Below are 57,671 nucleotides of genomic sequence, written 5' to 3'. Positions count from 1 at the left end.
GTGGTTGTGGTCTTCATCGCCTTCTCCGGACTGAAGGCGCAAGGAACGATGCTCGAGGAATTGGGCAAGAACCGCATGCCCTCCATTCGGGCTTTGATGGTCATCAACGAGGCCCAGACCGCGCTGCGGTCGTCGAGCCGTTACATCGACGCGATGGGCATGTTCCCGGAGGAGGCCAACGACATCGCCGCAGAGATCAAACGCAAGCAGGATATCTGGAGCACGGTCGATGCGGCCTGGAAGGCCTACGACGCTTTGCCGCAGGAACCCGAGGAGGCGGATGTATGGAAGACTTTCGCCAAGCAGTGGGATGCCTGGAAGACGCGCGACGCGGTCATCACCGATATCGCGGGGCAGATAGCGCGCGCGGAGCCGGGCAAGCGCAGGGAATTGTTCGCCCTCCTGCATAAAACGCTGCAGGAAAACCGGCCGGCCTTCGCCGCGGCCGAGGAGAGCCTGAACAAGCTTGTGGCGCTCAACGTTCAATACGGCGAGAGCGATGTCAAACACGCCGATGCCGCCTCCTCCAGCGCGATGAGCAGCATGTACATCAGCGCCGGTGTCGCGCTGGCGCTGCTGGCGGCGATCGGACTGGTCATCCTGACCGGCATCATGCGCCAGCTTGGCGGCGATCCATCCTACGCGGCGGAAATCGTGCGCAAGGTGGCGGACGGCGACCTTGGCGCCGACGTGCAGGTCAAAGCCGGCGACACCACCAGCCTGCTGGCGGCGATGAAGGGCATGATCGAGAAGCTCTCGCAGGTGGTGCAGGACGTGAACAACGGCGCAGAGTCGCTGGCCAGCGCCTCCGAGGAGGTCAGCGCGACGGCGCAGTCGCTGTCGCAGGCGGCCAGCGAGCAGGCCGCCGGCACCGAGGAGACCAGCGCCTCGGTCGAGCAGATGACGGCGTCGATTTCGCAGAACACCGAGAACGCCAAGGTCACCGACGGTATCGCCAGCAAGGCGGCGGTGGAGGCGGTGGAGGGCGGTGATGCGGTCAAGTCGACGGTGGCGGCGATGCAGCAGATCGCCAAGAAGATCAGTATCATCGACGATATCGCTTACCAGACCAATCTGCTGGCGCTGAACGCGGCGATCGAGGCGGCGCGCGCCGGCGAGCATGGCAAGGGCTTCGCGGTGGTGGCGGCCGAGGTGCGCAAACTGGCCGAGCGCAGCCAGATCGCGGCGCAGGAAATCGAACAGGTGGCCAGCAGCAGCGTCCAGCTGGCGGAGAAGGCCGGCCAACTGCTCGATGAAATGGTGCCCAACATCCGCCGCACCTCCAATCTGGTGCAGGAGATCACGGCGGCGTCGGAAGAGCAATCGGCCGGCGTGGGCCAGATCAATTCCGCCATCACGCAATTGAGCCAGACCACGCAGCAGAACGCGTCCGCTTCCGAGCAGCTGGCCGCCACCGCCGAGGAGATGAGCGGCCAGGCCGAGCAACTGCAGGAGACCATGTCGTTCTTCAAATTGTCCGGGGCGTCGCGGCCGATGCGCACGACCCGGGCGCCGGCCCGGCCGGCCAAGCCGTCCAGCGGGCGTGGCCGGCCGGGCCACGGCAGCAGCAAGCAGATGATGGACATGGCCGATCCGGACGAGTCGCATTTCGTTAAATTCTAAGCGGGGCCGATGATGAGTAACGTACAAGGCGCCGAGCCGCAATTCCTCAGCTTTATGCTCGGGCAGGACATGTTCGCGATCGGTATCCTGGCGGTGCGCGAGATACTGGAGTACGCGGGCGTGACGCCCGTGCCGCAAATGCCGGCCTGTATCAGCGGCGTGATCAACCTGCGCGGCACGGCGGTGCCGGTGCTCGATCTGGCGTGCCGGCTGGAGCGAGAGCCGGTGGCGGTCAGCAAACGCACTTGCATCATCGTCGTCGAAGTCGATGGCGACAATGGCGCCTTCGTGATCGGCATCCTGGTCGACGCGGTCAACGCGGTGCTTGATATTCCGCCGTCCGAGGTGGAACCGGCGCCCAGCCTGGGCGCGCAGGTGCGCGCCGAGATGCTGCAAGGGATAGGCAAGGTCAATGGCCGCTTCGTTCTGTTGCTCGACGTGCGGCGGGTGGCGTCGGTCGGCGACCTGGCCGCCATCGCGCCCGCCGTCCTGGATCACGTGTAGCCGCGCGCCGCGGCCGCACCAACGCACCACCCTGGAGAATCATCATGTTCAAGAAAATGAAAATGGAGACCCGGCTTCACGCCGGATTCGGCCTCATCGTGCTGCTGGTCGTGGTGCTGGGGATTATCGCCTTCGCCAAGCTGACGGCCCTGCACGAGCAATGGAGCAGCTTCGAGAGCGTCACGCTGGAGCGCAAAAACGCGGTGCTCGAAGGCGTCATCTCGCACGGGCATGCGGTGCGTTATTTCAAGAATTACGTCCTGCGCGGCGGCGACAACAATACCCAGTTCCGCGCCGAACTGGCCAACATCGACAAGGAGATGATCCGCTACAAGGCGGGTGGGAATCTGAGCACGGACGAACAGGTCTTGCTGGACGAGGTGTCGGCCGGCGTGAAGAGCTACGCGGACAGCATGACGCAATTGGAGGCGATGCAGGCGAAAGGCATGACGCCGGTGGAGATGGACAAGGCCATCAAGGGCGCCGACGCTGCCATCGCCGGCGCTTTCCGCAAGCTGCTCAAAGTGAACGAGGCGGAGACCAAGCGTGAGTCGGCGTCGATGACGGAGGTGACCGATTCGGCCAAGCGCCTCATCCTGTCGGTCGATATCGTCATCGCCATCCTCGGCTGCGTGCTGGCGGTATGGCTGGCGCGCAGCTTGTCGGGCATCGTGCGCGAGGTGCAGATGGTGGTCGCCGGTCTGGCCGGGGCGTCGCAGGAAGTCAGTTCGACGGCGCAGTCGCTGTCGCAGGCGGCCAGCGAGCAGGCCGCCGGTGTCGAGGAAACCAGCGCCTCGATCGAGCAGATGACGGCGTCGATCGCGCAGAACACGGAGAACGCCAAGATCACCGACGGCATCGCCACCCAGGCCGCCGTGGACGCGACGCGCGGCGGCGAAGTGGTGAAGGCGACGGCGGCGGCGATGCGTCAAATCGCCAGCAAGATCAGCATCATCGACGATATCGCCTATCAAACCAATCTGCTGGCGCTGAACGCGGCCATCGAGGCGGCGCGCGCGCACGAACACGGCAAGGGCTTCGCGGTGGTGGCGGCGGAGGTGCGCAAACTGGCCGAGCGTAGCCAGGTGGCGGCGCAGGAGATCAGCAAGGTGGCGTCCGACAGCGTCGATCTGGCCGAGCAGGCCGGCGTGATGTTCGATGCGCTGGTGCCCAATATTCGCAAGACGTCGGACCTGGTGCAGGAGATATCGGCGGCGTCGGAAGAGCAGAGTTCCGGTGTGCGCCAGATTAACAGCGCGGTCAATCAGCTTAGCCAGACCACCCAGGTCAACGCCGCCAGCTCGGAGGAACTGGCGGCGACGTCGGAGGAGATGAGCGCCCAGGCCGAGCAGCTGGGCCAATTGATGGCGGTGTTCAAGCGCTATGCCGTCGAAGAGCGGGTGCCGGCGCGTCGCGTCGCATCCACCAAGGGAGGCGGCGCGGCGGCGCCGATGGCACGTTCGGCGCGCGTCGTCTCCGCGGCCGCCCAGGGATCGCCGGACGAAAACAAGTTCACCCGGTTCTGATCCCCTTTACATGATCACGGCTTGACGAACTTCAGCGTCATGCGGTCGCTTTCGCCGATCGCCTGATACTTCGCGCGGTCCTCGTCCTTGTTGCCGTAGGTCGGCGGCAGCGCCCAGACGCCGCCTTTGTGGTCGGCGGTGTCTTTCGGGTTGGCGTTGATTTCCGATTTGGCCGCCAGCTTGAAGCCCGCCGCCTCGGCCAGGCCGATCACATACTTCTCGTGCATATAGCCGCTGCTGGCCGTTTCGTCCTGGGTCTTGTTGGCCGGCAGGCGATGCTCCACCACGCCGAACACGCCGCCCGGTTTCAGGCTGGTGTACACGCTGGCGAACAGCGCTTTCATATTTTCGGGACCGGCCGGTATCCAGTTGTGGATATTGCGGAACGTGAGCACCATGTCGACGCTGCCGGCCGGCGCGAATTCATATTTGCGCGGCGGCGAGAAAACGCCCAGCGCCACCTTGTTGTACACCGGGTTGGCGTTCAGGCGCGCCATGAAGCGTTCGGCGCTTTTGCGTTCGCGTTCGTCCGGCGCGGCCAGGTCGTTGCCGGCGGCGATCAGCTTTCCGCTATCGCGCAGATAGGGCGCCAGGATTTCGGTGTACCAGCCGGCGCCCGGCGCCAGCTCGACCACCGTCATGTTCGGGCGGATGCCGAAGAACGACAGCGTCTCGTAAGGGTGGCGGTAGACGTCGCGCTGCACGTTGGCCGGAGTGCGGGTGTCGGCGGCGATGGCGGCCTTCAGTTTGGCGTCGGTGGCTTCGGTGGCGGCGATCGCGCCGCTTGCAGCGAACAGCGTGGTGGTGGCCAGGGCGGCCACGAGATAACTCTTCATGCAAACTCTCCTGAGGGTTCGGTTGGCGGCGCGCGGTCGCCCGCCCTGCGCGATCATCGGGCATGCATGCGAAGAGGTCAAGCGAATTGCGACGGCCGCACCACCGAAGTGCGGCGCGCCTTCGGCTGGACCCCGCTCCGCCTGGCGCGGACACTCGCGGACACCGGCCGGACACTTCGCGGACACTTTCGCGGACACTTTTCCCACGTTTGACGCCCCGCCGGGGGACTCTTGTAACACAGTGTTTCGTTGTGGTGGATGGCATACATTTTGCCTATCCCGATTCTTAATCCGGCGCTAATATTGGCAATCCGGCCGAAACGGCGACGGATATTCAGGTGTCACGTAAAGAAGCAAGAGCTATAAGAGTAGGACTCGCTAGAAGAGCAAATAAAAGCAAAGCAGAACCTTGGGCGGCTGGCCCACAATCATTGCCTTACGTTTGGAGATACGATGGAACGACGTGCATTCCTCAATATTAGTAGTCTGGCCCTGGGCACGATGCTGCTGCCCGCCTTCGGTCGCGCGATCGCCGCCGAGGAGTTGCTCGCGCCGGTCGCCCTGCAGTTCAAGAAAATGCTGGCCGATACCGCGATGACGGCGGCCACGCAGGCCGGCGCCTCGTACTGCGACGTGCGCGTCGGCCGCTATCTGAACCAGTTCATCACCACCCGCGACCTCAATGTCGAAAACGTCGTCAACACGGAATCGGCCGGTGTCGGCGTGCGCGTGATCGCCGGCGGCGCCTACGGCTTCGCCGCCACCAACGACATGACCCCGGACGGCGTGGCGGCCGCCGCGCGCCAGGCGGTCGCCATCGCCAAGGCCAACGCCAAGCTGCAAACCGAACCCGTTCAACTGGCCCCCGTCAAGGGCGTGGGCGAAGTGTCGTGGGCCACGCCGATCGTCAAGGACTGGCGCACGGTCCCGATCAAGGAAAAGGCAGAGCTGCTGATCGCCGCCAACAAGGCCGGCATGGACGGCGGCGCGAGCTTCATGCAATCGTTGCTGTTCCAGGTAAACCAGCAGAAGTACTTCGCGTCGACCGACGGCTCCTACATCGACCAGGACCTGCACCGTCTGTGGATGCCGGTGTTCGCCACCGCCGTTGACCAGAAGAGCAACAAGTTCCGCTCGCGCCAGGGCTTGTCGGCGCCGGTCGGCATGGGTTACGAATACCTGGATGCCCGCCCCGAGCACAAAATCAAGGCCGCCGGCGGCGTGACCACCTTGTACACCGGCTCCTACGATCTGATCGAGGACGCGCGCGCGGCCGGCAAACAGGCCAAGCAAAAGCTGACCGCCAAGTCGGTCGAACCTGGAAAGTACGACCTGGTGCTGTCGCCGGAACACCTGTGGCTGACCATCCACGAGTCGGTCGGCCACCCGACCGAACTCGATCGCGTGCTGGGCTACGAGGCCAATTTCGCCGGCACCAGTTTCGCCACGCTCGATAAGTGGCAGAGCAAGAAGTTCAAGTACGGCGCCGACATCGTCAACATCGTCGCCGACAAGACCACGCCAGGCTCGCTGGCCAACGTCGGCTACGACGACGAGGGTGTCAAGTGCAAGCGCTGGGACATCATCAAGGACGGCATCCTGGTCAACTACCAGGCCACGCGCGACCAGGCCCACATCATCGGCGAAAAGGAATCGCACGGCTGCTCGTACGCCGACAACTGGAGCAGCGTGCAGTTCCAGCGCATGCCCAACGTCTCCCTCCAGGCGGGCAAGAAGAAGATGACTCCGGACGAAATGATCAAGGACGTCAAGAAGGGCATCTACATCGTCGGCGACGGTTCCTTCTCGATCGACCAGCAGCGCTACAACTTCCAGTTCGGCGGCCAGCTGTTCTACGAAATCAAGAACGGCAAGATCGGCCAGATGCTCGAAGACGTCGCCTACCAGTCCAACACCCAGGAATTCTGGAACGCCTGCGCCGGCATGTGCGACGAGCGCGATTGGCGCATGGGAGGCTCCTTCTTCGACGGCAAGGGACAGCCTTCGCAGTCGTCGGTGGTGTCGCATGGCTCCAGTACCACGCGCTTCAACGGCATCAACGTCATCAACACAGCACGCAAAATCGGCTAAGCCTGGAGAGCAGAGAATATGAAGAATTTGAGTCAAGAAGAGACCAAGCGTATCTGCGACAAGGTGCTGTCGCTGACCAAGGCCGATCAGTGCGAAGTGAACCTGAGCGGCAGCCGCACGGGCAATATCCGCTATGCGCGCAACGCCGTGTCGACCGCCGGCTTGATCGAGGACACGCAGCTGATCGTGTCGGTCGCCTTCGGCAAGAAGCAGGGCATCGCCACCATCAATGAGCTGGACGACAAGTCGCTGGAGAAGGCCGTGCGTCGCGCCGAGGACCTGGCCCGCCTGGCGCCGGAGAATCCGGAGTTCATGCCGACGCCGACCAAGCAGCAATACAAGGCCAGCGAGACCTTTTTCCAGAAGACCGCCGACATCGACCCCGAGTTCCGCGCGCAGGTGGCGGCGTACAGCATCGAGAACAGCAAGAAGAACAAGCTGGTGGCGGCGGGCTTCTTCACCGATACGTCGAAATTCACCGCCATCGCCAATTCCAATGGCGTGTTCGGCTTCCAGCGCGACACGGGTGTGGATTTCACCGTCACCGTGCGCACCGAGGATGGCCGGGGCTCCGGCTGGGCCAAGCGCAGCGTGGGCGACGCCGGCATGTTCGACGCGCGCGAGGCGTCCAACGTGGCGATCGAAAAGGCGCTGCGATCGGTCGAGGCCAAGGCGCTGGAACCCGGCCGCTACACGGTCATCCTGGAACCGGCCGCCACGTCCGACCTGCTGGGCTATATGTTCAGCGGTTTCGACGCCCGCCAGGCCGACGAGGGCCGCAGCTTCCTGTCGAAGAAGGGCGGCGGCAACCGCATGGGCGAGAAACTGTTCGACGAGCAGGTCAACGTCTGGACCGACCCCTGGGACAAGAACGTCGCGGTGCTCCCCTGGGACAACGGGAGCATGCTGGCGCGCGAGCATCAGGAAATCATCAAGAACGGCAAGATCAACGCCTTGAACTACTCGATGTACTGGGCCAAGAAGCAGGGCAAGCGCGCCATCGGAGCTCCGGGCAACATCATCATGGCCGGCACCAACAAGTCCACCGAGGAGCTGATCGCCAACACCAAGAAGGGCGTGCTGGTGACCCGTACCTGGTACATCCGCATGGTCGATCCGCAGTCGGTGCTGTTGACCGGTCTGACGCGCGACGGCACTTTCTACATCGAGAACGGCAAGATCAAGCACCCGATCAAGAACTTCCGCTTCAACGAAAGCCCGGTGACGATGTTGAACAACATCGATGAACTGGGCAAGCCGGAGATCCTGTCGGGCGACGAGTCGGAGTATCAGTTGCTGATACCGGCGATGCGCGTGCGCGATTTCAATTTCACGTCGCTGTCGGACGCGGTGTAAAGGCGCGGGCGGCGCACGCGTTGGCGGATTACGGGGTTCCGCCTAATCCGCCCTATATGCGCCGCCGCCAACGCGCGCGCCACCATTTACGCGATCATATTTTTTCAGGAGTTCATGTGGAACGTCGTTCATTTCTAAAAGTCGGCGCGGCCGCCGGCGGCAGCTTGCTGATCCCGGTCTTCGGCAACGCCATCGCGGCCGAGGAGCTGCTCAATCCCATGGCCGTGCAGTTCAAGAAATCGTTGGCCGATGCCGCGATGAACGCGGCCACCAAGGCCGGCGCCAGCTATTGCGACGTGCGCATCGGCCGCTACCTGAACCAGTTCATCACGACGCGCGACCTGAACGTGGAAAACATCGTCAACACCGAATCCTCCGGCATCGGCGTGCGTGTGATCGCCGGCGGCGCCTATGGCTTCTGCTCGACCAACGTCATGACGATGGATTCGGTGGCCGAAGCGGCGCGCCAGGCGGTCGCCATCGCCAAGGCCAACGCCAAGCTGCAAACCGAGCCTGTTCAACTGGCCCCCGTCAAAGGCGTGGGCGAAGTCGCCTGGGCCACGCCGTTCAAGAAGGACTGGCGCACGGTGCCCATCAAGGAAAAAGCCGAGATGCTAATCGCGGCCAACAAGGCCGGCATGGACGCCGGCGCCAACTTCATGCAGTCGATGCTGTTCCAGGTGAACCAGCAGAAGTACTTCGCCTCCACCGACGGCTCCTACATCGACCAGGACATGCACCGTCTGTGGTCGCCGCTGACCGCGACCGCCGTCGACAAGACCACCAACCGTTTCCGCACCCGCGACGGACTGTCGTCGCCGGTCAGCATGGGCTATGAATTCTTCGACGCCAAGCCGGAAAACAAATTCAAGGCCGCCGGCGGCGTTACGACGCTGTACAAGGGCGCCTACGATCTGATCGAGGACGCGCGCGCCGCCGGACGCCAGGCCAGGGAGAAGCTGACCGCGAAATCGGTCGAGCCGGGAAAATACGATCTGGTGCTGTCGCCGGAACACCTGTTCCTGACCATCCACGAGTCGGTCGGCCACGCCACCGAACTCGATCGGGTGCTGGGCTACGAAGCCAATTACGCCGGCACCAGCTTCGCCACCCTGGATAAATGGCAAAGCAAAAAATTCCAGTACGGGTCGGAGCGCGTCAACTTCGTGGCCGACCGCACCACGCCAGGTTCGCTGGCCTGCGTCGGCTACGACGATGAAGGCGTGCCGGCCAAGCGCTGGGACATCATCAAGGACGGGGTTCTGGTCAACTACCAGGCCACGCGCGACCAGGCGCACGTCATCGGCGAGAAGGAATCGCACGGCTGCTCGTACGCGGACAGTTGGAGTAGTGTGCAGTTCCAGCGCATGCCCAACGTCTCCCTGCAGGCCGGCAAAAAGCCGCTGACGCCGGACGATATGATCAAGGATGTCAAGAAAGGCATCTATATCCTCGGCCGGGGTTCGTTCTCGATCGACCAGCAGCGGTATAACTTCCAGTTCGGCGGACAGTTGTACTTCGAGATCAAGAACGGCAAGATCACCAATCCGCTGGAGGATGTGGCCTACCAGTCCAACACCCAGGAGTTCTGGAACGCCTGCTCGGCGCTGTGCGACGAGCGCGATTGGCGCATGGGCGGCTCCTTCTTCGACGGCAAGGGCCAGCCCAGCCAGGTCAGCTGCGTGTCGCACGGGTCTCCGACCACGCGCTTCAACGGCATCAACGTCATCAACACCGCTCGCAAGATAGGATAAATAATGAAGATGCTGAATCAACAGGAAGCGAAAGCCGTCTGCGACAAGGTCATGGCGCTGTCCAAGGCCGACGAATGCCGTGTGCAGATCAGCGGCAACCGCCGGGGCAATATCCGTTACGCGCGCAACAGCGTGTCGACGGCGGGCTTGGTGGAGAACACGCAGTTGACCGTCAGCGTCGCTTTCGGCAAGCGCCAGGGCACCGCGTCGGTCAACGAATTCGACGACAAGTCGCTGGAAAAAGCCGTGCGCCGCGCCGAGGAAGTGGCGCGGCTGGCGCCGGAGAATCCGGAGTTCGTGCCGGCGATTAAAACGCAACTGTACAAAGGCTCGGCCACCTACAGCGCGGCGACCGCCGCCATCGATCCGGAGTACCGCGCCGAGGTGGCAGCGCAGAGCATCAACTCCGCGCGCAAGAAGGGACTGGTGGCCGCAGGCTTCTTCAGCGACAGTACCGGCTTCGAGACGGTGGCCAATTCGAACGGCGTGTTCGGCTACCAGACCCTGACCAATCTTGGATTCACCGTGACCACCCGCACCGAGGACGGACGCGGTTCCGGCTGGGTGACACGCTCGGCCAACGACGCCGCCAAATTCGACGCGCGCGAAGCGTCCGATGTCGCGATCGAAAAAGCCTTGAAGTCGGTCGACGCCAAGGCGCTGGAGCCTGGCCGCTACACCGTGATCCTGGAGCCTGCGGCGACGTCGGAGATCATCGGCCGCATGTTCGGCGCCTTCGATGCGCGCCAGGCCGACGAGGGCCGCAGCTTCCTGTCGAAGAAGGGAGGCGGAAACCGCCTTGGCGAGAAGCTGTTCGACGAGCAGGTCAACCTGTGGGCCGATCCGTGGAACACCGATGTGCCGGTGCTGGCGTGGGATAACGCCTCGATGCTGGCGCGCGAGCGCACGGACGTCATCAAGGGCGGCAAGATCGAATCGCTGGACTACACGCAGTACTGGGCGCAGAAGCAGGGCAAGCGCGCCTTTGGCCGTCACGGCAACATGATCATGTCCGGCGGCGGCAAGTCGACCGAGGAGCTGATCGCCTCGACCAAGAAGGGCGTGCTGGTCACGCGCACCTGGTACATCCGCATGGTCGATCCGCAATCGCTGCTGCTCACCGGTCTGACGCGCGATGGCACCTTCTACATCGAGAACGGCAAGATCAAGCACCCGATCAAGAACTTCCGCTTCAACGAGAGTCCGGTGACGATGTTGAACAATATCGACGAACTGGGTAAGCCGGTCGTCATCGGCGGCGACGAAGTGCGCTTCCAGATGATGATCCCGCCGATGAAGGTTCGTGATTTCAACTTCACCTCGTTGTCGGACGCGGTGTAAAGGACAAGGACAGCGCGTGGCCAACTACGATTTCTACTTCACCCGCCTGACCTACGAGTCGGGCGACTGGGATGTCGATGTCCGTATGCCGAGCAACGTGCTCAATTCGCTGGTCGAGTACACGACCTTGCGGGTCGATCCCGTCGAGCGCATCGTCGCGCTGTCCGATCCCAAGATGCTGGAGGCGCCGTTCTGCTATTTCGCCGGCCATAAGCTGGTGCAGTTCACGGCGGCCGAACGCAAGAACCTGGAGCGCTACATCAAGGGTGGCGGCTTTCTTTTCGTCGACGACTGCAATCACGATATCGACGGCCTGTTCGCCAAGTCCTTCGAGGGCGAGATCGCCAGTATCTTCGGCAAGAGGGCCTTGCAGAAGATCCCGAACAACCATCCGGTGTATTCGAGCTTCTTCAAGTTCGACGGCCCGCCCAACACCAGCGTGGAGCTGAACGGCTGGGGCGACGATCTGGTGCACGACTATCTGAAGGCGGTGGAGGTCGGCGGCCGCGCGCGGCTTTTGTACAGCAACAAGGACTACGGCTGCGAGTGGGATTACGACTTCCGCAACAAGCGTTTTCTGGCGATCGACAACACCCGCTTTGCGGTCAATATCATTCAATACGCTTTGGGAGCTTAAAGATGGGCGCAATCGCCTGGAGTGAAAGTGAGATCGGCGCGTTGAGCGCCAAGGTGGCGGCGCTGAAGGCGAGCATGTCGAAGGTGATCATCGGCCAGGAGAACGTGATCGATTCGCTGATCATCTGCCTGCTGGCCGGTGGCCATGCGCTGGTCGAGGGTGTGCCGGGCCTCGGCAAGACCTTGCTGGTCAAGTCGCTGTCGCAGGCGACCGAGATGGACTTCCACCGCGTGCAGTTCACGCCCGACCTGATGCCGTCCGATATCGTCGGCACCGAGATCCTGGAAGAGGATCACGCCACGCGCAAGCGCGAGTTCCGTTTCCAGCAAGGCCCGGTGTTCACGCAGGTGCTGCTGGCCGACGAGATCAACCGCGCGCCGCCGAAGACGCAATCGGCGCTGCTGGAGGCGATGCAGGAACGTAGCGTGACCTTCGCCGGCCAGACGCACGTGCTGCCCAAGCCCTTCTTCGTGCTGGCGACGCAGAATCCGATCGAGCAGGCCGGCACCTACCCGCTGCCGGAGGCGCAGCTGGACCGTTTCCTGCTGCGGATCGACGTGGTGTATCCGACCGAGGCGGAGGAGATCATGATGGTGTCGGCCACCACCAACGCCGGACTCAAAGACGCCGAGCCGGTGATGGACGTGGCGACCCTGCTGCGCCTCCAGCAGCTGGTACGCGATATCGAAATCGGCGACCATCTGCTGGCGTATGCCACGCGGCTGGTGCGTGCCACCCGTCCCGCGCTGACCACGGTGCCGGCGGTGAAGAAGCACGTCGGCTGGGGAGCCGGACCACGCGCGGGGCAGGCGCTGGTGCTGGCGTCGAAGGCGCGCGCGCTGATGCACAACCGGCTGGCCGTCACGCGCGAGGATATCGGCGAGATGCTCTTGCCGGTGCTGGCCCACCGCGTGATCCGCAACTTCGAGGCGGAAGCCGATGGCGTGGCGATCGCCGACATCCTGTTGGCCCTGCGCGAGCATATTCGTCCGGACTGATGCAAGCAGACCCCAAGCCGGCCGATGCCGCCATGACCGCGATGATGGTGCAGACCAAGGATCTTGAGCTGGTGATTCGTCACGTGCTGGCGGGTCTCGGTCATGGATTGCACGCCGGCCGAGAACGCGGCGCCGGCGTCGAGTTCTCCGAGTACCGCGCCTACGCGCCGGGCGACGAGTGGCGCCGTGTCGACTGGAAGCTGCTGGCGCGCGCGGACCGATACTACGTGCGCGAGGCGGAACGGGACAGTCATGTCGCCACCTGGTTGTGGCTCGACGCCACCGCCTCGATGGCGGAGCCCAGCCGCGAGATCGACGGCGTCGACAAGCTGTGGTTCGCCCGTACCGTGCTCGCTTGCGTGGCGGCGATCGCGCAGCGCCAGGGTGACGCCTTCGGGCTGGTGGTGTGCAGCGGGGGCAAGGTCGAATTCACGCAGGCCACGCGCGGCCCGCGCCAGTTGCAGCGCGTGCTGGCGCAACTGGCGAAGGCACGCCCGGATGGAGGCTTGCCCACTGCGGAAGTGCTGAAGGCGAACCTGCATTTCGCCCGGTCGCCGAGTCTGATTTTCGCCGCCAGCGACTTCCTCGACTGGCCGTCGCCACTGAGCGAGGCGCTGCTGCGGTTGCGCAAGCTGCGGCATGACGTGCGCTTGCTGACCCTGCGCACGCGGGCGGAAGTCGATGCCAGTTTCAAGTCCGGCGCCGGCTATCGAGACCCTGAGCAGAGCGACGGTTTGCACCGCATGGGCAATCGGGACCGCGAGAGCTACAAACAGCAAAGCCGTGCGCACTTCGACGGCGTGGCGGGCAGCTGCCGGCAAAACAACATCGTCCACTACGAGGCGTGCATCGAGCAGGAATTGGGTGCGGTGCTGCGTAGCTGGCTGCGGTTGGCGGGAGCGCGCGCTAAATGAACCTTGGAACATTGTGATGGATAGCCGATGCTGAGTTCTTATCCGTTCTGGTGGTTCGCGCTGCCGGTATTGCTGTTGCCGATATGGTGGCATCGCCAGAAGCGTCAGCGTTTAAAGGCGGAACCGCTGGCGACGGCGCGCTTTCTGCCTGTCGCCGCGCCGGAGCAGCTGCGCGTATGGCAATGGCGCGACCGCATCCTGCTGCTGGTGCGCTGTCTGTTGTTGCTTGCGTTGATCGCCTGGCTGGCCGCCACCATCTTCCCCTGGCGGGGTAATACGGTACTGCTCGACCCGGGAGCCGACAATGCATGGGCGGAGCGCGAGATCGCCAGCGCCGGTTTCGCGGATGCGCCGCGTGTGGACTTGCCGCCGGATTCATTGCAGTGGCTGCGCCAGCATGAGCGTGACTGGCGTCCGGATGCCAGGCTGCTGATCGTCGCGGGCACCGGTCAAATCGCCATGCCGGCGCGTATGCCGCAGTTTAGCCACCGGGTGGAGGTTCGAACGATGCCTGGCGCGCCTCGAGCCGCCTTGCCGGGCGCAGTGCGTCATCCTGTGGTGTTGTCCGCCGTCTCCGGCACCGATGCCGCATGGCGCTCGCTATTCGCGGCATTCGATAAGGCAGGAGATGGCGTCAACCGTTACGTGATGGCCGCCGCGCCGGATGCCGCCACCAAGCTGGTGGTTTGGGACGTGCCGGGTGAGGCGCCGCCCGCTGGCTGGCGCGCGCCGCATTGGTGGATCGCCACCTCGTCCGCACAAGCGGCGGCTTTCCCAGAGCTGAAAAATGCGGCCGCGATTACTATTAATGGCCTGACGTTGAAGTATGTGGACAGCCAGCGCGGGCGCCTTTGGACTTCGGAGGCATTTCCTCCGCGCGACGCGGATACCGCACGCGCCCTCTACGAGGCCTGGCAGTCGCTGAGCGCCGCGCCTGCGCCGGCGTATCCGATGCCATCGCAGGCGCTGGTGGCGGCTCGCGGCTCATCGTCGGCGATCATCGATGCCAGGCCCGCGACCTGGCTGGCCTACGTTTTGCTCGCATTGTTTTTACTGGAACGGATACTTGCCCATGCACGGCGAAACTGACTTCCTGCGCCGCCGCCTGTGGGCCGCCGTCCTGCGCCGCCGTCTGCCGCAGTGGCTGGCCGCGCTGGTGCCTCTGGCGCTCGCCGCCATCATGCTGCCCGCCGTCCGGCTAATGGTATTGGCGGCCATCGCCATATGGGTGATCTGGCTCGCCGCCGACATCTATCGCTTGCGACGGCGGATCGCGGATCAATGGCCGTCATGGCTGAACGCCGCCATCCCGGCGCTGGAGGACAGTAGCACGCTGTTAGCCGCCGAGGCGAAGACGGCGATCGCGCGTTTGCAGCAGCAACGTCTGCAATCCCGCCTCGCGCAGGTGCTGACGGGCGATGACTATCGCCGCATTGCGCATACCCGTGTGCGGTTCGGTTTCGTACCGCTGGTGGCAAGTCTGATCGCCGCCGGCGCGGCCTGGGGTTTTCAAGCAAAGCCCGCTACCACCCACGTACCGGCATCCGCCGCCCCCGCCAACAAGCCCATTGTCGATGGCGAGGTATATTTACGCGTTTCGCCGCCAGCCTACACAGGCGTTGCCGGGTTCGAGACCGCCGCCCGCGACATCCAGATTCCACAATACTCCGAGGTACGCTGGTGCGTGCGCAAGCCCGTCGGCGCGCCGCCTGTGGTGGAGTTGGGTGACGGGCAGGCGCTGTCCATCACGACCGATTGCGCGTCCAGGCGCGTCGAGGACTCGCTATTCTGGCGTACGCGCGGTGCGGCCGGCACGCGTTACAACATCCGCGTCACGCCGGACCAGGCGCCGCAAGTGACGATCATCGAACCGACGGAGCTGATACACCTGCTGCCCAAGGATGTGAAAGCAGTGCAGCTGTCCGTACTGGCGAAGGACGACTACGCGATATCGCGCGCCAGCCTGCACATGACGCTGGCGCGCGGCAGCGGTGAGAACGTCCGCTTCACAGACCGCGAAGTGCCGCTGCCGAAATCGGCGGACCCGAAGTCGCGCGGCTGGAAGAAGCAATGGACGCTGGCGGAACTGGGCATGGAGCCGGGCGATGAACTGTACTTCTTCGTTCGTGCCGCCGATAACGCGCCGGACAATCCGCACACCACGCAATCGCCGACCTACACGCTGCGCCTGCCCGGCCCCGATGCCGAAAGCCTGGATTCGACCGCGCTGCCTTCCATGGCCAAGCCGGAGAATCTGCGCAGCCAGCGACAGATCATCATCGATACCGAACAGTTGGTCGCCGATCTGCAGGCCAATCCGAAGATGTCCGCTGCGACGCTGCGTTCGCGCAGCGAAGGCATCGCCGCCGACCAGGCCGCGCTGCGGCTGCGTTACGGTCAATTCCTTGGCGAGGAATCGAGCTTGTTCGGTGATCAGCACGGACATGGAGGCGCCGGGCATAAGGACGACGAGCATGAGGAAGACGAGCACAAAGCCGGCGGCCACGCCGAGGAGGAGCATCACGGCGGCTCCGCCAAGATGGGCAGCGAGGTAGCGGCCATGCATCAATTCGGCCACGTCCACGATCAGGAGGACAACGCCACCATCTTCGACCCGCAGACCAAGGCGGTCCTTAAGCGCGCATTGTCGGCGATGTGGGATGCCGAAAAATCGCTGCGCGCGATGTCGCCCAAGCCGGCGCTTCCGCCCGAGTACAAGGCGCTGGAGGCGATCAAGGAGTTGCAGGCGGCGGAGCGGGTGTATCTGCATCGTACCGCGTTCGTGCCGCCGGCATTGAAGGAAGAGAAGCGCATGAGCGGCGATATCGTCGGCGCGATGAGCTACAAGCGCGCGCAGGGCGCCGCCAGCGACTCCGTTCCGGCCGAGGTGCGGGAATTGGTGCAGGCGTTGTCCGCGGAGGGCGCGTTGCCGGCGCTGTGGAGCAAGTCCGCGCGCGACACGATCACCGCCCGCATTACCGATCAGGAGCAGAAACTGAGCGCGCAGCGCGCCGTACAGGACGTGATGGACGGCTGCGTACCATGTCGCGCCGAACTGCGTGCCTGGCTGCGTGGCACGTTGACCGACGCGCCGGTGCTATTGCAGGCGCGGTCCTCGGCCGATAGTCCGTTCGCGCGGGCGTGGCGTGGCAAGGAGCAGGCGCGATGAGCGGCGCGGTGGTCTCCTTCATGAATCTGGCAACGGCCGATGCCGGCACGCTGGTTGTTCCCGCGCTGGCGATGGCCGCCGGTCTTTTGAGCGCCATCCTTTTTGCGCGCAAGCGTCGGTGGATTAACGCCCTGCTGGTGGCGGTCGGTGCGGCGGCGTTGGCGATCTCGCTGGCCGACATTCGCCTGGCATCCAAGGGCCGAGCGGCGTTGGAGGTCGTCACCGATGCCAGCGGCCGTATCGACGAAGCGACGTCGCGCGCAATCCCCGGCGCCGCCGTTGTTGCCTTGAGCGGTGATGGACTGCGCGAGGCGGAGTGGCGTGATTTGCCCGCGCGGCCGCTGCAATGGAAACCGGCCCAGGCGGATCTGCTGTCGCTCGACTTCCCGCGCACGATACCGTTGGGGCGTATTTTCACGCTGACCGTCCGTCGTCCGCAGGCGCAAAGCGGATGGCGCTTGCAGCTGCTGGCTGAGAACCAACAGGTGCTGGCCGATTCCGGCGCCATCGTGGCCGGAGCCGCGCCTGCCCCGCAGTTGTCCGTCCCATGGCTGCCACCGGTTGCCGAGGCGATGGTGCTGCGTGCGCGCCTGCTGGACGCCAATGGTAAGACCATTGCGGAGGGACCGGTGCCGCTTCAGGTGACCGAGGCGGTGCCGTTGCAGATACAGGGGCGCTTCGATGCCGCGTCGTTCGATGCGCGCGCGTTGAACCGGCTGTTGTCCGACAGCGGCGCGATTGTCGATTGGAGTGTCACGTTGGGCAAGGCTATTGCCCGTAGTGAGACGGCGCGTGAACCGCTCACCGCGCCGAACGCCATGTTCGTCGATGCCGCCTATGTGGAAAAGCTGGCGCCATCCGCGCGCGCGGCGCTGCTGGCCGGGACGGGGCAGGGCGTGCCGCTGGTGGTCCTGGGCGCGAATGCCGCCGATGCCGGATTCTGGCAGCGGGAACTGGGATTGCGCCTTCAGCCGCAATCGCCGACGACGGAGAAGGAGGACCAGCGCCAGTTCAGTGTTGGAGGTGTTTCCATGTTCTTGCCGCCGGCGACGCTGAATCCAGACGATCGCGGTGGAGGGCAATGGTCGGTGCTGGCGCGTGACAATCGCAAGCAGCCGTGGTTGTGGCAGCGCGAGTTGCGTCGAGGACGTGTGATTTGGGTTGGCGTCTCGGAGTGGCATCGTTACGCGATCAGTGCGCCGCAGGCGTTGACGTTGTGGTGGCAGGATGCCATGGACCGGATGGTGTTGGCCGGTGTGCAAAAGGCGGAGTGGCGTTTTTCCGACCCGATGCCGATGGCGGGGTTGCGTAGCGAGGTATGCGTACAAGGCGCGGATGCGGGGGCTTTGCTGCGTGTCGAGGGTGGGCCGGAGTTGTCCTTGCAGGCGCGCGGCGACAAGGCCGATGGGCGTTGTGCCGCCTGGTGGCCGCAGCGCGCGGGGTGGACTCGCTTCAGCGCCGCTGGCATGCCGGTGTCCGGGATGACGTATGTTTATGCTGCGGACGATTGGCCGTTGTGGCAGCGTTCCTTGCGGCGCGAAGCGACGACGCGGTACGCGGCGCGTGCGCAGGCGCTGGGTGTGGCTATAACAACGGAACGGCCGCTTTCGCCGACGCCGTTCGCGTTGCTGTTTGCCTTCTGCATGCTGATGCTTTGGTACCGGGACCCGAGGTCCGACGCGGAACCACGTAGGGCGGATTAGCGTAGCGTAATCGGCCATGGTTGCGCCGCTGGCGGCTTAACGATGGCCGATTACGGCGTTCCGCCTAATCCGCGCTACGTGTCTCCCCGTATGCCAGCCGGGCGGGCATGGTGCGATAGGTGGACCTCCTATACAGCCGTACTACAGTCCCACTGGCGGACATAGTCCGGAGCTTCGATGGTGCAGGCCGCATGCCGTTGCGGCGCCATCGGGGTTCGCGCCCACGGTAGCACGCCCGCCCAAACCGGCCATTGCATGTCTTCCTCGTCGTCACTCGGGCCGCCGCTGCGCACCTTGCACGCCGCTTCTTCCAGCGAGATACGCATGATGGTGGTGGCCGCGTATTCCTTGTCATTGCCCGGGCGGACCTGCGCCTGGCGTCCCGGCGCCAGCTTTTCCATGAATGCTTCCAGCGTGCGATGGCGCTCGGCTTCATCGGTGACCACCTCGAAGCGTCCATAGATCATCGCCGACCGATAGTTCATCGTATGGCTGAAGGCCGATCGCGCCAGCACCAGGCCATCCAGATGCGTGATCGTCACGCAGGTCTCGCTTTCCATCAGGCGCTTGAGCATCCGGCTGCCGTTCGAGCCGTGGATGTACAAATGCCCGTCCTCGCGCCAGCACGCGGTCGGAATGCAATGCGAACCTTTGGCGTCGCTGAAGGCGATGTGGCACAGGTAGGCGTCGTCGATGATGGCGTGCAGGGTGTCTGTGTCGTATTTCGCCTTCTCGGCGCTACGGCGCACGCGGGTGCGGTCGCTCGGGGCGGTGGCGGTGGCTTGGTGCGCGGGGTTGGCTGCTGCGGTCATGATCTCCATCCAAAATGAGTGAAACATCAATATAATGGCTTGCTGGCCCTGTAAAAAGGTCCAGAAATATGCAATTTGATGGAGCCACGAATGGATATCTCCCTGTTAATCACCGGCTATGCGGCGCAGCACGGCCACCGGGGCTGGCCGCGCCAGCGTATGCTGCACGAATGCCTGCGCGCGGCGATCCGCAGCGGCACATTGGCCGCCGGCACGCGGCTTGCTGCTTCGCGCGCACTGGCCGAGGAGCTGGGACTGGCGCGCAACACGGTGTTGTACGCGTACGAGCAGTTGGCCAGCGAAGGCTTCGTCACCACCGACCGGCGCGGCACAGTGGTGGCGACGATCGCGGCGGACCGCAAGCCGTCGCCATCATCACAGGCGTTGGCGCAAGCCGGCTTGTCGCAACGCGCGCGCGGACTGCGGCCTTTGTCCGGTCCCGCCCAGACGATGGGGGCCTTTGTTCCCGGAGTGCCGGCGCTCGACCACTTTCCGTTGACCTTGTGGCGCCGTATGCTGGAACGCGCATGGCGCTCGTTGACGGTGGAGCAGTTGAACTACGGCGATCCGGCCGGCGAGCCGCTGCTGCGCGAGGCGATCGCCGACCATCTGCGCGCGGCGCGCGGGGTGGTCTGCGACGTCGGCCAGGTGTTCATCACCGATGGCACGCAGAGCAGCCTGGATCTGTGCGTGCGCGCGCTGGCCGACGCAGGCGATACGATCTGGATCGAAAGCCCGGGTTACGGCGGCGCGCTGGCGGCGTCGCGCGGCGCCGGCCTGAATGTGGCCGGGATCGAGGTGGACGACGACGGCATCGCGCCGACGCCGGAGGACTGGCTGCTGCGGCCGCCGCGTTTGATTTATACGACGCCGTCGCACCAGTATCCGGTCGGTAGCGTGCTCAGTTTGCGCCGCCGGCTTGCGCTGATCGAGGCGGCGCGCGGCGCCGGGGCGCTGATCATCGAGGACGATTACGACAGCGAGTTCCGGCACGACGGCGCGCCGCTGTCGGCGATGCAGGGCCTGGCGCCGGATGCGCCGGTGGTGTATCTGGGCACGTTCAGCAAAACCATGTTCCCGTCGCTGCGGATCGGCTTTGTGGTGGTGCCGCCGGCGCTGGAGGCGGCGTTCGCGCTGATGCGGGCGCAGTCGCATGCGAGCGGCCGGGCGGCGGAGCAGCTGGCGCTGGCGGAGTTTTTACGCAGCGGGCAGTTCGCGTTGCACGTGCGGCGCATGCGCAGGCTGTACCGGCAGCGGCGCGACGCGCTGGTGGTGTCGCTGGAGCGGCATATGGGTTCGGTGGCGACGGTGCATGGGGGATCGGCCGGCATGCATCTGGCGCTACGCTTCAGGGACGAGGCGATGGATGATCTGGCGGTCAGTGCGCAGGCGCTGGAGCACGGGATCGTGGTCAACGCGCTAAGCCGCCACGATACCCAGGGGACGTCGGGATGGCGGGGTTTGATGCTCGGCTACGCGCAGGTGCCGGCGGAGCGGATGGATGATTTGGTGAAGCGGCTGGCGGCGGTTGTGCACATGGCGGCTTTTGAGCAGTGCCGCGCAGGCAAAGTCACCACTGTTACACGTAGGGCGGATTAGCGAAGCGTAATCGGCCATGCATGAGCCGCCGACGGCGCATACATGGCCGATTACGGCGTTCCGCCTAATCCGCCCTACGTGTTTCCCGGGTCGCGCAATTGCCGTGTCCTCGGTGTCCTCGCTTAGAACGCGGTATCCATGCGGATGTACATCGAGCGGCCGTTCACGCCGATCGGGCAGGTCTCCCAGCAGCGGGTGAAGCCCAGTTTCGGGAAGTCGCCGCCGTTGGTCCATTCCGACGGCAGTTCGTTGAACATGTTGTTCACGCCGACGCTGAGGAAGGTGCGCTTGGTGAAGCCGTACCGCACCGACGCGTCAACCAGCCATTTGGCATCCCACGTGTGCAGAGGGCTGAAGCTTTGCGCCTGCACTTCGCCATAGTAGTTGGCGCGGGTGTTGACGTTCCATGGGCCGGCCGTGTAGTCGGCCGCCACCACGTGGTGCTTGCGCGGCTGGCCGCGTTCGATCAGGGTGACCTGCGCCTGGTCGAACAGCTGCTCGCCGGTCAGCACCGTCGATGTCGAATGGCGCTTGCTCACCTCCGTCTTATTGAAGCCCAGTTGACCGGACAGCACCAGCGACGACGCCGCGAACCGCGTGGTGTGCTCGGCCACGATGTCCAGGCCGCGCGTGCGGGTGTCGACCGCGTTGGTGAAGAACTGCGCCTGGCCCACGCCCAGCGGACGCAGGATGTTGGTGATCGGGCCGCCGCCGGCCTCCGGCGCGATTTCGCTGGAGAAGACGATGCGGTCCTTGATCTTGATCTGGTACGCGTCGACCGTCAGCGACATGTTCTTGGCCGGGCGCAGCACCATGCCGACGCTGCCGCTGGTCGAGGTTTCCTCTTTCAGCGGGGCGATGCCGAAGGCCTGCGTGACCGAGCTGCCCTCGCGCGCGGTCAGCGTTTCGGTCAGCACGCCGTTATTCAGGTTGGTCGACACGGAGCTGTAGAAGCGCTGCTGCACGCTCGGCGCGCGGAAGCCGCTCGAGACGCTGCCGCGGAAGCCGACCGTTTTGGTCGGGTCGTAACGGGCGCTCAGCTTGCCGGTGGTGGTGTTGCCGAAGTCCGAGTATTTTTCAAAGCGCACGGCGCCGGCCAGGGTCAGGTTGTCCAGCGGCTTGTGCTCGGCGTCGAGGAACAGCGCGATGTTGTGGCGGCCCGAGTCGACCGCGGTGGCCGGCGTGTAGCCCGGGAAGCCCTGGATGCCCGCCGCCGCCGTCGCGCCGCTCGGCGTGGTGATGGCGATGGCCGGGTTGTTGGTGCGGCCGTACTGGTAGGAGACCGGGTCGCCGGCGACGATCTGGTAGTTGTCGCGGCGGTATTCGAAGCCGGTGGCGATGAAGATGCTGCTGTCGCCGAACTTGACCGGGCCCTTGATGTCGGCGTTGATCGTGGTTTGGTCGAATTTCAAGGTGCCGGTGTCGGCCTGGCGCGGCGATTCGGCGTAGATGCCGCCGCCCGGTTTCGGCTCGTACCAGTAGCTGGTGTTCAGACTGTCGGATTCGTGGAACGCCAGTTCGCTGGCGCCGTGGTTGATGCTGATGTCGGCCTTCCAGTCGTTGGGCAGGTCGCGGCGGTAGCCGAAGGCGAACGAGGCGTCCTTGATGTCGGTGTGGATCGCCGGCAGGAAGCCGTTCGGATAGACCGCTTGCACGGTGCGGTCGTCGCCGGCCGAGCGGAAGAAGCCGAACGAGTCGCTCTTGCGCTTGGACAGGCCGCCGAAGGCGTAGAACTCGCTGCTCTTGTCGATCGGGATGGCGCCGTTCCACCAGAAGTAGGTGTCGCGGGTGTTGCTGTCGCCCAGGTGCTGGGTCACGCGCGGCGGGTTCACGCGCAGCGAATCCGGCCCGGCGCGGTTGGTTTCGCCGCGCTTGCGCGCCTCGACGGTCAGGTTCAGGAAGCCGCCGTCCTGGCCCAGCGCGAAGCCGGTGTTGGCGCTGCCGGAGTACAGGTCGCCGTCGCCCTCGGAGGTGGTGCCGACGGTGCCGCTCAGCGAGGTCTCGTTGGTCTGCGTCTTGAGCACGATGTTGATCACGCCGGCGATGGCGTCCGAACCGTATTGGGCGGCGGCGCCGTCGCGCAGCACCTCGATGCGCTGGATCGCCGCCAGCGGAATGGCGTTGATGTCGGTGCCGGCCGAGCCGCGTCCGACGGTTTGCTGGACGTTGACCAGCGCCTGCTGGTGGCGGCGCTTGCCGTTGATGAGCACCAGCACCTGGTCCGGCCCGAGCGAGCGCAGGGTGGCCGGACGGATGCTGTCGGTGCCGTCGCTGACGAAGGTGCTCGAGAAGTTGAACGACGGGTCCAGCGTTTGCAGCAGTTTGCCCAGTTCCAGCGGGCCGGCGGTTTGCATGTCCTTCAGGCCGATCAGGCCGACCGGGGCCGACGTGTCGAGCGCCGTTTTGGCGACCGTGCGCGAGCCGAGGACGACGACCTGCTGTTCCTTGGCCAACTGCTCGTCGGCGGCCGCCTGGGTTTGTGCCAGACCCGGACCGGCCACCAGCAGCAGGATGGCGCTGGCGAGCAGCGTGCGCTTGAACCGGGGTGCTACTGTCAGTGCTCTTGTCATGTATTTCTCTCTTTTTTTGTCGGGACGCCGCGGGTAGCGGTCGTTGAGAAAATACTATCTTGAGCCGTCGCAGAGCCGCAACGCGGCATGCACCAACTTGTTGCAGAATGTGTACGATTGCTAATATTGCTCGCGTTGCGGGAGGATGTGGCGTAATCTGGCCGACGGCCCGGACCTTGGCTGCAGCAAAACGGTGCGAAACTGTGGCGCGCCCGCATCGATATGAGGCGCTTGCATATCGATAGGCGAAAAACGCGCTACGCCGGTGCGTCCCGGAATGGCGATCTACTGCTGGTCCAGCATCCACCCTTTGAGACCGTTGACCCAGGATTTGGCGGGCAGGTTCAGCGTCTTTTTGATGGCGCCGGCGCGCTCGTACAGCACGGCGAAATCGATCACCGGCGACTGTTTAAAGGCGATCACCACGATGTTGGCGTCGTGGACCTCGGGCAGCCAGACCACGGCGTCGAACACCTGCTCCATCGTCTGCAGATTCTTGTCGTAGTTGGAAAAGTCGCCGAAGACGTTGGTGGTCATGATGCCGCCATCGCGCAGGCAGTCGTGGCAGCCCTGGTAAAATTCGAGTGAGTCGAGCACCGGGCCGCGCGCCTCCTCGTCGTACAGGTCGACCTGCAGCACGTCGACCGTGCCGTGGTTGGCCGGGTCGAGCACGAAATCCATGGCGTTCATCTCCACCACGTTCAGGCGCCCGTCGTTCGACGGCAGGCCGAATTGCGCGTTGCAGACGGCGATGACGTTGGGATTGAGTTCGACCGCCGTCACGCGCGCCTGCGGCAGGCGGCGGTAGCAGAACTTGGTCAGCGCCGCGCTGCCCAGTCCCAGCTGGACGACGTGGCGCGGGCTGTCGTTGAACAGCAGCCACATCATCATCATTTGTACGTATTCGAGCTCGATGTTGTCGGGCTTTGCCAGGCGCATCGCGCCCTGCACCCAGGAGGTGCCCAGGTGCAGGCTGCGCACGCCCTCGAATTCGGTGATGGTGGCCGGCGGGTGGCCGGGTTGGTCGTAGCGGACGGCGTTGGGGGCGGAATTTGGGGCGGACTTGGAAGACATGCCGCCAGTTTAACAGGCCAGCGGCAGGATGATGGTGACCGCGAGGCCGCCGCCGTCGCGGTTGGCGAGGGTGATGCGCCCGCCGTGAGCCTCGGCGATCTCGCGCGCCAGCGCCAGGCCCAGGCCGGTGCCGCTGCGCTTGGTGGAGTAGAAGGGCACCAGCGCGTTGGTCAGCACAGTGTCGCTCATGCCTGGACCCCGATCCAGCACGTCGATGCGCACCGCCTCGTGCAGGCGCCGCACCTCCAGTCCCACCTGCGCCGCCGGCGAGCCCGATTCGTGGGCGTTTTTCAAGAGGTTGAGCAGCGCCTGCTCCAACTGCGCCGCGTCGAAGGCGCACGGTTCGGCCGGCGCCTCTCCCGTCAGCGTGAAGTCGACCTGCTGCGACAGCCGCGCCAGGAAGTCCGGCCAGTGCTGCGGTTCGAGCCGGGGCGTCGGCAGCTTGGCGAAGCGCGCGTAGCCGAGGATGAAGCTCTCCAGGTGGCGGGTGCGCTCCTCGATGGTCTCCAGGATCTGCGGCAGGCGCTCGGTCTGGCCGCGCCGCACCAGCTCCGCGCCCGAATGGGCCAGCGACGTTAAAGGCGCGAGCGAGTTGTTCAACTCGTGGCTGATCACGCGGATCACCTTTTTCCACGTCTGCACCTCCTGCCGGCGCAGTTCCATGGTCAGCTGGCGCAGCAGCAGCAGCTCGTGGCGCCGGCCATTCAGGTTGAAGCTGCGGCGCGCCAGGTGGTAGACCTCTTCTTCCTCAATCTCGCCACCGCCGTCCTTGGTGGTGAACAGGCCGTCGCCGCCGCGCGCCATCGCCTCCATCAGCGCCGGCGAGGCATTGGCCAGCACGTCGTCGAGGCGGTGGCCTTCGAGCTTGCGGCCTTCGTTGAGCAGCTGGCGCGCGGCGATGTTGGCGTATACCACCGGGCCCGATTCGCTCACCAGCAGCATCGCCACCGGCGTGTTCTGCACCATGGTGTCGAGCAGCAGTTCGCGCTGGACCAGGTCGAGCCGCTGCTGGCGCAGCACGTCGCCCAGGGCGTTGTGCGCGGCCACCAGGTCGCTGAGCTCATCGTTCTGCGGCCAGTGCAGGCTGAACGAAAAATCGCCGTCGCGGTAGCTAGCGACGGTGCCGGTCAGCGCGCGGAACAGCGAGAGCATGGATTCGAGTTGCGAGCGGATCGTGATGATGGAGATCGGCAGCACGCACAGCAGGCACACCGCCAGCACCAGGCCGGGATTGTCGGGGAAGAAGCGGGTCAGGGCCAGCGCGATCAGGATGCCGACGGTGAGCAGGGTGCCGATCAGCGCCGTCCAGCGCGTGAGCAGCGATAGGCGCAAGCCTTTCCGGCGCATGCTTTTCGAAGAGGGCGTCGGCGCCGCCATCAGGAGCGCGCGATGCCCAGCCGTTCCATGCGGCGGTACAGCGCCTGGCGCGACAGGCCCAGCTCCGCCGCCGCCTGCGCCACCACGCCGCCGGCGCGGCTCAGGGCCAGGCCGATGGCGTCGCGGTCCGGCTCGCGCGCGCCGTCCTCCACCGCGATCGCGGCGGCCGCCGGCAGACCGAGGTCGCCGACCTTGATGGTGTCGCCCTGGGCCAGCAAGCCGGCGCGCGCCATGACGTTTTTCAGTTCGCGCACATTGCCCGGCCACGGGTGGGCCAGCAGCGCCGCCTGCGCCGATGGGTGCAATTGCAGGTTCTGGTGCGCGCCGAGGAAATGGCGCGCCAGCGGCAGGATATCGGCCGGACGCCCGGACAGCGGCGGCAGCCTCAGCTCGATCACGTTGAGGCGGTAGAACAGGTCCTCGCGGAAGCTGCCGGCCTTGATCATCGCCTGCAGGTCGGCGTTGGTGGCGCTGACCACGCGCACCTTGACCTGGCGCTCGCGGTTCGAGCCCAGGCGCTCGAAGCGGCCCGTCTCCAGTACGCGCAGCAGCTTCATTTGTCCGGCCAGCGGCAGGTTGCCGATTTCGTCGAGGAACAGCGTGCCGCCGTCGGCCGCCTCGAACTTGCCCTCGCGCGCCTTGGAGGCGCCGGTGTAGGCGCCCGCCTCGGCGCCGAACAATTCGGCCTCGATCAGTTCGCCCGGCAGCGCGCCGCAGTTGAGCACCACGAACGGGCCGTCGCGCACCGAGGAATTGGCCTGGATGATGTTGGCGATGCACTCCTTGCCGGTGCCGTTGGGGCCCGAGATCAGCACCGGCACGTCGGCCCGCGCGACCTGGCAGGCCAGGTGCACCACGCGCTCGGTGGCCGGGTCCTGCCACACCATGCCGCGCAGGTCGTAGCCGCGTTCGAGCTCGCGCCGCTGGCGCAGCTCCGTTTGCAGCCGCTGGTGCAGCGCGCGCTTGGTCACACCGAGTTCGATCAGGTTGTTGACGGTGGCGATCAGACGGTTGTCGTCCCAAGGCTTGGCCAGGTAGTCGGCGGCGCCGGCCTTGACCAGGTCGACCGCCGCGTCCAGATGGGTCCAGGCGGTCAGCAGGATCACCGGCAGGTCGGGGTGGCGCTCGCGGATGGCGCGGAACAGCGCCGTGCCTTCCTCGCCGGAGGTGGTGTCGGCGCTGAAGTTCATATCCTGGATCACCAGGTCGACCTGCTGGCGCGCCAGCAGCGCCAGGCCGGCTTCGGGCGAGGCCGCGCGCACCGCGTCGATGTCGTGCAGCGAGAACAGCACTTCGAGGGCGATGGCGACGGCGGCGTTGTCGTCGATAATCAGTACGGTAGGCATGGCGTTAGCATAACATTGTCGCGCCGTGCCGGGGGCCGCGATCTCCACCTGCCCGGCCATCGTCACGCGCTGCGGGTGGCCGTCGCCGGCGAGATGGTGGCGGCGCGCCACGCCGGCCCGTAGACGGCGGCCACGCCCAGCGCCAGGAACACGCCGGCGCCGGCCAGCAGGTAGCCGCCGGGCAGGCGCTCCATTTCCAGCTTGCTCACCAGCAGCTGGTTCAGGCCCAGCGCCATCAGCACGCCGGCCGCCACGCCGGCGCTGGTGATCATGACGTTTTCGGTGATGAAGTAGCGCAGGATGTCGATCCTGCGCGCGCCGAGCGCGCGCCGCACGCCGATCTGCTTGCGCCTCTGCGTCACCCACAGGCTGGCCATGCCGACGATGCCGCTCGACGTGATCAGCAACAGCAGCACGCTGACGGCCACCAGCATCCACGCCAGCGCGTTGTCGGCGCGGTAGCGGGCGGTGCGCATCTCCGTCATCGTCTTGATCTTGACGATCACCGGCATCGGCGTGGCCGCCCGCACCGCCGCCTCGGCCTCCTTGACGACGCGGTCGAGCTGCCCCGGCTCGGCGCGCAGCGTGAAGTTGCTCGCGCCGCTGCCGCCGGTGCGGCGCAGCGGCAGCAAGGCCGAGAACTCGCCATACTCCTTGATCGCCGCGTCCGGCGTTTGCAGCTTATTGATCACGCCGAGCACCCGCACCTCCCGCGAGTCGTTGCCGACGCCGTAGTAGAAGGGGCGGCCGACAAAGCCGCTCTGGCCCGGCCACAGTTTTTCGGCCAGCGCGCGCGTCACGATGGCGGTCTTCGGAAACTCGTTGCTGATGTTGTCGTCGATCTCGAGCACGTCGCTGGGCACGAAGTCGCGGCCCTCGACCAGTCGCAGGCCCCAGGTCTTGACCAGCGAGTCGGGGCCCATGTAGTTGGTCGTGGTGGCGCTGCTCTTGAGCTGCTTGCGGTCGGTCGACAGACTGCTGTAGTTGCCCGAGCGCGACAACGGCATCTGGCTGGTGATGGCCACCGACAGCACGCCGGGGACGGCGCGCAAGGTGGCCGCCTCGGCGCGCTGCGCGGCCAACTGCTCCTCGTGGCCGCCGGGCTTGAGGTGGCGCACCTGCAGCGCGAACACGTCCTGCTCGTTGGCGAGGCCGCTGGCGCGCGCCGATACGGCCTGGCGCACCTGCACGATGTGCAGCGCGTTGGCCAGGATGGCGAGGCTGAGCGCTACCTGCACGGCCACCAGGATCGGGCCGGTCTTGTTGCGCAGCAGCGCGGAGAGGATGGGGCGGATTTCCATGGCTAGGCTCTCTTGTTCTCTTATTGGGATTTGAGTTGCAGCGCCGGCGTGACCTGGCAGGCGCGCCAGGTCGGCAGCAGGCCGGCCAGCACGGCCGACAGCACGGCCAGCGCGAAGGTCGTCAGCAGCATGACCCAGTCCATGTGGGCCACCACCGTGAGCGCCTTCGACTGCATGGCGATGAGCGCCAGCGCGCCGAACGCCAGCAGCAGGCCGAGCGCGCCGCCGGCCAGGCCGACCACCGTGGTCTCGATCAGGAACTGATTGAAGATCTCGCGGCGCGAGGCGCCCAGCGCGCGGCGGATGCCCACTTCGGCGGCGCGCACCGAGAACTTGGCCAGCAGCAGACCGATGGTGTTGACCAGGCATAGCACCAGGAAGCCGAACGCCAGCCAGGCCGACAGCTTGTTGTCGTTGCCGACCACCTTCAGGTGGTCGAGCCATTCGCGCACGTCGTACAGCATGTTGGGGGCGTTGCGCTTGAGCCGTCCCAGCTTGCGCTGCTCGATGGCGTAGCTGTCGAGGAAGCTTTGCAGCTCGGCGCGGTCGCCGGCGGTGCGCGTCTCGAACCAGAACTGGATCCACGTGCATTCGGAGCCGAGGAAGGCCTGGTAGCCGGGGCCGAAGTCGTCGCTGCAGCTGGTATTGCCGTTTTGCTGTATCTCGTGGCGCACCGCCGTCGAGAATGGGATGAAGAACTCGTCCTCCTCGCTGAAGGCGCCGTCGTTGCTGCCGATGACGCGGTGGAAGCGCGGGATGACATTCCAGGTGTCGAGCACGCCGACGATCTGGTATTGATAGCCGGCGAAGGTGATGCGCTGGCCGACCGGGTCGGTGTCGCCGTACAGTTTTTCGGACAGCTTGCGGCTCAACACGATGACATCGGAGCCGGCCTTGTCGTCGGCCGGGCTCCAGCCCTGGCCGTGCAGGAAGGGGGCGTCGAACATGTTGAAGAAGTCGCCGCCGGGCGCCAGGCCGCTGGCGGTGAACACGCCGATGTCCTTGCGCGCCGGCTCGATCGCCCCGGCCACGCCGTAGATCGCCGTGCGGCGCTCGCCGGCTTTGCTGTTGAGCAGATTCTTGGCGTCGCGGTAGCTCATTTGCTTGTCGTTGGGCTCATCTCCAGGCGACCAGCCTTCCAGCGGGCCGTTGTCGATCACCGGCACGAACAGGCGGTCGCTCTTGTTGGGGATCGGATCGCCCGACATCACGTGCAGGATGGTCAGGGTGGCGATGCTGGCGGCCACGCCGATGGCCAGCGTCAGCACCATCAGCGCGGTCAGCGCCGGATTGCGGCGCAGGCTGCGCAGGCCGAGCATGAAGTAGTACTGGAACATGGCGGTCCCCTTAGGCGACATGCGACTTGCCGTCGGCGCCATGGGCGTTGGCCTTGGCGTGGGAGTTGGCGTCAAACAGCGACGGCGCCTTGCGCACCAGGTCCGAGACCTGGCCGTCGATGATGTGGACATTGCGCTGCGAGCGCACCGCCAGCTCGGGATCGTGCGTGACCATCAGGATGGTGGTGCCCTGGGCGTTGATCTCCTCGAGCAGTTCCATGACGCCGCGCGCCATCTGCGTATCGAGGTTGCCGGTCGGTTCATCGGCCAGCAGCAGCTTGGGCGAGCCGGCCAGCGCACGCGCGATCGCCACGCGCTGCTGCTGGCCGCCGGACAGTTCGGCCGGATAGTGCTTCATGCGCGAGGCCAGGCCGACCTTGGACAGCGCGTCCTCGATGCGCTCCTTGCGCTCGGCGGCGTTGAAGCCACGGTAGCGCAGCGGCACGTCGACGTTGTCGAACAAGGACAGGTCCGGGATCAGGTTGAAGCCCTGGAAGATGAAGCCGAGTTTTTCGTTGCGCAGGCGCGAGCGCGCGTTGTCGTCCATGCCCTTGACGTTGATGCCGTCGAGGATGTACTCGCCGTCGGTGAACTCCTCCAGCAGGCCGGCGATGTTGAGGAAGCTGGTCTTGCCGGAGCCCGAAGGGCCGGTGACGGTGACGAATTCGCCCTGCTTGACGTTGATCTCGAAGCCGCGCAGCGCGTGGGTTTCGATCATGTGGGTGCGATAGACTTTGCTCAGGTTTTGCATGCGCAGCATAATGGATTCCTTTGGACTGGTGTCGAGTAAATTAGTTGTTGATCGAGACGCGCGCGGCGTTCTCGAACGTTTCACTGCCGGCGATGACGATCTTGTCGCCTTGTTTCAGGCCATCGAGGATCTCCACGGCGGAGACGCTGGTGGCGCCCATCTTGATCGGGGTGCGGATGGCGATGCCGTCGCGGACCACGTAGGCGAAGCGGCCGCCCTCGGATTCGACGAACGGTCCGCGCTGCACCATCAGCGTGTTGGGTTTTTCGTCAATCAGCAGACGCGCGGTGATGCGCTGGTTCTGGCGCAGGCCGGCCGGCTGGGCGCCGTTGAAGCGCACCCGCGCCAGCACCTGGTTCTTGACCACCTCCGGCGACAGCGCGGACAGTTTGCCGCTGGCCGTGCCGGTGCCGACGTTGATCTCGGCGCTCATGCCCAGGCCGATGTCGGCGACATAGGTCTCGGGCACTTCCAGCTCGACCTCCAGCTTGGACAGGTCGACCAGGGTCATGAGGGGCGTGTTGAGCGGCACCACGCTGCGGTTGGCCACCGACAGCGTGCCGATGAAACCGTCGACCGGCGCGCGCACCGTCAACTCGTCGACGCGGCGCTGGGCGTTGGACAGCACCATGCGCTGTTGCTCCAGCTGTTTGATTTTCGAGGTCAGCTCCAGCGCCACGTTGTCGCTTTCCAGTTCGGCCGCCTGGCCGGCGTGGCGGGCGCGGATCTCGGCGGAGTTCAGCGCGTCCTTGGCCTTCTGGTAGTCGATCTTAGCGACGACGCCGTCGTTGGCCACGGCGTCGTAGCGCTCCAGCGTGCGCTGGGCGGACAGGCGGTCGATTTCGGCGGTGTCGGCGTCGCGCCGGGCCAGCAGCTTTTGTTTGCGCGCCAGGATCTTCTGGCGCTCGACGTCGGCCTCGATCTGTGCGTAGGCCGATTGTTCGCGTTTGAGCGCGTCCGACAGGTCCGGCGATTCGAGCACCGCCAGCACGTCGCCTTTTTTGACGGTGTCGCCGGCGGCCGCTTTCAGGGTGACGGTGGCGGCGGACGTCGAGTACAGCGTGGGGCTGATGGCGGCGACGATGCGGCCGTTGACGGCGGCGTCGCGGATCAGGGTGCCGCGCGTGACTTCGGCGATGCGCAGGCGCGAGATGTTGACCGAGTGGTCGCTGCCGCGCCAGGTGTGGAACAGCGAGTACGCCACCGCCAGCAGGATGACCGCGGCGGCGGCGATGACGAGGCGGCGCTTGGCCGTTTGGCCCTTGGGGGCGGCGATGACGGCGTCTTGGCTGGAGGTGTCGCGGATCATGGTGGTCGTTGAGAAAAAGATATGCTGGTCTTTGCAGGATTCGTGCCACTTTGTAAGTGGTTGAATTTGCTGGGTTTTGTGTGCACTGTCCGCTGTCCGGGTGTCCGGGATTGTCCGCGCGGTTGTCCATTGCGGCGTCCGGCGGGTTGATAAGTTGATAATTGGCACGATATGGGGTGCCACCACCATTATTTTCTTACCCATGACTTTGATCGACAGGCTTACCCGGTTTTTGCTCCCCGCCATGCCGGAGGACGATATCGGCGACTATCCGTATGTCGCCAGCGACGTGGCGCTTTACCAGCGCACCCTGCACGGGGACGGCGGGGCGCTCGATGCGCAGACCTGGGACGATATGCTGCTGCCCCGGTACAGCGCGCAGCTGGCGCGCGGCACCAGCATCCTCGGGCAGCAGGAGCTGCATCGCCGCCTGCACGCGCCGGCCGATGGCGGCGCGCAGGTTGCGGCGTCCGCCGCGCGGGTGCGGACGCTGGTGGACGATGGCGGACAGCGGCGGCAATTGCTGGCGGCCTGCGAGGGGCTGCGCCGCGCCGACCGCGAAGTCAGCGAGGCTTTGTTCGGCGCGGAGCCGGCGCCAACGCCGCGCTGGGCGCCTTATTTGCCATGGCTGCCGGTGGCGTTTCTGCTGTCCGCCGCGCTGGCGCTCGTCAGCGGCTTCCTGCCGCTGTGGGGCGTGACCCTGGGACTGTGGCTGTCGCTGTCGCTGGTGCAGATGCGCTTCAGCGAAGCGGCGTCGGAATGGGGGCGCATCCTTAAGACGCTGCAGCAGATGCTGCGCGCGCATACGCTGCTTTCTAAAATCGACGGGCCGATGACGGCCGGCCTGCGCGACGACGCGGCCCGCGCCGGCAAGGTCAATCGCGGCATCGGCCGCTCGCCGATGGCCCACATGCCGGGCGTGCGCGAATACGGCGACTGGCTCTGGCTGATGAACATCCGCCACTACTTCGCCAGCCGCGAGGTGGTGCGCGCCAATCTCGATCTGCTGCGCGCGAGTTTTCAGCGGGTCGCGGCGCTGGAGGCCGACCTGGCGCTGGCGCGGCATCTGGCGGAGACGCCTCGGTATTGCTGGGCTGGGGACGGGCCGGGCGTGGCGCTGGAGAACGCCGTGCATCCGCTGCTGGCCGAGCCGGCGCCGTTGTCGTTCGCGCTGGAACGGCGCGGCGCCTTCATCTCCGGCCAGAACGGCATCGGCAAGAGCACCTTGCTGCGCACGGTCGGGTTGAATCTGATCGTGGCCCGCGCCTTCGGCTTCACTTACGCCGACGCCGCCGTCACGCCGTCGCTGCCGGTCTACTCCAGCATGCAGAACGAGGACGCGCTCGAAGGCGGCGAGAGCCTGTACATCGCCGAGTTGCGCCGCGCGCGGGAACTGCTGGCGCTGGCCGAGCGGGCGCCGGCGATCTTCATCATCGACGAAATCTTCCGCGGCACGAATCATCTGGAATCGATATCGGCCGCCGCCGCCGTGCTGCATACGCTGTCGGCGTCGGGCCGGGTCATCGTCTCGTCGCACAACCTGGTGCTGGCGCCTTTGCTGGGCGAGGCGTTGGCGCCGTGGTGCGTCGGCCGCGTGGAAGGGCAATTGCGACTGGCCCCCGGCGTGCTGAAGGAAACCAATGGCATCGCGCTGCTGGCCGACCGTGGCTTCGACGCCGCCATTTCCGCCAAGGCCAACCGCGTCCACGACTGGCTCAGCGACTATATGGCCCATCCGGTCGATTGCGGGGCGGTGCTGATGTAGGACGCAGGGCGCATATGGGGCGGCGAAGGGCATGGTGGTATCGTTACGGATCGTGCCACCTGATCCCGGAGCCCAGCATGCCCAGCCTCGACCCGCGCATCGACGAGTACATCGCCAACTCGGCCGACTTCGCCCGGCCTATCCTTAGCCACCTGCGCCAGGTGGTGCATGACGCCTGCCCGGAGGTGGAGGAGACCATCAAGTGGAGCATGCCGTTCTTCCTGTACCACGGCATGCTGTGCAATATGGCCTCGTTCAAGGCCCATTGCGCGTTCGGTTTCTGGAAGGGCGATTTGCTGGTGGCGCAGGAGGATGACAAGGGGCGCGAGGCGATGGGACAGTTCGGCCGCCTCACCTCAGTCAAGGATTTGCCGGCCAAGAAGGCGCTGGCCGGCTACATCAAAAAGGCGATGGCGCTGAACGCGGAGGGCGTCAAGGCGCCGCCGCGCGCCCAGCCCGCGGCGGCGCGCGAATTGCTGGTGCCGGACTATTTCACCGCCGCGCTGGAGGGCAAAGCCGGCGCGGTCGAACATTTCAACGCTTTCCCGCCCAGCGCCATGCGCGAGTACGTGGAGTGGCTGACGGAAGCCAAGACCGAGGCGACCCGCCTGCGCCGCCTGGAGCAGGCGGTGGAATGGATCGCCGAGGGCAAGCGGCGCCATTGGAAATACCAGAACTGTTAGCCGCATACCACGCCAAGTCCCGTTCGTTCCCGTCGCAACCCGCTTATGGGTAGGTAAAACACATTTTTCATCGCTCGAATGTCAATTTCTTGGTATATTCGGGGTTCACACTATTGCCAATAGGCAATGATAATTCGAGGAATGCGGGGAAATAATGAACAATGTGACTGTGCGGGCAAGTTTGCTGGGTGTGTTGCTGCTGTTTGCGGGCATGTTGGTGGTCGGAGCGGGGCTGGGTATTTATGCGTTGAAGCAGTCCAATCAGGCGATCGCCACGGTACACCAGATCGGCTCGCAGGTGATCGTCATCAATGACGCCTACAAGGACACGACCCGCACCCGCTCGGCCCTGACGCGTGGCTACACCACCGTGAAGGAGGGCGGCAGCAAGGAGGACCGCGACTCCGCGCTGGCCAGCGCCAAAAAATCCTACCAGCGCACGCTGGACTTCATCGACAAGTATGAGAAGGCGCCCGCCTATCCCGGCCAGGACGCCCAGCTGAAAGCCGGTCTGATCGAGGCCGGCCGCGCGCAGTCCCGCGTGCTCGAGCGCGCCGCCGCCGCGTTGGCGCAGGACGACACCGACACCTACACCACGATCAACACCAAGGAGCTGACGCCGACCGGCGCCGCCTTCTCGGCCCAGCTGGAGAAGTACCAGAAGCTCAGCGACGAACAGATCACCGAGCTGATGGACGCCGGCGCGCGCGAATACAAACTGGTCATGTGGCTGGTCGCGCTCGGCCTGGCCGGCGCGCTGGCGCTGGTGGTCGGCGTGCACCTGCTGCTCAAGTCCGTCGTGTTGAGTCCGCTCGAGCGCGCGGTGGCGCTGCTCGACCAGGTCGCCCACGGCGACCTGACCGCGCATATCGACGAATCCGGCGACAACGAGATCCAGCGCCTGCTGGCGGCGATCCGCCGCATGCAGCAGGATCTGCTGTCGACCGTCTCGCGCGTGCGGCGCGGCGCCGAGGTGATCAACACCGGGTCGCAGGAACTGGCGGCGGGCAATATGGAACTGTCGTCGCGCACCGAGACCCAGGCCAGCTCGCTGGAGGAGACCGCCGCGTCGATCGAGGAATTGACCAGCACCGTCAAACAGAACTCGGAAAACGCCCAGCACGCGCGCTCCCTGGTGGAGGATGCCTCCAGCACGGCCGCGCAGGGCGGCGAGGTGATGCACCAGGTGGTCACGACCATGAACGACATCAACGAATCGTCGCGCAAGATCGTCGATATCACGGGCGTGATCGACGGCATCGCCTTCCAGACCAACATCCTGGCGCTGAACGCGGCGGTCGAGGCGGCCCGCGCCGGCGAACAGGGACGCGGCTTCGCCGTGGTGGCCAGCGAGGTGCGCAACCTGGCGCAGCGCTCGGCCGCCGCCGCCAAGGAGATCAAGCTGCTGATCGATAAATCGGTGTCGAACATCCAGCTGGGCACCGATCTGGTCGAGCGCGCAGGCACGACGATGAACACCCTGGTCGGCAACGTCCACCAGGTGACGCAGATCGTCGGCGAGATCGCCGTCGCCAGCCGCGAGCAGAGCGAGGGCATCGAGCAGGTCAACCAGGCGATCGCGCAGATGGACCAGGTCACGCAGCAAAACGCCGCGCTGGTGGAGGAGGCGGCGGCGGCCACGCAGTCGCTGCAGGACCAGGCCGGCGAACTGGCGCAGACGGTCAGCATCTTCAAGATCGACGCCGGCGGCGCTTCCACGGGCGCGACCGGCGCGACCGCGCGGAGGCTGGCGCTGGCGTGAACCGGGTTTGTTCGGGGCGCGCGCCGATGTTCGCTTGACATCGGGCGCGGGGAATTCTATTATTTCTGTAACGACAGAAATGAAAGAATTCCATGATCCTCGCGCCGACCATCCAGAAATACATCCTGCACTGGGGCGAGATGGGCACGCGCTGGGGCGTCAACCGCACGGTGGCGCAGATCCACGCGCTGCTGTTCCTGTCCAACCAGCCGCTGCCGGCCGAGGAGATCGCCGAGACGCTGACCGTGGCGCGCTCCAACGTCAGCAACAGCCTCAAGGAGCTGCAAAGCTGGGGGCTGGTGCGCATCACCCACCTCGCAGGCGACCGCCGCGACCACTTCGTCGCCCTGCAGGACGTGTGGGAGATCTTCCGCGTCATCGTCGAGGAGCGTAAGAAGCGCGAGATCGATCCGACCCTGACCGTGCTGCGCGAATGCGCGCTCGAGGCGGAGCACGACCCGGCGCTGGAACCGGCCACCAAGGTCAAGATGGACCAGGTGCTGGATTTCCTCGAAATGCTCACCGCCACCTACGGCGACTACAAGCACCTGCCACCGGCCACCATGCAGCGCTTCCTGAAGATGGGCGGCAAGGTCGCGCGCCTGCTGGGCGGCGACGACAAGGCGGCCGGCAAATGATGATCCCGTCCGAAGGTGAACTTTTTAAAAAAATCCTGGGCCGTGAGTGGAGCAAGCTGCATCCGGACATCCAGGCCCGCTTCGACAAGAACCCCTTGCCCGGCAAGCCGTTGTACTACACGGGGCATCTGTCCGAGCTGACTTGTTCGCGGGTAGGCCGAATGCTCGGTTACTTGAGCATGCCCTTCGTCAAAGGCGCGCTGATGCCGTATAACGATGCCGACTTCCCGGTCGATATCGAGGTTTATTCGAAGCGCGATTGCGCCTGGATCTTCAAGCAGCGCACCTACCGCCTCAACGCCCGCGAACCGGTGATGTTCACCTCCTACATGGCAGAAAGCCCGCAGGGCGAGGTGCTGGAGTACGTCGGCGCGGGCCTGGGCATGAAGCTGGTGCTCGACGTCCGCGACGGCAATCTGCACTTCGAGAGCGACGGCTATTTCTGGCAACTGTTCGGCATCCGCATTCCGCTGCCAGGGCTGCTCACGCCGGGCAAGACCTTCCTGTGCCACCGTAATAACAACGCCAACCAGTTCGACATCCGCATCGAGATACGGCATGCGATCTTCGGCACCACATTCACGCAGGCCGGCGTTTTCAGGGAGGTCCCGGCATGAACACTCATTTATTGGCATTGCAGCTGATGGCTTTCCAGGGCTGCCTCGGCGCGTTCGACACGCTGTACCACCACGAACTGACCGAAGCCTTGCCGGCCCGCGCGAGCGCGCGGCGCGAGCTTTCCATCCACGCGGCGCGCGCGCTGATTTACAGCGCGATGTTCATCGGCCTGTCCTCGTGGTCCTTCCAGGGGTTGTGGGCGGTGGTCCTGCTGCTGGTGTTCGCGGTCGAAATCGTGCTGACGTTGTGGGACTTCGTGGTCGAGGACCGTACCCGCCTGCTGCCCGCGACCGAGCGGGTCACGCATACGGTGCTGGCGATGAACGGCGGCGCCTTCATCGCGCTGCTGGCGTTGAACACGCCGGCGCTGGCGGCCATGCCGACGGCGCTGGTGTGGCAGCCGCAGGGCATTTTGAGCGTGTTCCTTGCCTTGTGCGGCGTGGGCGTCGGTTTGTCCGGCCTGCGCGACGCCTGGGCCGCGCGCGCCATCGGCAGGTTGGCGGAGCGTGAGGCGGCGGCGCCGGCGTTGCGTTTCGCCGACGGCGAGCGTGGCTTCCTGGTGACCGGCGCCACCGGCTTCATCGGCCAGCGGCTGGTGCGCGCCTTGCTGCGCGACGGCCACCGCGTCACGGTGCTGAGCCGCCAGCCGCGCCAGGCCGCGTGGCTGTTCGACGGCCGGGTCGAGTGCGTGGGCGACATGGCGCAGTTGCCGCCGTCGCGCCGCATCGACGTCGTCGTCAACCTGGCGGGCGCGCGCATTTTGGGCTGGCGCTGGACTGCCGCGCGCCGCGCCGCGTTGCGCCAGAGCCGCGTCGCGTTGACGCGCAAGCTGGTCGACTGGATCGCCGCCGCAGAAAACAAGCCGGCCATGCTGGTGTCGGCGTCGGCGATCGGCTACTACGGCATACAGAAGCGCGGCGACGACACGGTGCTGACCGAGAAGGATGGTCCGCAGCCAATGTTCATGTCCGATTTGTGCCGCGAGTGGGAAGAGGCCGCGCAAGGAGCGGAGGCGCATGGCGTGCGCGTGGCGCGCATGCGTTTCGGGCTGGTGCTGGGCACGCAGGGCGCGCTGCCGATGATGCTGTTGCCGATCAAGCTGGGGCTGGGCGGGCCGCTGGGCGGGGGCACGCAATGGCTGTCGTGGATCCACGTCGACGACCTGATAGGCGGCATCGCGCACCTGTGCCGTAGCGGCGCTGGCGGCGCGTACAACTTCACCGCGCCGGAAGTGGTCAGCCAGGCGCAATTCAGCCGCACAGCGGCGTCGGTGCTCAGGCGCCCGTACGGCTTCCCGACGCCGGGCTGGCCGATGCGGCTGGCGCTGGGCGAGCAGGCCGACTTGCTGCTCGAAGGCCAGCGCGTCTTCCCCGAGCGGCTGACCGGGGAGGGCTTCGCGTTCCGCCACCCAACCCTGGACGGCGCCCTGCGCAGCCTGGCCTAATTCCGTGGCTCAATTCCGGGGTCAGGTCCACCATTTCTACACAAGCCCGGCCGTATCGCGCCTTTACAGACCAGGTCGTGTAGAAATGGTGAACCTGACCCCGGAGTTTATGGCGTGACCCCGGAGTTTATGGCGCTCATTTTTCTTGCTTGAGCGGCTTGCCCTTGTCTATCACTTCGCGGCAGGCGCCTTTGAAGCTGGCGTTGTCGTAGTTGCTCCAGCCGTAGCTGTCGACGTAGCGCTTGTGCGGCTTGAAGCGCTTGTTGACGAAGCTCCATTCGAGCCGCTCGTCGTCATATTGAATGTCGCCCAGGTCGAGCAGGGTGTGGAAGATGTTTTCGGTCGCCAGCCTGGCCTTGCGGTGGCGCAGCAGTTGCTTGACCTTGTCCGGGTAGCGCTCCTTGTATTCGTCCGAATACCATACCAGCGCCGGCACGTGGAATTCGAACTGCGTGTTGTGGCCGTGGAAGGCGAGGTTGCAGCTGCCGTCGTACAAGGTCTGGCCGTGGTCGGCGACGTACATCATCGACGTCAGCTGCGCCGTGTCCTTGAGCTGGCCGATCACCTGCGCCAGGAACCAGTCCGTGTACAGGATCGAGTTGTCGTAGCTGTTGTTCATCTCCGGCTTGATCTTGATGTCGGTGTGCGCCGGCTTGTCGACGCCGTACAGCGATGGCTGCCATTTGTCGAAATCCTTCGGGTAGCGCTGGCCGTAGTTCCAGTGGCTGCCCAAGGTGTGCAGCACGATCAGCTTTTTCGGCGCCGGGTCGGCGATCGCGTGCCGCAGCGGTTCGAGCAGGATCTGGTCGAGGTTGGAGCGGCTTTTGTAGTCGCCCAGGTTCATGAACTGGATCACGTCCGCTTCCTTGGCGAACACCGACACCGGCGTGTCGAACTCGCCGAACGAGATCTGGTTCGACAGCCACCAGGTCTTGAAGCCGGCTTCCTTGTAGGCGGTGAGGAAGGACTTTTCCGAGAAGCCTTCCTTGAGGCTTTGCATGGCCGGCTTGCGCGAGATGATGACCGGGATCGATAGCCGCGTCGCCGACACCGCCGTGATGACGTCGCTCAGCGCCACCAGGTTCGGCTCCTGGCGCAGCAGCGGCGTGGTGTCGCGCGCGTAGCCGTTGATGCCCCAGCGGTCGTAGCGCGACGATTCGCCCAGCACCATGATGACGATTTCCGGCCGCTCGTTGGGCTCCGGCTGGTGCGCCCGGAAGTGGAAGGCGCCGCTGCGCTCGCCGAGGCGCGCCAGATATTGGCGCTCCTTGTAGAAATCCAGCCCGCGCGCCGGCAGCCCCAGCGGCCACGACGAGGCGAAGTCGTTAAAACTGAGCGGCGAGCGCCCGTTGGCCGCCAACCCGACCAGCACCACTAATATACAGAGCGCGATCCAGCGGCTTTTGCCGCGCCACGCCAGCGCGGGACTGCGGCGGGCCGCCAGCAGGATCGCCAGCCACCAGCCGAGCACGCCGAGCAGGACCAGCCCCATCAGCCAGATCTTATTGCCGAGGAATTCCATCGCCTCCTTGGGGCTGCTCTCGGCGATGATGCCCAGGTGGTGGGTGGAGATGCCCTGGCCGTAGTAGAGGATCAGGTATATTTCGGTCGGCAGCGCCAGCAGCGCCGGCAGCAGCAGCCAATGGAACCACGCGGGGCGCTGGAACACGGCCCACACCGCCAGCCAGGCCAGCAACTCGGCGGCGAGGACGTGCCCGAGGTCCGGCACTTGTCGACCAAGCAACAGCGGCACGCACGGCACCAGCGACAACAGCAGGTAGCTGAAGAGCACGAACAGCGGCGCCGGGCGAAACAACGGGGACGGGGACGGTACGGGGAAGAGGCGGCGCATTCCAGGGGCAAGATGTGTTAATGTTTGCCATTATCAGCCGTTTCCTTGCTTCCGGGCCAGTTTTTACCGGCCCGCCACGTCGCATGTTGCCGCGAAAAAGTTTGACTGGTCATCTGATCACGTCTATACTCGCGAGTTCTCTATTTAGTCTGCGCATCGTATACGCTGTTTCAGGCCGCTCCCTGTGAGTGGCTATTCGCGCCTCCGCTGCACATTAGATCGGGACTAGGTTTTAGTCCCCGGACATGTTGTCCGGGTGTTCAACGTTGTTATTTAGTTGGGTTTAGAACGATGCCAACCATCAATCAACTGATTCGCAATCCACGTGTCGCCCTGACCGTGAAAAGCAAATCGCCGGCGCTGGAAAACAGCCCGCAAAAACGTGGTGTTTGCACCCGTGTGTACACCACCACTCCTAAGAAGCCTAACTCGGCTTTGCGTAAAGTCGCCAAAGTGCGTCTGACCAACGGTTTCGAAGTCATTTCGTACATCGGCGGTGAAGGCCACAATCTGCAAGAGCACAGCGTTGTCCTGCTGCGCGGCGGCCGCGTAAAAGATTTGCCGGGTGTGCGTTACCACATGGTTCGCGGTGCACTGGATACCCAGGGCGTCAAAGACCGTAAGCAAGCCCGCTCGAAATACGGTACCAAGCGCGCCAAGGCTGGTAAGAAGTAATCTGCATTAATAAAAAAGTTTTCGCTCGGTGGCAGCTAGCTAAGTGAATGTAATCGACCGCAACTGGTCGAGTAAGTGGATGGCTATGATGGCCCTCCGCGAGAGTGCGAATCCCATATCTGCGCACCTCAACTGAAGATTGAAAGGAATTGATATGCCACGTCGTCGTGAAGTACCCAAGCGCGAGATTCTGCCGGATCCAAAATTCGGCAACACGGATGTCGCCAAGTTCGTGAACGTTCTGATGCTGTCCGGTAAAAAATCGGTCGCAGAAAACATCATCTACGGTGCCTTCGAGCACATCGCCGCTAAATCCGGCAAAGACCCGCTGGAAGTGTTCGCTACCGCGATCAACAACGCCAAGCCGCTGGTTGAAGTCAAATCCCGTCGCGTCGGTGGTGCAAACTACCAGGTGCCGGTCGAAGTACGCCCAGTGCGCCGTATGGCCCTGTCGATGCGTTGGTTGCGCGAAGCCGCGAACAAGCGCAGCGAAAAATCCATGCCACAACGCCTCGGCGGTGAGCTGATGGAAGCGGCCGAAGGCCGTGGCGGTGCGATGAAGCGTCGCGATGAAGTGCACCGCATGGCTGAAGCGAACAAGGCGTTCTCGCACTTCCGCTTCTAATAAAATCGGCCGGATCCTTCATGGTCTGGCTGTTATCTGTTGTTCGAGGCCGGGCTCATTTTTTATCCAAAAAATGGTGCTCGGTTTTGTCCATTCAAAGATTTAGGAATAACTATGGCCCGCAAGACCCCCATCGAGCGCTACCGCAATATCGGTATCTCCGCTCACATCGATGCAGGTAAGACCACCACCACCGAACGCGTCCTGTTCTACACGGGCGTGAACCACAAGATCGGTGAAGTCCACGATGGCGCCGCCACCATGGACTGGATGGAGCAGGAACAAGAGCGCGGCATCACCATCACGTCGGCCGCGACGACCTGCTTCTGGAAAGGGATGGCTAACAACTTCCCCGAGCACCACATCAACATCATCGACACCCCGGGCCACGTCGACTTCACCATTGAAGTCGAACGTTCGATGCGCGTGCTCGACGGCGCCTGCATGGTTTACTGCGCCGTGGGCGGCGTGCAGCCACAGTCGGAAACCGTCTGGCGCCAGGCCAACAAGTACAAGGTGCCACGTCTGGCCTTCGTCAACAAGATGGACCGTACCGGCGCCAACTTCTTCAAGGTCTACGAGCAGATGCGCGCTCGCCTGAAGGCGAACCCGGTCCTGATCCAGATCCCGATCGGCGCCGAAGAAAACTTCAAAGGCGTCATCGATCTGGTCAAGATGAAAGCCATCCTGTGGGACGAAGCGTCGCAGGGCATGAAGTTCGACTACGTCGACATTCCGGCCGAGCTGGCAGCGTCGGCCGCCGAGTGGCGCGAGAAGATGGTTGAAGTCGCCGCCGAAGCGACCGAAGAACTGATGAACAAGTACCTGGAAGAGGGCGACCTGTCCGAAGCCGAGATCAAGAAAGCGCTGCGCGATCGCACCATCGCTTCGGAAATCGTGCCGATGATGTGCGGTACCGCTTTCAAGAACAAGGGCGTGCAAGCCATGCTGGACGCGGTCATCGAGTACCTGCCGTCGCCACTGGACATCGAAGACGTCGGCGGTACCGACGAGGACGAACAGCCGACCACCCGCAAGCCGTCGGACGAAGAGAAGTTCTCGGCGCTGGCGTTCAAGATCATGACCGACCCGTTCGTTGGCCAGCTGGCCTTCTTCCGCGTGTACTCGGGCGCCGTCAATTCGGGCGACACCGTCTACAACTCGGTCAAGGGTCGTAAAGAGCGTCTGGGCCGTATTCTGCAGATGCACGCGAACCAGCGCGAAGAGATCAAGGAAGTGCGCGCCGGCGACATCGCCGCCGCCGTTGGCCTGAAAGACGTGACCACGGGCGAAACCCTGTGCGATCCGACCTCGATCATCGTGCTGGAGCGCATGGTCTTCCCCGAGCCTGTGATTCAACAGGCCGTGGAACCAAAGACCAAGGCCGACCAGGAAAAAATGGGTCTGGCACTGAACCGCCTGGCACAGGAAGATCCGTCGTTCCGCGTCAAGACCGACGAAGAGTCGGGCCAGACCATCATCGGTGGTATGGGCGAGCTGCACCTTGAAATTATCGTCGACCGCATGAAGCGCGAATTCGGCGTGGAAGCGACCGTCGGCAAGCCACAGGTCGCGTACCGCGAAACGATCCGCAAGACCTGCGAAGAATCCGAAGGCAAGTTCGTCAAGCAGTCGGGTGGTCGTGGTCAATACGGTCACGTGGTGCTGAAGATCGAGCCGCAAGAGCCGGGCAAGGGCTTCGAATTCGTTGACGCCATCAAAGGCGGCACGGTTCCACGCGAATACATCCCTGCGGTTGAAAAGGGTGTGCGCGGCACCTTGAACACCGGTGTTCTGGCCGGCTACCCAGTGGTCGACGTCAAGGTCACGCTGTTCTTCGGTTCGTACCACGATGTGGACTCGAACGAAAACGCGTTCCAGATGGCCGCTTCGATGGCGTTCAAGGAAGGCTGCCGCAAGGCGTCGCCGGTCATTCTGGAGCCGATGATGGCTGTGGAAGTGGAAACGCCGGAAGACTACGCCGGTACCGTGATGGGCGACCTGTCGTCCCGCCGCGGTATGGTGCAGGGCATGGACGAGATCCCAGGCGGCGGTGGCAAGATCATCAAAGCCGAAGTGCCGCTGTCCGAAATGTTCGGTTACTCGACCACGCTGCGTTCCGCAACGCAAGGTCGCGCTACCTACACGATGGAATTCAAGCACTACTCGGAAGCGCCTAAGCACGTTATCGACGCGATCGTCACTGCTAAAGCTAAGTAATTCTCGACTTTTTGCGCCTCCGGGGAGATCCTCCGGGGCGCATATTTAAAACATTGTTCTAAGGAAGAATAAAATGGCAAAAGGTAAATTCGAACGGACCAAGCCGCACGTCAACGTCGGCACCATCGGCCACGTCGACCACGGCAAGACCACCCTGACCGCTGCAATCGCTACCGTTCTGTCGAAGAAATTCGGCGGCGAAGCTAAAGCCTACGACCAGATCGACGCGGCACCGGAAGAAAAAGCACGCGGCATCACCATCAACACCGCGCACGTCGAGTACGAAACCGCCGCCCGTCACTACGCGCACGTTGACTGCCCAGGCCACGCCGACTACATCAAAAACATGATCACCGGCGCGGCACAGATGGACGGCGCGATCCTGGTGTGCTCCGCGGCCGACGGCCCAATGCCACAGACCCGCGAGCACATCCTGCTGGCCCGTCAAGTTGGCGTTCCATACATCATCGTGTTCCTGAACAAGTGCGACCTGGTCGACGACGCGGAACTGCTGGAACTGGTCGAAATGGAAGTTCGTGAATTGTTGTCGAAATACGAATTCCCAGGCGACGACGTGCCTATCATCAAAGGTTCGGCCCGTATGGCGCTGGACGGCAAAGAAGGCGAAATGGGCGTTGACTCGATCATGCGCCTGGCCGATGCACTGGATTCGTACATCCCTACGCCAGAGCGCGCAGTGGACGGCGCCTTCCTGATGCCAGTGGAAGACGTGTTCTCGATCTCGGGTCGCGGTACCGTTGTGACCGGTCGTATCGAGCGCGGCATCATCAAGGTCGGCGAAGAGATCGAAATCGTCGGCATCACCGACACCGTCAAGACCACTTGCACCGGCGTGGAAATGTTCCGCAAGCTGCTGGACCAGGGTCAAGCCGGCGACAACGTCGGTCTGCTGCTGCGCGGCACCAAGCGTGAAGACGTGCAGCGTGGCCAGGTTCTGGCCAAGCCAGGTTCGATCAAGCCGCACAACCACTTCACCGGCGAGATCTACGTTCTGTCGAAAGATGAAGGCGGCCGCCACACCCCGTTCTTCAACAACTATCGTCCACAGTTCTACTTCCGTACGACTGACGTGACCGGTTCGATCGAGCTGCCAGCGGACAAAGAAATGGTTATGCCAGGCGACAACGTGTCGATCACCGTCAAGCTGATCAACCCGATCGCGATGGAAGAAGGTCTGCGCTTCGCTATCCGCGAAGGCGGCCGTACCGTCGGCGCCGGTGTTGTTGCCAAGATCATCGCCTAATTAATTTCGCGTGATTGAAACAGGGTCGGCATGGTGTGATACCATGTCGACCCTGTGTTGCAACTCGTTCTTTTAAATATTGCTGGCGCTACATAGTTGCCAGTTCGTTCTTTTCAAGGAAAAATCATGTCCGCACCAAACCAGAAAATCCGTATCCGCCTGAAGGCTTTCGATTACAAGCTGATCGACCAGTCCGCACTGGAAATCGTTGACACCGCTAAGCGCACCGGCGCCGTTGTCAAGGGTCCAGTCCCGCTGCCAACCCGCATCCAGCGTTTCGACGTGCTGCGTTCGCCACACGTCAACAAGACCTCGCGCGACCAGTTCGAGATCCGCACCCACCAGCGCCTGATGGACATCGTCGACCCAACCGACAAGACCGTTGACGCGCTGATGAAGCTGGACCTGCCAGCTGGCGTCGATGTCGAAATCAAACTGCAATAATCGTTGCTGAACCGGTGGGCGGGGTCGTTCCCGTCCACGGTTGGTAAGAGCCGGGCCTGTTCGCCAACGCGAGCACGCCCGGCTTTTTTGTTGCCCGGCAAACCCGCACGGCCATGCGGCGTGGCACGCGTATCGCTAAAGTCTGGCGGGATTGGCGCGCATCGCGCCCGCGCCCTGGCCGCCGAACGGGCGCATCAAATGGTGACGCGCCATGGCCGCGCCGCCGATGGCGATGGCGTTGGCGCCGAAGTGGGGCGTGCGGATCGTCGGCGCCGGCAATTGCGTGGCCTCGGCGTAGTCGCGCAGCACTTCGCGCCCCGGCGCCAGGAAGCGCTCGCCGAGCCGCAGCGCGGCGCCGCCGACGACGATGCACATCGGATCGAACGCCACCCACAGGTTGTTGAGCAGTACGCCCATGTGGCGCCCGGCCGCCTCGACCGCCCGGCGCGCGTCCGCCTCGCCGGCCTCCGCCTGGGCGAACAGGCGCTCGAGCCGCTCCGGCCCGCTGTCGCCGGACCCGCCGGCCTTGCCCGGCTTGCCGTACACCTGGTCCGTCACCGCCCGCATGCCGATCAAGGCGTCGGCGCAGCCGCGCCGCCCGCACGAGCATGGCGGGCCGCCCTGCTGCAGGATGGTGTGGCCGACCTCGCCGGCGAAGCCGTACAGGCCGGTCAGCAGGCGGCCGTTGACGACGATGCCGGCGCCGACGCCGTAGCCGATGCTCAGGTAGATCAGCGGATCAGCGCCGACCTGGCCGGCGAATTCGAGCTCGGCCAGCGCGGCGACGTTGGCCTCGTTCTGGATGAACAGCGGCAGCCCGGCCAGCGCGGTGGCGGCGAAGCGGGCGCGCAGCCGGCCGAGCACGTCGACGTCGCGCCAGCCCAGGTGGGGCGCGTAGCGCAGCACGCCGGTGGCGTCGTCGACCACGCCGGGCACGCCGATGCCCAGGCCGAGCATGGCGCGCCCGGCGAGCGGGCCGTCGGGCGCCGCCAGCGCCACCAGCGCGTCGGCGATCAAGCCGACGCAGGCGCCGGGATCGGCCAGGTCGGCGTAGGGCAGGGCGCGTTCGGCCAGCACCGTGCCGAGCAGGTCGGTGGCGACCACGCGCGCGCCGCCGATGCCCAGGTCGGCCCCCAGCAGCGCCAGGCGGCCGGTGTCGAGGCGCAGCGGCGTGGCGCGCCGGCCCAGCGCGCCGGTGGCGACCAGTTCGCTTTCGCTGAGCCAGCCCTCGTCGAGCAGCTCGCGCACCAGCAGGCTGACGGTGGACTTGGTCAGGCCGACCGCCTCGGCCAGGGCCGCGCGCGACAGGCCGGGCGCGCCGCACAGGTGGCGCACCAGGGCCATGCGGTTTATTTGTTTGAGCAACTGCTGGTCGCCGGCGACGATCATGGGAAGGTTTTCAAAGTGGGGCTGCGGGGGATCATACGCCGCCCGGCGCGGCCGCGCGCGGGTTTCGCCCTGTTTCGGGGCGCGGCGCCGGGATCCGGTGCGCGCAATTGGGGCTTCTTTACAACACTGCACGAATTTGGCGCGGTAATTCGTTCGATCAATTGACTAATGGTTTTTTTGCACTTATTCTGGCATGGCCTTATTCATTTGTTATTTGATGAATCGACAGTTGTTGCGGTTGTTTGTAGTGTTGCCACTTCCGACGTTGCGCCCCTGCTCGATTGACGTCGGAGCGATAAATATAATTAAGGAGATGTAAGTGCGTAAAAATTTGAAAACGTTTTCAGAGTCGCCGCTGAGCCAGCGCCGGTTGATTTGCCTCGCAGTTGCCGGCGCGTGCGCCACGTTCGTTCCCGCGTTCGCCCAGCAGACGGCCGGGGTGCCGGGTGACGGCACCGACGGCCCGAAAGTGGTCGTGACCGGCATCCGCGCCAGCATGCAGTCGACCATGAACATGAAGCGCAACGCCGACGGCATCGTCGACGGCATCGTCGCCGACGACATCGGTAAGTTCCCCGACACCAACCTGGCCGAATCCTTGCAGCGCATCTCCGGCGTGTCGATCGACCGCAGCAACGGCGAAGGCCAGAAGGTCACCGTGCGCGGCCTGGGTCCCGACTTCAACCTGGTGCTGCTCAACGGCCGCCAGATGCCGACCACCGACCTGAGCGACCTGTCGGGCCGCTCGTTCGACTTCTCGAACCTGGCGTCGGAAGCGATCTCGCAGCTGCAGGTCTACAAGACCGGCCGCGCCGACAGCCCGACCGGCGGCATCGGCGCCACCATCAACGTGATGACCGCGCGTCCGCTGGACAATCCGGGCATGCGCGCCAGCATCGGCGCCAAGGCCGTCAAGGACGACTCCAACAACGAACTGCCCGGCGCGATCAAGGGCAGCAGCGTCACCCCCGAGTTCTCGGGCATCTACAGCAACACCAGCGAGGACGGCCGCTTCGGCATCGCTGTTAGCGCTAGCCACCAGCGCCGCGACTCCGGCTTCAACCGCGCCGGCCTGGCCAACGGCTACCAGGGCCCGTACCTGGGTTCGGCGACCCTGCCCGAGGGCTCGACCCTGCCGCAGCCGGGCCAGCCGGGTTCGGAGAAGATCACCAACCGTCCGGGTCCGAACGACCTGTATCTGATCCCGCAGAACTTCGGCTACGGCGTCAATGCCATCTCGCGCCAGCGCACCAACGGCCAACTGGTGCTGCAATTCCGTCCGGTCAAGGAACTGACCACGACCCTGGACCTGACGTACTCGGAACAGAAGATCCAGACCAAGCGCAACGAGCTGAGCGTGTGGTTCGGCCAGACCCCGACTTCGACCAGCACCTGGCCGGGCGGCAAGGTACAGACGCCGCTGACCTATATGGAGACGTACAACACCCCGCAGGACATCTCGGTGGTGGGCGGCGACTACGCGACCAAGACCAAGAACAAGTCGATCGGCTTCAACACCGTGTGGAAGGCCAGTAACGACCTGCGCCTGGAGCTCGACGTCCACCATTCGAACGCCGAATCCGGCGCCGACAGCCCATGGGGCACCGAGAACAACCTGTCGAACGCCAGCTACAGCCGCGGCGACACGAAGGTCGACTTCACCAAGGAGTTGCCGGTGGTGAGCATGCCGGCGGCCAACCTGGCCGCCGCGCCGATCCAGGCCACCGGTTCGTGGTTCCACAACAGCTGGCAGAAGGCCACCATCAACCAGGCGCAGACCAAGGGTAGCCTGAAGCTGTTCGAGGCGTCCGAGCTGAACTTCGGCGTCGGCTACACCGACTCGACCAACCGTTCGACCTATTCGAACGTGCAGAACAACAGCTGGGGCGGCGCCTCCAAGGCGTCCGATTATCCGGGCAGCCTGTTCCAGGCCAATTCGCTCGGCTCGTTCTTCAAGGAGTTCGGCGGCCACAACGCGCCGGAGCTGTTCGGTTCGCTCTACACCTTCGACTTCGGCAAGGTGCGCGCCGCCACGGCCGCGGCCACCGGCCTGTCGACCTACCTGCCGAATTTCGACAGCGCCGACACCGACCGCGAGCTGAAGGAAAAAACCACCTCCGGTTACGTGTCGTTCGGCACCGACTGGGACACCGCCATCCCGTTCCACTCGTCGATCGGCCTGCGCATGGAGCGCACCAAGGTCACCTCGGTGGCGCAAGTGCTGGTGGGCACCGACGTGGTGTGGGAATCGCAGAATGAATTGCCGCTCAAATTCGCCGGCAAGTCGTACAGCACCCAGGAGGCCAGCTACAACAACGTGCTGCCGAGCCTGAACTTCGACGCCGACCTGCGTCCCGACATGAAGCTGCGCGCCAGCGTCGGCACCACCATCGGCAGGCCGCGCTACGACCAGATGCAGGGCGGCCTGACCCTGGGCACCATTGGCAACGTCTTCACCGGCGGCACCGCCTCGGTCGGCAATCCGGCGCTGAAACCGGTCAAGTCGAAGAATCTGGACTTGTCGTGGGAATGGTATTACGACCAGCAGAGCGTGCTGTCCATCGCCGGCTTCCACAAGAAGATGGACAACTACGCCGGCCAGACGGCCACGTCGACGTCGCTCTACAACCTGCACACGCCGGTCGGCGGGGCGTATTACAACGCGGCGCGTGGCGCCGGTTGCTCGGCGGCCGACACCAACTGCCTGCGCAACTACATCCTGACCAACTTCCGCGGCCAACCGGGCGTGGAATACCTCGGCGTCAAGTCGGACGGCAACCTCGATGGCAAGATCACCGGCCAGCCGGGCGATCCGCTGATGCCTTTCCTGCTGACCTCGTATGCCAACCAGAAGTCGGCCACGGTCAAGGGCGCCGAGATCAACGTGCAGCACATGTTCGGGCGCAGCGGCTTTGGCGTCCAGGCCAACTACACCTACGTGACCTCGCCGACCAAGTACGACGACGCCAACACGGCGGACCAGTTCGCGATCCTGGGGCTGAGCAATTCGGCCAACCTGGTGGGTATCTACGAAGACCAGAAATGGTCGATCCGCTTGGCCTACAACTGGCGCGACAGCTTCCTGGCCTCGACCATCGACGCCGGCGGCGGCCGCCCGGCTCCGGTCTACACCGACAAGTACGGCCAGACCGACGTCAGCATTGGGTACAATGTCACCGAGAAGCTGAGCCTGCAGGCCGAGGTCATCAACCTGACCAACGCCACCCAGCGCCAGTTCGGCCGCACCGAGCGTTCGACGTTGAACGTGACGCAAGCCGGTCCGCGTTACATGCTGGGCGCGCGCTACAAGTTCTGATGGTTGAACGGTAGCCTGTAGCCGGGCCACGGGCCGTCGCGATGCGACGGCCTTTTTCATTTGGGGAAGTCGATGCAAGCGATAGTGGAAGTGGACGGCGGCGCGCCGCTGTCCGACGAGATATTGGCCTCGCCGGTGCCGCTGGTGCTGCGCGGCCTGGTGGCCGACTGGCCGCTGGTGCGCGCCGCGCGCGGCGGGGCGGGGCAGGCCGACGCCTACCTGCGCCGTTTTTATCGCGACGCTACAGTGCTGGCGAGCCACAGCCCGCCGGGCACGGGCGGGCGCATCTTTTACAACGACGACCTGAGCGGCTTTAATTTCACGTCGCAGATGGTGCGCTTCGACCAGGTGCTCGACGCGCTGATGGCGCACCTGGACGCGGCCGACCCGCCCACGCTGTACGTCGGCTCGACCACGGTCGACACCTGCCTGCCGGGCCTGCGCGCCGAAAACGATGTCGACCTGGGCGGGCGCGATCCGCTGGCCAGCATCTGGATCGGCAACCGCACCCGCATTCCGGCCCACTACGACGTGCCGGACAACCTGGCCTGCGTGGCCGCCGGGCGTCGCCGTTTTACACTGTTCCCGCCCGAACAGTTGAAGAACCTGTACGTCGGGCCGCTCGACTTCACGCCGGCCGGGCAATCGGTCAGCCTGGTCGACTTCGCGCGGCCGGACTTAGAACGCTTCCCCCTGTTCGCCGAGGCGCTGCGGCACGCGCAATCGGCCGAGCTGGAGCCGGGCGACGCGCTGTTCATCCCCAGCATGTGGTGGCACCACGTCGAGGGGCTCGAGCCTTTTAATATCCTGATCAACTACTGGTGGCGCCAGTCGCCGGACTGGATGGACACGCCAGCCAGCACCCTGTCGCTGGCCTTGATGACCCTGCGCGACCTGCCGCCGGCCCAGCGCGCCGCGTGGAAGGAAATCTTCCGCCACTATGTGTTCGACAGCGACGGCGGCGAGGCGGCGCACATCCCGCCGCCGGCCCGCCACTCGCTGGCGCCGCTCGACGACAACGCCGCGCGCATGTTGCGGGCGCAGATTCTCAGGCGCTTGAACCGGTAGCGCGATCGCCGCCGAGCAGACGCGCGCGGGACTCGAATTGGAAATCCGTAGGCAGACATGGTGAGCGCCTGAAAAATCCGGGATTTACCAAGCGCCGCTAACCTTCGCTAACCTATACTACGACGCGCCATTCCTTACTAAAATTGCTGTGTAGGACGCTAAATCATACTAATCGCGATGTCGTTTAACTTTAGCGCCGATGAGCGTGTTTTAGTTCGTCGATAGTAGCGAGGAGGGCGAAATAGCGGTAACTATCGAGAGATAGCAGGAAATCGTAGATTTTAGTAAAACGCCGAAAAATCGCTGGTTCCGCTGATGCTGCGCGCGCACGATGCGCTATCAGAAGAGCCCACACATGAAAATGCCGCCCGCATCGAAGGCCCACAGCCAGACCGCTCAATTGCCCAACCGGACACACCATGCTCGCCGCGCTAGACCTCCATTTGCTCGACCACTCCGCCCGCCAGGGACTGCGCGGCGCGCCGCGCTTTCTGATCGAGTTCCTGTATTTCGGTGTCAAGGAGGCGAGGGCGTGCTTGTTTGTCGTGCTGTTCTTCGCCGCAGTGTTCCTGGTGCCGCGGGCCGGCCTTCTGGGCCTGCCGCGCTACGACGTGTTGTTGGTGGCCGCCTTGGCGATCCAGGTGTGGATGGTGTGGGCCGGGCTGGAAACCTGGGATGAGCTCAAGGCGGTCTGCATGTTCCACCTGGTCGGTTTCGCGCTGGAGGTATTCAAGGTGTCGGGCAGCATCCAGTCGTGGAGCTACCCGGACTTCGCCTACACCAAGGTGCTCGGCGTGCCGCTGTTTTCAGGCTTCATGTACGCCGCCGTCGGCAGCTACATCATCCAGGCCTGGCGGCTGCTGGACTTGCGGATCCGTCACCATCCGCCGTACTGGATGGCGGTCCTGATCGCGCTACTTATATATGCCAACTTCTTCACCCATCACTACATCGGCGACTACCGCTGGTATTTGGCCGCCTGCGCGCTGGGGCTGTACGCCCGCACCACCGTCGCGTTCACGCCGCTCGACCGCGAGCGGCGCATGCCTCTGTTGCTCGGCTTCGTGCTGACCGGCTTTTTCATCTGGCTGGCCGAAAACATCAGCACCTTCTGGGGCGTTTGGCGCTATCCCAACCAGTTGGGCGCGTGGTCGGCGGTCCACGTCAGCAAGTGGAGCTCGTGGTCGCTGCTGGTGGTGATGACCTTCACCATCGTCGCCCATCTCAAGCATATCAAGGCGCGCGTCCACGTCGCCCAGCCTTAGCCGGCGGGTGGCCGGGCGCTGGCCCGGCCACCGTCCCCCCGCTTAGCCGGCCAGCGTGATGTCGCCCGCGTTCAGCGCGTTCACGCCGACCAGCGTCACCGTCTGCCCCAGTCCCAGGTCGATCACCGTGTCGCCGCCCTCGACATGGCTGCGCGCCAGGACGTCGGCCGCGCTGGCGAAGTCCAGACCGTTGAGCGTGTGCGATAACAACAATCGGTCGCCGTCGGCGCCGGCGAAGTCCAGCACCGTCAGCCGCGCCTGCCCGCCCAACACGAATTGATCGGCGGCGGCGGTGCCGTGCACGGTCAGCGCGTCGCCGTCATCGGCCACATGGCGGGAGGCCATGGCGGCGCCCCCGGTCCGCAGCACGCCCGTCTCGGCGTAGATCTGCGCGGCCGTCCGCTCGGCCCCGCTGATCACCGAGCTGTCGCTGGCGTTGACCGACTGCAGGAAGTCGAGCATGCCCTGCGACGCGCCGTTGAGGTATTTGCTGTTCTGGGCGGACGTCATCTGGTCCGTGAAGTACTGCGCGACATAGGTCTTGTTGTCGGCGGTCATCTTGTCGGTGTTTTGCGCGCCGCGGGCGATCGACCACACCAGGCTGGCCGCGGTCTGTTGCCCGCCGTCGAGCAGGCCGACCCAGTACGACAGGCCGGTGGCCTCGACCGTGCGGCCGAACAGGTTCCAGTACACCGTTTTGACCATGGTGGCGTGGTCCATCCCGCCCCAGATGTTCTTGTACTCTTGCGAGTTGACGAACTCGTTGCCGAGGTCGGTCAGCGCCGCCGCCTCGCTTTGAGCGTCGGTGATGGTCTTGCCGGAGATGATGCCGACCTTGCCGGACAGGCCCAGTTTGTCCGCCGCGCGGCCGAAGTAGCCGACGTACATTTGCTGCAGCTCGAAGGTGTAGTCGCCGTCGTTGGCGACCGGCGCCAGTTTGACCCAGACGTCGCCCACGGCGCCGTCGCCGACGGTGTAATTGTAGTGGCCCAGGCCGTGCGCGGGGCCGGCCGTGAACACCACGTTGTTGCCGCTCAGGGCGGCCGTGCCGCCGCTGATGCTGGTGACCGCGATGATCGACGACGGCGCCGCCGAGTCGATGTCGCGGTCGTTGGCCAGCAAGCTCGCCTTGCTGACGGCGACGGCGCCGCGCTCGCTGGTGGCCAGGATGTCGCTTTGCGGTCTGGACAGGTCGTCCACCGGCGTGACCGTGGCCACGAAGCTCGTGCTCGAGGTCAGGCCGCCCGGATCGCGCACTGTGATGGTGACGGTGGTGCTGCCGTTCCAGTCCGCGTCGGGCACCAGCGTCACGGTGCGGTCGGCGCCGGTGCCGCCGAACACCACGCGGGCGTGGTCGGCGCTGCCGGTCAAGGTCAGCGCGCTTGCCGCGCTCTCGCTGTCGCCCACGGTGAACGACAGCAGCTTGGAGGTGTCCTCGCGGAAGCTGGTGTTGGCCAGGCCGGCGATGGTCGGCGCGCTGTTGGCCATGATGGTGAACACGCCGCTGCCGATGTTGCCGGCCAGGTCGGTCGCCTGGACCGTCACGTCGTGCGCGCCGCCCGTCAGCAGGGCGCTGTCGGGCATGGTGATAACGCCGGTCGTGGCGTTGATGGCGAACAGGCCGCCCGGATTGGAGGTCAGCGCATAGGTGGCGCCCTTGTCGGCGCCGCCGACGGTGACGCCGACCGTGCTGTTGGCCGCCGCGCCGGCGTTGGCGAAATTGCCGGCGGCGTTGGCGTCGACCAGCACCGGCGCCAGCGTGTCGACCGTCACACTGAGCGCGGCGCCGGCGGCGCTGTTACCGGCGGCGTCGGTGGCCTTGGTGGTGATGTTGTGCACGCCGTCGGCCAGCGTGGCGCTGGTGAAGGTCCAGGCGCCATTCTGGTCGGCGACCACGGTGCCGAGCAGCACCGTGCCGTCGAGCACGCTTACCGTCGAGCCGATCTCGGCGGTGCCGTTGAAGGTCAGCCGCGACTGGCTGGTCACGTTGTCGGTGGCGATGTTGCTGTCAGATCCGGCCGCCAGGTCGGCGGCGCTGACCGCCAGCTTGGTGTCGATGGTCACGTCGAGCGCCTCCGACGGCAGCGACAGGTTGCCCGCCACGTCGACGGTGCTGGCGGTCAGGCGGTGCACGCCGTCGGCCAGCGCGCCGGTGGTGACCGTCCACACGCCGGCCGCCGTGGCGGTGGCGGTGCCGATCTTGACGCCATTGTCGAACAGGGTGACGACGGCGCCGGCGGCGGCGTTGCCGGTGATTTGCGGCGTGGCCAGATTGGTCAGGTTGTCGCTGGCCGATACGCCCTTGTCCGACAAGGTCGCCAGATCCAGGCCAGACGGCGCGGCGGCCGGCGTGGTGTCGATGGTCACGCTGAGCGCGGCGGTGCCGCGGGTGCTGTTGCCGGCGGCGTCGGTGGCCTGCGCGGTCAGCGCGTGCACGCCGTCGGCCAGCGCCTGCGCCACCGTGATCTGCCAGTTGCCGCTGGCGTCGGCCAGGCCGCTGCCGACCAGGGTGGCGCCGTCGTACAGCCCCACGCTGGCGTTCGCTTCAGCCTTGCCCGACAAGGTCGGGGTGGCGACGTTGGTGATGTTGTCGGTGGTGACGGTGCCGCTGTCGGAGCTCGTCAGCAGGTCGACCACGGTCGGCAGCGCCGGCGCGGTGGTGTCGATGGTCACCGACAGCGCCGCCGAGGCGGCCGAGACGTTGCCGGCCGTGTCGGTGGCCTTGACCGTCAGGCCGTGGACGCCGGCCGCCAGCGCGCTGGCGGTAATGCTCCAGGCGCCGCCGGCGTCGGCCACGGCGGTGCCGACCTGGGTGGTGCCGTCGAGCAGCACCACCGTGGCGCCTGCCTCGGCGGTTCCGCCGACGGTCGGCGTGGTGTCGTTGGTGATGCGGTCGCTGTCCGAGCGGCCGGTGTCCGACAGCGCCGCCAGCGTCGGCGCCGCCGGCGTGCTCGGCGCCACGGTGTCGATGGTGACGAGCAGTTCGGCCGAGGCCGCCGAGACGTTGCCGGCGGCGTCGGTGGCGGTGGCGCGCAGCTGGTGGGCGCCGTCGCCGAGCTTGGCGCTGACGATGCTCCAGGCGCCGGTGTTGTTGGCCAGCGCCGTGCCGACCGCGACTTCGCCGTCGAACAGCGTGACGGTGGCGCCCGCCTCGGCGGTGCCGGTGACGGTCGGCGTGGCCACGTTGGTCAGGTCGTCGCTGGTGGAGGCGCCGCGGTCGGAGGCGACGGCCAGGTCCAGCGCGGCCGGCGCCAGCGGCGCGGCCGTGTCGACCCGGACGCTGAGCGCGGTCGACGCCGCCGAGGTGTTGCCGGCGATGTCGGTGGCCTTGGCCGTGAGCGTGTGCACGCCGTCGGCCAGCGCCTCGGTGACGCGGATCTGCCAGTTGCCGCTGGCGTCGGCCAAGGTGCTGCCGACCACGGTGGCGCCGTCGTACAGCGCCACCATGGCGTTGGCCTCGGCCTTGCCGGCGATCGCGGGCAGGGTGACGTTGGTGGTGTTGTCGGTGGTCGACACGCCGCTGTCGTCGGCGGTCGCCAGATCGAGCACGGTCGGTGCCGCCGGCGCCGCCAGATCGACGTTGACGACCAGCGCCGCCGAGGCGCCGACGTTGCCGGCGGCGTCGGTGGCGGTGTACGACAGGCTGTGCGCGCCGTTGGCCCGCGCGAGGGCGGTGATGCTCCAGGCGCCGTTGGCGTCGGCCACGGCGCTGCCGATCGCCGTGGTGCCGTCGTACAGTACCACGGTCGCACCCGCTTCCGTGATACCGCTGACGGTCGGCGTGGTGTCGGCGGTGATGCCGTCGCTGTTGGAGCGGCCGGTGTCGGACGATGGATCGAGCAGCGGACCGGCCACGATGGCCGGTGCCTTCCTGTCGATGGTCACCATCAGCGGCGCCGACGGCGCCGAGATGTTGCCGGCCACGTCGATCGCGCGCGCGGTCAGCGCATGGACGCCGTCGGCCAGCGCGGCGCTGGCGACGCTCCAGGCGCCGGTGCTGGCGTCGGCGGCGATGGTGCCGACGAGCACGTCGCCGTCGAACAACTGGATCAGCGCGCCCGGAGAGGCTTTGCCGGTGATGGTCGGGGTGGCCAGATTGGTGAGATTGTCGGTGTTCGAGACGCCCGTATCGGCGGCCGCCAGCAGGTCGAGCGCGGTGGGCTCGGCCAGCGGCGTGGCGTCGATGGACACGGTGAGCGCGGCCGATTTGGCCGACACGTTGCCGGCCAGGTCGGTGGCCTGGGCGGTCAGCGTGTGCGCGCCGTCGTTGAACGGCTCGGCGACGGTGATCTGCCAGTTGCCGCTGGCGTCGGCCTGGCCGGTGCCGACCAGCACGGTGCCATCGAACAGCGACACCATGGCGTTGGCCTCGGCCTTGCCGGCGACGGTCGGCCGGGTGACGTTGGTCCAGTTGTCGGCGCTGGAGCTACCGCTGTCGGATGCGGCCACCAGGTCGAGCGCGCTCGGGGCGACGCTGGCGGTGTCGATGGTGACGGCGACCGCCGCCGAGGCCGGGCCGACGTTGCCGGCGGCGTCGGTGGCGGTGGCGGTGAGGTTGTGGACGCCGGCCGCCAGGGTGCCGGTGGTAACGGTCCAGACGCCGTCGGCGTTGGCCACGCCGCTGCCGACCAGGGTGGCGCCGTCGTACAGCTTGACGGTGGCGCCGGCTTCGGCGCTGCCGGTGAGGGTCGGCGTGGCATCCTTGGTCAGCTTGT

General features: G+C 65.3%; 41 protein-coding genes (1 of these 41 running past the window's edge). 28 read left to right on the top strand and 13 right to left on the bottom strand.

From position 1 onward, the window contains the following. The 3 genes in view from MRBLMU1_RS10700 to MRBLMU1_RS10690 are tightly spaced (at most 44 nt apart) and all read left to right on the top strand, a layout consistent with a single transcriptional unit that may run on beyond the window. Positions 1 to 1,623, top strand: the 3' portion of a protein-coding gene (locus tag MRBLMU1_RS10700) for a methyl-accepting chemotaxis protein (protein WP_363500765.1). Its footprint begins 66 nt before the window's first position; the window shows 1,623 of its 1,689 coding nt (coding positions 67-1,689); its start codon lies beyond the left edge, outside the window; the stop codon is at positions 1,621 to 1,623. Positions 1,624 to 1,632: 9 nt separating this feature from the next. Further along, positions 1,633 to 2,127 (top strand): chemotaxis protein CheW, encoded by a 495-nt coding sequence (locus tag MRBLMU1_RS10695; RefSeq protein ID WP_363500762.1) that lies wholly within the window; start codon positions 1,633 to 1,635, stop codon positions 2,125 to 2,127. 44 nt (positions 2,128 to 2,171) lie between these two features. Continuing rightward, positions 2,172 to 3,653 carry a methyl-accepting chemotaxis protein gene (locus MRBLMU1_RS10690; RefSeq protein WP_363500759.1) on the top strand — a complete coding sequence of 494 codons (1,482 nt, stop codon included), beginning with the start codon at positions 2,172 to 2,174 and terminating at the stop codon, positions 3,651 to 3,653. 14 nt (positions 3,654 to 3,667) lie between these two features. Here the strand turns inward: MRBLMU1_RS10690 and MRBLMU1_RS10685 are convergent, their stop codons facing one another. After that, positions 3,668 to 4,489, bottom strand: coding sequence for a class I SAM-dependent methyltransferase (locus MRBLMU1_RS10685; protein ID WP_363500756.1), 822 nt, complete (start codon positions 4,487 to 4,489; stop codon positions 3,668 to 3,670). Positions 4,490 to 4,942: 453 nt separating this feature from the next. Between MRBLMU1_RS10685 and MRBLMU1_RS10680 the strand changes: the two genes are divergently transcribed. From MRBLMU1_RS10680 to MRBLMU1_RS10635, 10 genes are all read left to right on the top strand, one after another. Further along, complete coding sequence (locus MRBLMU1_RS10680; protein WP_363500753.1) at positions 4,943 to 6,580, top strand: TldD/PmbA family protein; 1,638 nt, start codon at positions 4,943 to 4,945, stop codon at positions 6,578 to 6,580. An 18-nt stretch (positions 6,581 to 6,598) separates the two neighbouring features. Beyond that, complete coding sequence (locus MRBLMU1_RS10675) at positions 6,599 to 7,936, top strand: TldD/PmbA family protein (protein WP_363500750.1); 1,338 nt, start codon at positions 6,599 to 6,601, stop codon at positions 7,934 to 7,936. A gap of 116 nt (positions 7,937 to 8,052) precedes the next feature. Continuing rightward, positions 8,053 to 9,690: a TldD/PmbA family protein gene (locus MRBLMU1_RS10670; RefSeq protein ID WP_363500747.1), complete on the top strand. Its 1,638-nt coding sequence runs from the start codon at positions 8,053 to 8,055 to the stop codon at positions 9,688 to 9,690. Between the two features lie 3 nt (positions 9,691 to 9,693). After that, a complete protein-coding gene (locus MRBLMU1_RS10665) occupies positions 9,694 to 11,031 on the top strand; it encodes a TldD/PmbA family protein (protein ID WP_363500744.1) in 1,338 nt (445 codons plus the stop codon). Between the two features lie 16 nt (positions 11,032 to 11,047). Continuing rightward, positions 11,048 to 11,668, top strand: coding sequence for a DUF4159 domain-containing protein (locus MRBLMU1_RS10660; protein ID WP_363500741.1), 621 nt, complete (start codon positions 11,048 to 11,050; stop codon positions 11,666 to 11,668). A gap of 2 nt (positions 11,669 to 11,670) precedes the next feature. Further along, on the top strand, positions 11,671 to 12,666 hold the full coding sequence (locus MRBLMU1_RS10655; protein WP_315222160.1) for an AAA family ATPase: 996 nt from the start codon (positions 11,671 to 11,673) through the stop codon (positions 12,664 to 12,666). After that, positions 12,666 to 13,580: a DUF58 domain-containing protein gene (locus MRBLMU1_RS10650; RefSeq protein WP_363500737.1), complete on the top strand. Its 915-nt coding sequence runs from the start codon at positions 12,666 to 12,668 to the stop codon at positions 13,578 to 13,580. Before MRBLMU1_RS10655 ends, MRBLMU1_RS10650 begins: the two co-directional genes overlap by 1 nt. 27 nt (positions 13,581 to 13,607) lie before the next feature. Then, positions 13,608 to 14,669, top strand: a complete 1,062-nt coding sequence (locus MRBLMU1_RS10645; protein WP_363500734.1) for a hypothetical protein — start codon at positions 13,608 to 13,610, stop codon at positions 14,667 to 14,669. After that, entirely contained in the window at positions 14,653 to 16,749 is a 2,097-nt protein-coding gene (locus tag MRBLMU1_RS10640; RefSeq protein ID WP_363500731.1) for a hypothetical protein, read from the top strand. The genes MRBLMU1_RS10645 and MRBLMU1_RS10640 overlap by 17 nt, the downstream gene beginning before the upstream one ends. Continuing rightward, on the top strand, positions 16,746 to 18,452 hold the full coding sequence (locus tag MRBLMU1_RS10635) for a hypothetical protein (protein ID WP_363500728.1): 1,707 nt from the start codon (positions 16,746 to 16,748) through the stop codon (positions 18,450 to 18,452). The genes MRBLMU1_RS10640 and MRBLMU1_RS10635 overlap by 4 nt, the downstream gene beginning before the upstream one ends. A gap of 128 nt (positions 18,453 to 18,580) precedes the next feature. Here MRBLMU1_RS10635 and MRBLMU1_RS10630 read toward each other — a convergent pair whose 3' ends face one another. Then, positions 18,581 to 19,264, bottom strand: coding sequence for a pyridoxamine 5'-phosphate oxidase family protein (locus MRBLMU1_RS10630; protein WP_414646061.1), 684 nt, complete (start codon positions 19,262 to 19,264; stop codon positions 18,581 to 18,583). A 90-nt stretch (positions 19,265 to 19,354) separates the two neighbouring features. On the opposite strand from MRBLMU1_RS10630, the gene MRBLMU1_RS10625 reads away from it, so the two are divergent. After that, positions 19,355 to 20,863, top strand: a complete 1,509-nt coding sequence (locus MRBLMU1_RS10625) for a PLP-dependent aminotransferase family protein (RefSeq protein WP_363500725.1) — start codon at positions 19,355 to 19,357, stop codon at positions 20,861 to 20,863. Between the two features lie 122 nt (positions 20,864 to 20,985). Here the strand turns inward: MRBLMU1_RS10625 and MRBLMU1_RS10620 are convergent, their stop codons facing one another. From MRBLMU1_RS10620 to MRBLMU1_RS10585, 8 genes are all read right to left on the bottom strand, one after another. Then, complete coding sequence (locus tag MRBLMU1_RS10620) at positions 20,986 to 23,433, bottom strand: TonB-dependent receptor plug domain-containing protein (protein WP_363500722.1); 2,448 nt, start codon at positions 23,431 to 23,433, stop codon at positions 20,986 to 20,988. A 285-nt stretch (positions 23,434 to 23,718) separates the two neighbouring features. After that, a complete protein-coding gene (locus MRBLMU1_RS10615) occupies positions 23,719 to 24,507 on the bottom strand; it encodes a spermidine synthase (protein WP_363500719.1) in 789 nt (262 codons plus the stop codon). 9 nt (positions 24,508 to 24,516) lie between these two features. Continuing rightward, the gene (locus MRBLMU1_RS10610) at positions 24,517 to 25,839 is read right to left on the bottom strand and encodes a sensor histidine kinase (RefSeq protein WP_363500716.1); all 1,323 of its coding nucleotides are present in this window, start codon (positions 25,837 to 25,839) and stop codon (positions 24,517 to 24,519) included. Between the two features lie 44 nt (positions 25,840 to 25,883). Then, on the bottom strand, positions 25,884 to 27,230 hold the full coding sequence (locus MRBLMU1_RS10605) for a sigma-54-dependent transcriptional regulator (protein WP_363500972.1): 1,347 nt from the start codon (positions 27,228 to 27,230) through the stop codon (positions 25,884 to 25,886). Positions 27,231 to 27,292: 62 nt separating this feature from the next. After that, positions 27,293 to 28,531 (bottom strand): ABC transporter permease, encoded by a 1,239-nt coding sequence (locus tag MRBLMU1_RS10600; protein WP_363500713.1) that lies wholly within the window; start codon positions 28,529 to 28,531, stop codon positions 27,293 to 27,295. Positions 28,532 to 28,551: 20 nt separating this feature from the next. After that, complete coding sequence (locus tag MRBLMU1_RS10595) at positions 28,552 to 29,889, bottom strand: ABC transporter permease (RefSeq protein WP_414646059.1); 1,338 nt, start codon at positions 29,887 to 29,889, stop codon at positions 28,552 to 28,554. After that, positions 29,879 to 30,628 carry an ABC transporter ATP-binding protein gene (locus MRBLMU1_RS10590; RefSeq protein WP_363500710.1) on the bottom strand — a complete coding sequence of 250 codons (750 nt, stop codon included), beginning with the start codon at positions 30,626 to 30,628 and terminating at the stop codon, positions 29,879 to 29,881. Before MRBLMU1_RS10590 ends, MRBLMU1_RS10595 begins: the two co-directional genes overlap by 11 nt. Before the next feature lie 31 nt (positions 30,629 to 30,659). Then, on the bottom strand, positions 30,660 to 31,928 hold the full coding sequence (locus tag MRBLMU1_RS10585; protein WP_363500707.1) for an efflux RND transporter periplasmic adaptor subunit: 1,269 nt from the start codon (positions 31,926 to 31,928) through the stop codon (positions 30,660 to 30,662). Between the two features lie 202 nt (positions 31,929 to 32,130). Here MRBLMU1_RS10585 and MRBLMU1_RS10580 point away from each other — a divergent pair, with 202 nt between their 5' ends. The 6 genes from MRBLMU1_RS10580 to MRBLMU1_RS10555 all read left to right on the top strand — a co-directional run bounded on the left by MRBLMU1_RS10580 (position 32,131) and on the right by MRBLMU1_RS10555 (position 38,838). Beyond that, positions 32,131 to 33,693: a MutS-related protein gene (locus MRBLMU1_RS10580; protein WP_363500704.1), complete on the top strand. Its 1,563-nt coding sequence runs from the start codon at positions 32,131 to 32,133 to the stop codon at positions 33,691 to 33,693. Positions 33,694 to 33,770: 77 nt separating this feature from the next. Continuing rightward, positions 33,771 to 34,376 (top strand): YdeI/OmpD-associated family protein, encoded by a 606-nt coding sequence (locus tag MRBLMU1_RS10575; protein WP_363500701.1) that lies wholly within the window; start codon positions 33,771 to 33,773, stop codon positions 34,374 to 34,376. Between the two features lie 154 nt (positions 34,377 to 34,530). After that, positions 34,531 to 36,138, top strand: coding sequence for a methyl-accepting chemotaxis protein (locus MRBLMU1_RS10570; protein ID WP_363500698.1), 1,608 nt, complete (start codon positions 34,531 to 34,533; stop codon positions 36,136 to 36,138). A gap of 92 nt (positions 36,139 to 36,230) precedes the next feature. Next, positions 36,231 to 36,776 carry a GbsR/MarR family transcriptional regulator gene (locus tag MRBLMU1_RS10565; protein ID WP_363500695.1) on the top strand — a complete coding sequence of 182 codons (546 nt, stop codon included), beginning with the start codon at positions 36,231 to 36,233 and terminating at the stop codon, positions 36,774 to 36,776. After that, positions 36,773 to 37,393, top strand: a complete 621-nt coding sequence (locus tag MRBLMU1_RS10560) for a DUF4166 domain-containing protein (protein ID WP_363500692.1) — start codon at positions 36,773 to 36,775, stop codon at positions 37,391 to 37,393. Before MRBLMU1_RS10565 ends, MRBLMU1_RS10560 begins: the two co-directional genes overlap by 4 nt. Next, positions 37,390 to 38,838, top strand: coding sequence for a TIGR01777 family oxidoreductase (locus MRBLMU1_RS10555; protein ID WP_363500689.1), 1,449 nt, complete (start codon positions 37,390 to 37,392; stop codon positions 38,836 to 38,838). Before MRBLMU1_RS10560 ends, MRBLMU1_RS10555 begins: the two co-directional genes overlap by 4 nt. A gap of 136 nt (positions 38,839 to 38,974) precedes the next feature. Here the strand turns inward: MRBLMU1_RS10555 and MRBLMU1_RS10550 are convergent, their stop codons facing one another. Beyond that, the gene (locus MRBLMU1_RS10550) at positions 38,975 to 40,630 is read right to left on the bottom strand and encodes a phosphoethanolamine transferase (protein WP_363500686.1); all 1,656 of its coding nucleotides are present in this window, start codon (positions 40,628 to 40,630) and stop codon (positions 38,975 to 38,977) included. A gap of 351 nt (positions 40,631 to 40,981) precedes the next feature. On the opposite strand from MRBLMU1_RS10550, the gene rpsL reads away from it, so the two are divergent. The 5 genes from rpsL to rpsJ all read left to right on the top strand — a co-directional run bounded on the left by rpsL (position 40,982) and on the right by rpsJ (position 45,918). Beyond that, entirely contained in the window at positions 40,982 to 41,365 is a 384-nt protein-coding gene (rpsL, locus tag MRBLMU1_RS10545) for a 30S ribosomal protein S12 (protein WP_025603541.1), read from the top strand. 154 nt (positions 41,366 to 41,519) lie between these two features. After that, positions 41,520 to 41,990 carry a 30S ribosomal protein S7 gene (gene rpsG / locus MRBLMU1_RS10540; RefSeq protein ID WP_209723738.1) on the top strand — a complete coding sequence of 157 codons (471 nt, stop codon included), beginning with the start codon at positions 41,520 to 41,522 and terminating at the stop codon, positions 41,988 to 41,990. A gap of 114 nt (positions 41,991 to 42,104) precedes the next feature. Then, on the top strand, positions 42,105 to 44,210 hold the full coding sequence (gene fusA, locus MRBLMU1_RS10535; RefSeq protein ID WP_363500681.1) for an elongation factor G: 2,106 nt from the start codon (positions 42,105 to 42,107) through the stop codon (positions 44,208 to 44,210). Between the two features lie 73 nt (positions 44,211 to 44,283). After that, entirely contained in the window at positions 44,284 to 45,474 is a 1,191-nt protein-coding gene (gene tuf, locus MRBLMU1_RS10530) for an elongation factor Tu (RefSeq protein WP_363500678.1), read from the top strand. Positions 45,475 to 45,600: 126 nt separating this feature from the next. Beyond that, positions 45,601 to 45,918, top strand: coding sequence for a 30S ribosomal protein S10 (gene rpsJ / locus MRBLMU1_RS10525; RefSeq protein WP_005663509.1), 318 nt, complete (start codon positions 45,601 to 45,603; stop codon positions 45,916 to 45,918). 135 nt (positions 45,919 to 46,053) lie between these two features. Here the strand turns inward: rpsJ and MRBLMU1_RS10520 are convergent, their stop codons facing one another. Further along, a complete protein-coding gene (locus MRBLMU1_RS10520) occupies positions 46,054 to 47,307 on the bottom strand; it encodes an ROK family transcriptional regulator (RefSeq protein ID WP_363500671.1) in 1,254 nt (417 codons plus the stop codon). A gap of 319 nt (positions 47,308 to 47,626) precedes the next feature. Here MRBLMU1_RS10520 and MRBLMU1_RS10515 point away from each other — a divergent pair, with 319 nt between their 5' ends. The 3 genes from MRBLMU1_RS10515 (at position 47,627) to MRBLMU1_RS10505 (ending at position 52,956) form a co-directional block, all read left to right on the top strand. Beyond that, the gene (locus MRBLMU1_RS10515) at positions 47,627 to 50,623 is read left to right on the top strand and encodes a TonB-dependent receptor (protein WP_363500668.1); all 2,997 of its coding nucleotides are present in this window, start codon (positions 47,627 to 47,629) and stop codon (positions 50,621 to 50,623) included. Between the two features lie 72 nt (positions 50,624 to 50,695). Further along, positions 50,696 to 51,691: a cupin-like domain-containing protein gene (locus MRBLMU1_RS10510; RefSeq protein WP_363500665.1), complete on the top strand. Its 996-nt coding sequence runs from the start codon at positions 50,696 to 50,698 to the stop codon at positions 51,689 to 51,691. Positions 51,692 to 52,110: 419 nt separating this feature from the next. Then, positions 52,111 to 52,956: a DUF817 domain-containing protein gene (locus MRBLMU1_RS10505; RefSeq protein ID WP_363500662.1), complete on the top strand. Its 846-nt coding sequence runs from the start codon at positions 52,111 to 52,113 to the stop codon at positions 52,954 to 52,956. 42 nt (positions 52,957 to 52,998) lie between these two features. On the opposite strand, the gene MRBLMU1_RS10500 is transcribed toward MRBLMU1_RS10505, so the two are convergent. Next, positions 52,999 to 57,671, bottom strand: a 4,673-nt coding sequence (locus MRBLMU1_RS10500; RefSeq protein WP_363500659.1) for an Ig-like domain-containing protein, incomplete at its 5' end; no start/stop codon positions are given.

Origin of the sequence: Burkholderia sp. LMU1-1-1.1 (assembly GCF_040675865.1) — a bacterium.
Taxonomy (GTDB): domain Bacteria; phylum Pseudomonadota; class Gammaproteobacteria; order Burkholderiales; family Burkholderiaceae_D; genus Rugamonas.
The sequence above is the reverse complement of the archived record's forward strand: the minus strand, read 5'-3'. Positions and strand labels throughout refer to the sequence as shown.

Excerpts from the sequence above, each read along its gene's own strand:
- MRBLMU1_RS10600 (WP_363500713.1), bottom strand. The coding sequence starts at position 28,531 with ATGGAAATCCGCCCCATCCTCTCCGCGCTGCTGCGCAACAAGACCGGC.
- MRBLMU1_RS10665 (WP_363500744.1), top strand. The coding sequence starts at position 9,694 with ATGAAGATGCTGAATCAACAGGAAGCGAAAGCCGTCTGCGACAAGGTC.
- fusA (WP_363500681.1), top strand. The coding sequence starts at position 42,105 with ATGGCCCGCAAGACCCCCATCGAGCGCTACCGCAATATCGGTATCTCC.
- MRBLMU1_RS10675 (WP_363500750.1), top strand. The coding sequence starts at position 6,599 with ATGAAGAATTTGAGTCAAGAAGAGACCAAGCGTATCTGCGACAAGGTG.
- MRBLMU1_RS10620 (WP_363500722.1), bottom strand. The coding sequence starts at position 23,433 with ATGACAAGAGCACTGACAGTAGCACCCCGGTTCAAGCGCACGCTGCTC.
- MRBLMU1_RS10695 (WP_363500762.1), top strand. The coding sequence starts at position 1,633 with ATGATGAGTAACGTACAAGGCGCCGAGCCGCAATTCCTCAGCTTTATG.
- MRBLMU1_RS10575 (WP_363500701.1), top strand. The coding sequence starts at position 33,771 with ATGCCCAGCCTCGACCCGCGCATCGACGAGTACATCGCCAACTCGGCC.
- MRBLMU1_RS10595 (WP_414646059.1), bottom strand. The coding sequence starts at position 29,889 with ATGTCGCCTAAGGGGACCGCCATGTTCCAGTACTACTTCATGCTCGGC.
- MRBLMU1_RS10645 (WP_363500734.1), top strand. The coding sequence starts at position 13,608 with ATGCTGAGTTCTTATCCGTTCTGGTGGTTCGCGCTGCCGGTATTGCTG.
- rpsJ (WP_005663509.1), top strand. The coding sequence starts at position 45,601 with ATGTCCGCACCAAACCAGAAAATCCGTATCCGCCTGAAGGCTTTCGAT.
- MRBLMU1_RS10630 (WP_414646061.1), bottom strand. The coding sequence starts at position 19,264 with ATGACCGCAGCAGCCAACCCCGCGCACCAAGCCACCGCCACCGCCCCG.
- MRBLMU1_RS10680 (WP_363500753.1), top strand. The coding sequence starts at position 4,943 with ATGGAACGACGTGCATTCCTCAATATTAGTAGTCTGGCCCTGGGCACG.
- MRBLMU1_RS10650 (WP_363500737.1), top strand. The coding sequence starts at position 12,666 with ATGCAAGCAGACCCCAAGCCGGCCGATGCCGCCATGACCGCGATGATG.
- MRBLMU1_RS10565 (WP_363500695.1), top strand. The coding sequence starts at position 36,231 with ATGATCCTCGCGCCGACCATCCAGAAATACATCCTGCACTGGGGCGAG.
- MRBLMU1_RS10685 (WP_363500756.1), bottom strand. The coding sequence starts at position 4,489 with ATGAAGAGTTATCTCGTGGCCGCCCTGGCCACCACCACGCTGTTCGCT.
- MRBLMU1_RS10690 (WP_363500759.1), top strand. The coding sequence starts at position 2,172 with ATGTTCAAGAAAATGAAAATGGAGACCCGGCTTCACGCCGGATTCGGC.
- MRBLMU1_RS10635 (WP_363500728.1), top strand. The coding sequence starts at position 16,746 with ATGAGCGGCGCGGTGGTCTCCTTCATGAATCTGGCAACGGCCGATGCC.
- rpsL (WP_025603541.1), top strand. The coding sequence starts at position 40,982 with ATGCCAACCATCAATCAACTGATTCGCAATCCACGTGTCGCCCTGACC.
- MRBLMU1_RS10605 (WP_363500972.1), bottom strand. The coding sequence starts at position 27,230 with ATGCCTACCGTACTGATTATCGACGACAACGCCGCCGTCGCCATCGCC.
- MRBLMU1_RS10625 (WP_363500725.1), top strand. The coding sequence starts at position 19,355 with ATGGATATCTCCCTGTTAATCACCGGCTATGCGGCGCAGCACGGCCAC.
- MRBLMU1_RS10555 (WP_363500689.1), top strand. The coding sequence starts at position 37,390 with ATGAACACTCATTTATTGGCATTGCAGCTGATGGCTTTCCAGGGCTGC.
- MRBLMU1_RS10570 (WP_363500698.1), top strand. The coding sequence starts at position 34,531 with ATGAACAATGTGACTGTGCGGGCAAGTTTGCTGGGTGTGTTGCTGCTG.
- rpsG (WP_209723738.1), top strand. The coding sequence starts at position 41,520 with ATGCCACGTCGTCGTGAAGTACCCAAGCGCGAGATTCTGCCGGATCCA.
- MRBLMU1_RS10580 (WP_363500704.1), top strand. The coding sequence starts at position 32,131 with ATGACTTTGATCGACAGGCTTACCCGGTTTTTGCTCCCCGCCATGCCG.
- MRBLMU1_RS10640 (WP_363500731.1), top strand. The coding sequence starts at position 14,653 with ATGCACGGCGAAACTGACTTCCTGCGCCGCCGCCTGTGGGCCGCCGTC.
- MRBLMU1_RS10505 (WP_363500662.1), top strand. The coding sequence starts at position 52,111 with ATGCTCGCCGCGCTAGACCTCCATTTGCTCGACCACTCCGCCCGCCAG.
- MRBLMU1_RS10585 (WP_363500707.1), bottom strand. The coding sequence starts at position 31,928 with ATGATCCGCGACACCTCCAGCCAAGACGCCGTCATCGCCGCCCCCAAG.
- MRBLMU1_RS10510 (WP_363500665.1), top strand. The coding sequence starts at position 50,696 with ATGCAAGCGATAGTGGAAGTGGACGGCGGCGCGCCGCTGTCCGACGAG.
- MRBLMU1_RS10520 (WP_363500671.1), bottom strand. The coding sequence starts at position 47,307 with ATGATCGTCGCCGGCGACCAGCAGTTGCTCAAACAAATAAACCGCATG.
- tuf (WP_363500678.1), top strand. The coding sequence starts at position 44,284 with ATGGCAAAAGGTAAATTCGAACGGACCAAGCCGCACGTCAACGTCGGC.
- MRBLMU1_RS10560 (WP_363500692.1), top strand. The coding sequence starts at position 36,773 with ATGATGATCCCGTCCGAAGGTGAACTTTTTAAAAAAATCCTGGGCCGT.
- MRBLMU1_RS10655 (WP_315222160.1), top strand. The coding sequence starts at position 11,671 with ATGGGCGCAATCGCCTGGAGTGAAAGTGAGATCGGCGCGTTGAGCGCC.
- MRBLMU1_RS10615 (WP_363500719.1), bottom strand. The coding sequence starts at position 24,507 with ATGTCTTCCAAGTCCGCCCCAAATTCCGCCCCCAACGCCGTCCGCTAC.
- MRBLMU1_RS10590 (WP_363500710.1), bottom strand. The coding sequence starts at position 30,628 with ATGCTGCGCATGCAAAACCTGAGCAAAGTCTATCGCACCCACATGATC.